This window comes from Devosia sp. P2_G7 (assembly GCF_056403495.1).
The window spans coordinates 1-53,151 of sequence record NZ_JBFUFI010000001.1 but is presented as its reverse complement, the minus strand read 5'-3'; the positions used below and the strand labels follow the sequence as shown (position 1 = coordinate 53,151).

The 53,151-nt window shown below is 65.9% G+C and carries 58 protein-coding genes and 1 pseudogene (1 of these 59 only partly in view); 32 read left to right on the top strand and 27 right to left on the bottom strand.

Annotated features, from left to right (window positions below):
* Together AC1DWU_RS00295 and AC1DWU_RS00290 are read left to right on the top strand one after the other, a co-directional pair.
* Positions 1 to 702: the 3' portion of an alpha-L-fucosidase gene (locus AC1DWU_RS00295; RefSeq protein WP_477147954.1), read on the top strand. 606 nt of this gene lie to the left of the window's left edge; 702 of the gene's 1,308 nt are visible here — the last part of the coding sequence; its start codon lies beyond the left edge, outside the window; the stop codon is at positions 700 to 702.
* A 74-nt stretch (positions 703 to 776) separates the two neighbouring features.
* Entirely contained in the window at positions 777 to 1,202 is a 426-nt protein-coding gene (locus AC1DWU_RS00290; protein WP_477147953.1) for an OsmC family peroxiredoxin, read from the top strand.
* 3 nt (positions 1,203 to 1,205) lie between these two features.
* On the opposite strand, the gene AC1DWU_RS00285 is transcribed toward AC1DWU_RS00290, so the two are convergent.
* Positions 1,206 to 1,919 carry a hypothetical protein gene (locus AC1DWU_RS00285; protein WP_477147952.1) on the bottom strand — a complete coding sequence of 238 codons (714 nt, stop codon included), beginning with the start codon at positions 1,917 to 1,919 and terminating at the stop codon, positions 1,206 to 1,208.
* Between the two features lie 141 nt (positions 1,920 to 2,060).
* Here AC1DWU_RS00285 and AC1DWU_RS00280 point away from each other — a divergent pair, with 141 nt between their 5' ends.
* Both AC1DWU_RS00280 and AC1DWU_RS00275 read left to right on the top strand, forming a co-directional pair.
* Positions 2,061 to 2,873 (top strand): thermonuclease family protein, encoded by an 813-nt coding sequence (locus AC1DWU_RS00280; RefSeq protein WP_477147951.1) that lies wholly within the window; start codon positions 2,061 to 2,063, stop codon positions 2,871 to 2,873.
* Positions 2,870 to 4,336, top strand: a complete 1,467-nt coding sequence (locus tag AC1DWU_RS00275; protein WP_477147950.1) for a M48 family metalloprotease — start codon at positions 2,870 to 2,872, stop codon at positions 4,334 to 4,336. The genes AC1DWU_RS00280 and AC1DWU_RS00275 overlap by 4 nt, the downstream gene beginning before the upstream one ends.
* 71 nt (positions 4,337 to 4,407) lie before the next feature.
* Here AC1DWU_RS00275 and AC1DWU_RS00270 read toward each other — a convergent pair whose 3' ends face one another.
* Positions 4,408 to 6,981: a helix-turn-helix transcriptional regulator gene (locus AC1DWU_RS00270; RefSeq protein WP_477147949.1), complete on the bottom strand. Its 2,574-nt coding sequence runs from the start codon at positions 6,979 to 6,981 to the stop codon at positions 4,408 to 4,410.
* Positions 6,982 to 7,196: 215 nt separating this feature from the next.
* Between AC1DWU_RS00270 and AC1DWU_RS00265 the strand changes: the two genes are divergently transcribed.
* Positions 7,197 to 7,469 carry a DUF4242 domain-containing protein gene (locus AC1DWU_RS00265; protein WP_477147948.1) on the top strand — a complete coding sequence of 91 codons (273 nt, stop codon included), beginning with the start codon at positions 7,197 to 7,199 and terminating at the stop codon, positions 7,467 to 7,469.
* A gap of 305 nt (positions 7,470 to 7,774) precedes the next feature.
* Positions 7,775 to 8,161 (top strand): annotated as a pseudogene (locus tag AC1DWU_RS00260) (hypothetical protein); the annotation flags it as partial.
* Between the two features lie 36 nt (positions 8,162 to 8,197).
* On the opposite strand, the gene AC1DWU_RS00255 reads toward AC1DWU_RS00260, so the two are convergent.
* Positions 8,198 to 9,187 (bottom strand): aldo/keto reductase, encoded by a 990-nt coding sequence (locus AC1DWU_RS00255; RefSeq protein WP_477147947.1) that lies wholly within the window; start codon positions 9,185 to 9,187, stop codon positions 8,198 to 8,200.
* A gap of 94 nt (positions 9,188 to 9,281) precedes the next feature.
* On the bottom strand, positions 9,282 to 10,214 hold the full coding sequence (locus tag AC1DWU_RS00250) for a DMT family transporter (protein WP_477147946.1): 933 nt from the start codon (positions 10,212 to 10,214) through the stop codon (positions 9,282 to 9,284).
* Between the two features lie 95 nt (positions 10,215 to 10,309).
* Between AC1DWU_RS00250 and AC1DWU_RS00245 the strand changes: the two genes are divergently transcribed.
* Both AC1DWU_RS00245 and AC1DWU_RS00240 read left to right on the top strand, forming a co-directional pair.
* Positions 10,310 to 11,203 (top strand): LysR family transcriptional regulator, encoded by an 894-nt coding sequence (locus tag AC1DWU_RS00245; protein WP_477147945.1) that lies wholly within the window; start codon positions 10,310 to 10,312, stop codon positions 11,201 to 11,203.
* Between the two features lie 172 nt (positions 11,204 to 11,375).
* A complete protein-coding gene (locus tag AC1DWU_RS00240) occupies positions 11,376 to 12,281 on the top strand; it encodes a S1C family serine protease (RefSeq protein WP_477147944.1) in 906 nt (301 codons plus the stop codon).
* An 87-nt stretch (positions 12,282 to 12,368) separates the two neighbouring features.
* Here the strand turns inward: AC1DWU_RS00240 and AC1DWU_RS00235 are convergent, their stop codons facing one another.
* From AC1DWU_RS00235 to AC1DWU_RS00215, 5 genes are all read right to left on the bottom strand, one after another.
* Positions 12,369 to 12,932: a CarD family transcriptional regulator gene (locus AC1DWU_RS00235; protein WP_477147943.1), complete on the bottom strand. Its 564-nt coding sequence runs from the start codon at positions 12,930 to 12,932 to the stop codon at positions 12,369 to 12,371.
* Positions 12,933 to 13,287: 355 nt separating this feature from the next.
* Positions 13,288 to 13,626, bottom strand: coding sequence for a ferredoxin FdxA (gene fdxA, locus AC1DWU_RS00230; RefSeq protein ID WP_477147942.1), 339 nt, complete (start codon positions 13,624 to 13,626; stop codon positions 13,288 to 13,290).
* A gap of 297 nt (positions 13,627 to 13,923) precedes the next feature.
* Positions 13,924 to 14,307, bottom strand: a complete 384-nt coding sequence (locus AC1DWU_RS00225) for an RNA-binding S4 domain-containing protein (RefSeq protein WP_477147941.1) — start codon at positions 14,305 to 14,307, stop codon at positions 13,924 to 13,926.
* Positions 14,308 to 14,310: 3 nt separating this feature from the next.
* On the bottom strand, positions 14,311 to 17,433 hold the full coding sequence (locus tag AC1DWU_RS00220) for a helicase-related protein (RefSeq protein ID WP_477147940.1): 3,123 nt from the start codon (positions 17,431 to 17,433) through the stop codon (positions 14,311 to 14,313).
* 631 nt (positions 17,434 to 18,064) lie between these two features.
* Complete coding sequence (locus AC1DWU_RS00215) at positions 18,065 to 18,856, bottom strand: DUF3108 domain-containing protein (protein ID WP_477147939.1); 792 nt, start codon at positions 18,854 to 18,856, stop codon at positions 18,065 to 18,067.
* Between the two features lie 213 nt (positions 18,857 to 19,069).
* Between AC1DWU_RS00215 and rpmB the strand changes: the two genes are divergently transcribed.
* Entirely contained in the window at positions 19,070 to 19,357 is a 288-nt protein-coding gene (gene rpmB / locus AC1DWU_RS00210) for a 50S ribosomal protein L28 (protein ID WP_477147938.1), read from the top strand.
* 107 nt (positions 19,358 to 19,464) lie between these two features.
* Entirely contained in the window at positions 19,465 to 20,109 is a 645-nt protein-coding gene (locus AC1DWU_RS00205; protein WP_477147937.1) for a queuosine precursor transporter, read from the top strand.
* On the opposite strand, the gene AC1DWU_RS00200 is transcribed toward AC1DWU_RS00205, so the two are convergent.
* The 6 genes from AC1DWU_RS00200 to AC1DWU_RS00175 form a co-directional block, all read right to left on the bottom strand.
* Positions 20,106 to 20,477, bottom strand: a complete 372-nt coding sequence (locus tag AC1DWU_RS00200; protein ID WP_477147936.1) for a YybH family protein — start codon at positions 20,475 to 20,477, stop codon at positions 20,106 to 20,108. The two genes, AC1DWU_RS00205 and AC1DWU_RS00200, sit on opposite strands and share 4 nt — an antisense overlap.
* A gap of 10 nt (positions 20,478 to 20,487) precedes the next feature.
* Entirely contained in the window at positions 20,488 to 21,519 is a 1,032-nt protein-coding gene (locus AC1DWU_RS00195; RefSeq protein WP_477147935.1) for an esterase-like activity of phytase family protein, read from the bottom strand.
* Positions 21,516 to 23,405 (bottom strand): cobaltochelatase subunit CobT, encoded by a 1,890-nt coding sequence (gene cobT / locus AC1DWU_RS00190; RefSeq protein WP_477147934.1) that lies wholly within the window; start codon positions 23,403 to 23,405, stop codon positions 21,516 to 21,518. The genes AC1DWU_RS00195 and cobT overlap by 4 nt, the downstream gene beginning before the upstream one ends.
* Before the next feature lie 21 nt (positions 23,406 to 23,426).
* Positions 23,427 to 24,170 carry a class I SAM-dependent methyltransferase gene (locus tag AC1DWU_RS00185; RefSeq protein ID WP_477147933.1) on the bottom strand — a complete coding sequence of 248 codons (744 nt, stop codon included), beginning with the start codon at positions 24,168 to 24,170 and terminating at the stop codon, positions 23,427 to 23,429.
* 17 nt (positions 24,171 to 24,187) lie between these two features.
* On the bottom strand, positions 24,188 to 25,165 hold the full coding sequence (gene cobS, locus AC1DWU_RS00180) for a cobaltochelatase subunit CobS (RefSeq protein ID WP_477147932.1): 978 nt from the start codon (positions 25,163 to 25,165) through the stop codon (positions 24,188 to 24,190).
* Positions 25,166 to 25,382: 217 nt separating this feature from the next.
* Positions 25,383 to 26,024 (bottom strand): J domain-containing protein, encoded by a 642-nt coding sequence (locus tag AC1DWU_RS00175; protein WP_477147931.1) that lies wholly within the window; start codon positions 26,022 to 26,024, stop codon positions 25,383 to 25,385.
* A gap of 51 nt (positions 26,025 to 26,075) precedes the next feature.
* Here AC1DWU_RS00175 and AC1DWU_RS00170 point away from each other — a divergent pair, with 51 nt between their 5' ends.
* Positions 26,076 to 26,351 carry a BolA family protein gene (locus tag AC1DWU_RS00170; RefSeq protein ID WP_477147930.1) on the top strand — a complete coding sequence of 92 codons (276 nt, stop codon included), beginning with the start codon at positions 26,076 to 26,078 and terminating at the stop codon, positions 26,349 to 26,351.
* Positions 26,352 to 26,581: 230 nt separating this feature from the next.
* The gene (locus tag AC1DWU_RS00165) at positions 26,582 to 27,649 is read left to right on the top strand and encodes an OmpA family protein (RefSeq protein WP_477147929.1); all 1,068 of its coding nucleotides are present in this window, start codon (positions 26,582 to 26,584) and stop codon (positions 27,647 to 27,649) included.
* A 35-nt stretch (positions 27,650 to 27,684) separates the two neighbouring features.
* Here the strand turns inward: AC1DWU_RS00165 and AC1DWU_RS00160 are convergent, their stop codons facing one another.
* From AC1DWU_RS00160 to AC1DWU_RS00150, 3 genes are read right to left on the bottom strand one after another with little or no spacing between them, the layout of a single operon-like run.
* Positions 27,685 to 28,524 carry a 5'-3' exonuclease gene (locus tag AC1DWU_RS00160; protein ID WP_477147928.1) on the bottom strand — a complete coding sequence of 280 codons (840 nt, stop codon included), beginning with the start codon at positions 28,522 to 28,524 and terminating at the stop codon, positions 27,685 to 27,687.
* A 35-nt stretch (positions 28,525 to 28,559) separates the two neighbouring features.
* Positions 28,560 to 29,675, bottom strand: coding sequence for a 3-dehydroquinate synthase (aroB, locus tag AC1DWU_RS00155; RefSeq protein ID WP_477147927.1), 1,116 nt, complete (start codon positions 29,673 to 29,675; stop codon positions 28,560 to 28,562).
* Positions 29,668 to 30,261 carry a shikimate kinase gene (locus tag AC1DWU_RS00150; RefSeq protein WP_477147926.1) on the bottom strand — a complete coding sequence of 198 codons (594 nt, stop codon included), beginning with the start codon at positions 30,259 to 30,261 and terminating at the stop codon, positions 29,668 to 29,670. The genes aroB and AC1DWU_RS00150 overlap by 8 nt, the downstream gene beginning before the upstream one ends.
* 144 nt (positions 30,262 to 30,405) lie before the next feature.
* Here AC1DWU_RS00150 and AC1DWU_RS00145 point away from each other — a divergent pair, with 144 nt between their 5' ends.
* Positions 30,406 to 30,714 (top strand): hypothetical protein, encoded by a 309-nt coding sequence (locus tag AC1DWU_RS00145; RefSeq protein WP_477147925.1) that lies wholly within the window; start codon positions 30,406 to 30,408, stop codon positions 30,712 to 30,714.
* Complete coding sequence (locus tag AC1DWU_RS00140; RefSeq protein ID WP_477147924.1) at positions 30,711 to 31,625, top strand: site-specific tyrosine recombinase XerD; 915 nt, start codon at positions 30,711 to 30,713, stop codon at positions 31,623 to 31,625. The genes AC1DWU_RS00145 and AC1DWU_RS00140 overlap by 4 nt, the downstream gene beginning before the upstream one ends.
* Here the strand turns inward: AC1DWU_RS00140 and AC1DWU_RS00135 are convergent.
* A complete protein-coding gene (locus tag AC1DWU_RS00135) occupies positions 31,622 to 31,960 on the bottom strand; it encodes a hypothetical protein (RefSeq protein WP_477147923.1) in 339 nt (112 codons plus the stop codon). The genes AC1DWU_RS00140 and AC1DWU_RS00135 overlap by 4 nt on opposite strands.
* Positions 31,961 to 32,266: 306 nt before the next feature.
* Between AC1DWU_RS00135 and AC1DWU_RS00130 the strand changes: the two genes are divergently transcribed.
* The 5 genes from AC1DWU_RS00130 (at position 32,267) to AC1DWU_RS00110 (ending at position 36,760) form a co-directional block, all read left to right on the top strand.
* Positions 32,267 to 33,226 (top strand): acetyl-CoA carboxylase carboxyltransferase subunit alpha, encoded by a 960-nt coding sequence (locus AC1DWU_RS00130; protein ID WP_477147922.1) that lies wholly within the window; start codon positions 32,267 to 32,269, stop codon positions 33,224 to 33,226.
* 126 nt (positions 33,227 to 33,352) lie between these two features.
* On the top strand, positions 33,353 to 34,381 hold the full coding sequence (locus tag AC1DWU_RS00125; protein WP_477147921.1) for a L,D-transpeptidase family protein: 1,029 nt from the start codon (positions 33,353 to 33,355) through the stop codon (positions 34,379 to 34,381).
* Positions 34,382 to 34,393: 12 nt separating this feature from the next.
* The gene (locus tag AC1DWU_RS00120) at positions 34,394 to 35,176 is read left to right on the top strand and encodes a L,D-transpeptidase family protein (protein WP_477147920.1); all 783 of its coding nucleotides are present in this window, start codon (positions 34,394 to 34,396) and stop codon (positions 35,174 to 35,176) included.
* Complete coding sequence (locus AC1DWU_RS00115; protein ID WP_477147919.1) at positions 35,149 to 35,766, top strand: hypothetical protein; 618 nt, start codon at positions 35,149 to 35,151, stop codon at positions 35,764 to 35,766. Before AC1DWU_RS00120 ends, AC1DWU_RS00115 begins: the two co-directional genes overlap by 28 nt.
* 88 nt (positions 35,767 to 35,854) lie before the next feature.
* Positions 35,855 to 36,760, top strand: a complete 906-nt coding sequence (locus tag AC1DWU_RS00110) for a DMT family transporter (RefSeq protein WP_477147918.1) — start codon at positions 35,855 to 35,857, stop codon at positions 36,758 to 36,760.
* On the opposite strand, the gene AC1DWU_RS00105 is transcribed toward AC1DWU_RS00110, so the two are convergent.
* Entirely contained in the window at positions 36,757 to 37,707 is a 951-nt protein-coding gene (locus AC1DWU_RS00105) for an SRPBCC family protein (protein ID WP_477147917.1), read from the bottom strand. The genes AC1DWU_RS00110 and AC1DWU_RS00105 overlap by 4 nt on opposite strands.
* Positions 37,708 to 37,742: 35 nt before the next feature.
* The gene (locus tag AC1DWU_RS00100) at positions 37,743 to 37,991 is read right to left on the bottom strand and encodes a DUF1127 domain-containing protein (protein WP_477147916.1); all 249 of its coding nucleotides are present in this window, start codon (positions 37,989 to 37,991) and stop codon (positions 37,743 to 37,745) included.
* A gap of 87 nt (positions 37,992 to 38,078) precedes the next feature.
* Between AC1DWU_RS00100 and AC1DWU_RS00095 the strand changes: the two genes are divergently transcribed.
* Complete coding sequence (locus AC1DWU_RS00095; protein ID WP_477147915.1) at positions 38,079 to 39,299, top strand: helix-turn-helix domain-containing protein; 1,221 nt, start codon at positions 38,079 to 38,081, stop codon at positions 39,297 to 39,299.
* 39 nt (positions 39,300 to 39,338) lie between these two features.
* Complete coding sequence (locus tag AC1DWU_RS00090; RefSeq protein WP_477147914.1) at positions 39,339 to 39,983, top strand: Vgb family protein; 645 nt, start codon at positions 39,339 to 39,341, stop codon at positions 39,981 to 39,983.
* A 72-nt stretch (positions 39,984 to 40,055) separates the two neighbouring features.
* Here AC1DWU_RS00090 and secA read toward each other — a convergent pair whose 3' ends face one another.
* Positions 40,056 to 42,830 (bottom strand): preprotein translocase subunit SecA, encoded by a 2,775-nt coding sequence (gene secA, locus AC1DWU_RS00085; RefSeq protein WP_477147913.1) that lies wholly within the window; start codon positions 42,828 to 42,830, stop codon positions 40,056 to 40,058.
* Between the two features lie 200 nt (positions 42,831 to 43,030).
* Between secA and AC1DWU_RS00080 the strand changes: the two genes are divergently transcribed.
* Entirely contained in the window at positions 43,031 to 43,984 is a 954-nt protein-coding gene (locus tag AC1DWU_RS00080; RefSeq protein WP_477147912.1) for a peptidylprolyl isomerase, read from the top strand.
* Positions 43,985 to 44,037: 53 nt separating this feature from the next.
* On the opposite strand, the gene AC1DWU_RS00075 is transcribed toward AC1DWU_RS00080, so the two are convergent.
* Entirely contained in the window at positions 44,038 to 44,631 is a 594-nt protein-coding gene (locus tag AC1DWU_RS00075) for a TetR/AcrR family transcriptional regulator (RefSeq protein WP_477147911.1), read from the bottom strand.
* A 125-nt stretch (positions 44,632 to 44,756) separates the two neighbouring features.
* Between AC1DWU_RS00075 and AC1DWU_RS00070 the strand changes: the two genes are divergently transcribed.
* From AC1DWU_RS00070 to AC1DWU_RS00050, 5 genes are all read left to right on the top strand, one after another.
* A complete protein-coding gene (locus tag AC1DWU_RS00070) occupies positions 44,757 to 45,032 on the top strand; it encodes a hypothetical protein (RefSeq protein WP_477147910.1) in 276 nt (91 codons plus the stop codon).
* Between the two features lie 82 nt (positions 45,033 to 45,114).
* A complete protein-coding gene (gene argJ, locus AC1DWU_RS00065; RefSeq protein ID WP_477147909.1) occupies positions 45,115 to 46,347 on the top strand; it encodes a bifunctional glutamate N-acetyltransferase/amino-acid acetyltransferase ArgJ in 1,233 nt (410 codons plus the stop codon).
* Positions 46,347 to 47,111 carry a GNAT family N-acetyltransferase gene (locus tag AC1DWU_RS00060; protein WP_477147908.1) on the top strand — a complete coding sequence of 255 codons (765 nt, stop codon included), beginning with the start codon at positions 46,347 to 46,349 and terminating at the stop codon, positions 47,109 to 47,111. Before argJ ends, AC1DWU_RS00060 begins: the two co-directional genes overlap by 1 nt.
* Positions 47,108 to 47,506, top strand: a complete 399-nt coding sequence (locus AC1DWU_RS00055; RefSeq protein ID WP_477147907.1) for a (deoxy)nucleoside triphosphate pyrophosphohydrolase — start codon at positions 47,108 to 47,110, stop codon at positions 47,504 to 47,506. The genes AC1DWU_RS00060 and AC1DWU_RS00055 overlap by 4 nt, the downstream gene beginning before the upstream one ends.
* Positions 47,507 to 47,514: 8 nt before the next feature.
* The gene (locus AC1DWU_RS00050) at positions 47,515 to 47,715 is read left to right on the top strand and encodes a Flp family type IVb pilin (protein ID WP_477147906.1); all 201 of its coding nucleotides are present in this window, start codon (positions 47,515 to 47,517) and stop codon (positions 47,713 to 47,715) included.
* Here AC1DWU_RS00050 and AC1DWU_RS00045 read toward each other — a convergent pair.
* Positions 47,712 to 48,566, bottom strand: coding sequence for a malonyl-ACP O-methyltransferase BioC (locus AC1DWU_RS00045; RefSeq protein WP_477147905.1), 855 nt, complete (start codon positions 48,564 to 48,566; stop codon positions 47,712 to 47,714). The genes AC1DWU_RS00050 and AC1DWU_RS00045 overlap by 4 nt on opposite strands.
* An 80-nt stretch (positions 48,567 to 48,646) precedes the next feature.
* On the opposite strand from AC1DWU_RS00045, the gene AC1DWU_RS00040 reads away from it, so the two are divergent.
* The 4 genes from AC1DWU_RS00040 to AC1DWU_RS00025 are packed head-to-tail and all read left to right on the top strand — an operon-like array spanning position 48,647 to position 50,967.
* Complete coding sequence (locus AC1DWU_RS00040; RefSeq protein WP_477147904.1) at positions 48,647 to 49,384, top strand: ComF family protein; 738 nt, start codon at positions 48,647 to 48,649, stop codon at positions 49,382 to 49,384.
* Between the two features lie 33 nt (positions 49,385 to 49,417).
* Positions 49,418 to 49,672, top strand: coding sequence for a glutaredoxin 3 (grxC, locus tag AC1DWU_RS00035; RefSeq protein WP_477147903.1), 255 nt, complete (start codon positions 49,418 to 49,420; stop codon positions 49,670 to 49,672).
* A gap of 9 nt (positions 49,673 to 49,681) precedes the next feature.
* The gene (locus AC1DWU_RS00030) at positions 49,682 to 50,545 is read left to right on the top strand and encodes a carbon-nitrogen hydrolase family protein (RefSeq protein ID WP_477147902.1); all 864 of its coding nucleotides are present in this window, start codon (positions 49,682 to 49,684) and stop codon (positions 50,543 to 50,545) included.
* A complete protein-coding gene (locus AC1DWU_RS00025) occupies positions 50,542 to 50,967 on the top strand; it encodes a DUF1178 family protein (protein ID WP_477147901.1) in 426 nt (141 codons plus the stop codon). The genes AC1DWU_RS00030 and AC1DWU_RS00025 overlap by 4 nt, the downstream gene beginning before the upstream one ends.
* Here the strand turns inward: AC1DWU_RS00025 and AC1DWU_RS00020 are convergent.
* Both AC1DWU_RS00020 and AC1DWU_RS00015 read right to left on the bottom strand, forming a co-directional pair.
* Entirely contained in the window at positions 50,964 to 51,473 is a 510-nt protein-coding gene (locus tag AC1DWU_RS00020; RefSeq protein ID WP_477147900.1) for an RNA polymerase sigma factor, read from the bottom strand. The genes AC1DWU_RS00025 and AC1DWU_RS00020 overlap by 4 nt on opposite strands.
* Positions 51,473 to 51,679, bottom strand: a complete 207-nt coding sequence (locus AC1DWU_RS00015) for a YgaP family membrane protein (RefSeq protein WP_477147899.1) — start codon at positions 51,677 to 51,679, stop codon at positions 51,473 to 51,475. The genes AC1DWU_RS00020 and AC1DWU_RS00015 overlap by 1 nt, the downstream gene beginning before the upstream one ends.
* Before the next feature lie 178 nt (positions 51,680 to 51,857).
* Here AC1DWU_RS00015 and AC1DWU_RS00010 point away from each other — a divergent pair, with 178 nt between their 5' ends.
* Entirely contained in the window at positions 51,858 to 52,103 is a 246-nt protein-coding gene (locus AC1DWU_RS00010; protein ID WP_477147898.1) for a hypothetical protein, read from the top strand.
* Positions 52,104 to 52,113: 10 nt separating this feature from the next.
* On the opposite strand, the gene ubiG is transcribed toward AC1DWU_RS00010, so the two are convergent.
* The gene (gene ubiG, locus AC1DWU_RS00005; protein ID WP_477147897.1) at positions 52,114 to 52,854 is read right to left on the bottom strand and encodes a bifunctional 2-polyprenyl-6-hydroxyphenol methylase/3-demethylubiquinol 3-O-methyltransferase UbiG; all 741 of its coding nucleotides are present in this window, start codon (positions 52,852 to 52,854) and stop codon (positions 52,114 to 52,116) included.
* Positions 52,855 to 53,151: the final 297 nt, after the last annotated feature.

The window sequence follows — 53,151 nt, the reverse complement described above, 5'->3', positions numbered from 1 at the left end:
CTGCCCGGCAAGGGCCGCGACGACTGGCAGAGCCTCGAGCTGTTGAAGCTGGTGCGAAAGCTGGCGCCCGACATCATCGTCAACAACCGGCTCGATCTCGAGACCGACGTGCCGGACATGATCACGCCCGAGCAGTACACGCCGCGCACCCCGCCGATGGTCAATGGGCGTGAGGTGACGTGGGAGATGTGCCAGACGTTCTCGGGCTCATGGGGCTACTACCGCGACGAGGAGACGTGGAAGAGCCCGGAGCAGCTGATCCAGATCCTGATCGACGGCGTGGCGCTGGGCGGGAACCTCTTGATGAATGTCGGGCCGACCGGGCGCGGCACGTTCGATCACCGCGCCATCGATGCGCTCGACGCCTATGCCGGCTGGATGAAGCTGCACAGCCGCGCCATCTACGGGGCCGGCCGTTCCAGCTACACGGCGCCAGATGGCTGCCGCTATACCCAGCGCGGCAACCGGCTCTATCTCCACATCTACAACTGGCCGAACCGCTACCTGCATCTCGACGGGCTGGCGGGCCGGGTCAAGTTCGCGCAGCTCCTCAATGATGCGAGCGAAGTGCAGTGGATCGGCGCCCACACCGATCCGCATTTCGTCCCGCCGGTCGGCCAGACCACGCTGACGCTCGACCTGCCGGTCAAGAAGCCCAACGTGGTGGTGCCGGTGGTGGAGCTGGTGCTGAAGGAGGACTGATCCGGGCGGAACTTCAGTTGGCCGCTGCAGTTCCTACAGTCCGGGCGCGACGGATGTGACCCAAGGAGAGCAAGATGAAGCGCACTGCCACTGCCAACTGGACCGGGACGCTCAGGGATGGGGCGGGGACCCTGGACGCGCCGAGCGGCGCGTTCACGAGCCTGCCCTATACCTACAAGGGCCGCTTCGTCGATGAGACGGCGCGGTCCGGCACCAATCCGGAGGAGCTGATTGCGGCGGCGCATGCGGGGTGCTTCGCCATGGAGTTCGCGCAGACGCTCGCCGACAACAACACTCCGGCGGAGAACCTCAAGGTCGAAGCGGCGGTGACGCTCATTCCCGGCACCGGCATCACCGGCAGCGCGCTGACGCTGGAGGGCAAGATCCCCGGGATCGACAACGCGACGTTCCAGCAACTGGCCGAGAAGGCCAAGGCGAACTGCCCGGTGTCGAAGGCGCTCGGCGCCATCAACGTCACGCTCGAGGCGCGGCTGGTCTGAGCCTCAGGCGTGGCGCCAGTCGGGCCACGCAGCGACCGAATGGACACGCCGGGTGGTGCGGCTTTCTTCGCCGAAGGGTGCGACCTCCCACTTCCAGCGCAACCCGCTGCGCGGCACCGGCCGGCCATGCAGCAGGTCGGCGCTGTCCAGCACCACGCCGTGGCGGTTGAACACCCGGTAGTCGAGGTCGGTGATCAAGGTGACCGGACAGGGGAGGCTGGCCAGCCTGTCGAGGTGGTCGTCGACGACGGCCCGCTGCCGGCCATCGGCCGCGGCGCGCGCCAGCTGGCTGACGAGGCTGATCGAGATGACCCAGTCGAGATCGTCGATCGCATCCAGAAAGCCGAGCGCCTGGGAGTCCCGTTCGGTGGATAGATCGCGCCAGTCGCAGGTGACGTTCGGGTAGCGATCGGTGCGGGGGCGGATGGTCGAGAGGTGGGCCTGGTCCACCAGAATCACCCGCTCGAAGGTGCGCGCCAGGGATTCGACAGGCACATCGAACAGCGGGCCGGAGCCCAGCACCACCACCGTCCGCCGCCGATCGAGATCGTCGATGGTGGTGTCGATCAGGCCGCGCGAGTTCGCGAGGTGCGGGGCCCAGGCGCGGGTCTGGCGCTGGCCGCGCGCCCACAGCCCGATGGCTTCCCCCAGATGGCGGCGGAACGCCGGAGGCGTCGCGCGGTAGCTCGCAGCATAGACCAAGAGTTCGGCGAGCATCGGGTCAGCGTCCGGCAGCAGAATCGGCGTGATCGTAAGGGGAAGTGGCCACGGTGCAACATTCGTTGTTGCTCTGCGACGTTGTGGAAGAATTTCGCCGCAATTTCGTGCAGTTTGCCTTGTCGTCGGATGGGGCCAAATTTGCTTGCCTGGAACGTGCTCAGAATTGCCGCGGCCGCGGTGCTTGTCGCCATGCCGCTGAGCACCCTTGCCATGGGTTGCGACGGGCTGGTCGATGGCCCCAAGGGTATCGTCGCGTCGGTTACCGATGGCGATACCGTGGTGCTCGATACCGGCGTAGTGGTTCGCTTGATCGGCACGCAGGCGCCCAAGCTGCCGCTGGGTCGCGAGGACTTCGAGGCCTGGCCGAAAGCCGAGGAGTCCCGCGTGGCGCTGGAAAAGCTGACGCTCGGCAAAACGGTGCGGGTGCGCCATGGCGGCGAGCAGGTCGACCGGCATGGCCGGACGCTGGGCCAGCTGTTCGTGCTCGATACGCCCGAGCTCTGGGTGCAGCAGCGGATGATCGCCGACGGCTGGGCTCGGGTCTACTCGTTCCCCGACAATCGTGCATGTCTGCCACAGTTGCTGGCCGCCGAGGGCTCGGCGCGGCTGATGAAGCTTGGCATCTGGGCCGATCCCTACTATCTCGTGCGGCGGGCGGACCGGCCGGCAGATTTGGTCGGGCGCCTGGGCCACTATGAGCTGGTGGAAGGCCGGGTGTTGCTCGCCGATGAGGCACAGGGGCGCATCTACCTGAATTTCGGCCGATCGTGGAAAGAGGACTTCACCGCCGTGATCGACAGGGCGGCGGTCAAGCTCTTCTCGCGTGCCGGTCTCGACCCACTCAAGCTCGAGGGTGCCCTCGTGCGGATCAGAGGCTGGATGGACGACGTTGATGGCCCGCGGGTCGAAGTCACCCATCCTGAGCAGATAGAGGTTCTCCTCGCTCCATGAGCTCGCGTTCGATCATCAGGGTGTTTGGCGTTCCGCTCGCCGCGGTGTTGCTGGCGATTGTCGCGGCGTGCTCGAGCCTGCCCGGCGTCACGGTCAGCCGCACCGAGGGACAGAACGCGCCGGTCGTCGCCTCGGACGATCCCGAGGAAGATGCGATCGGGGCGCGCGAGCACCCGCGTATCGTCGCCTCCTATGGCGGCATCTATTCGGACCGACAGGCCGAGATCATGATCGCGCGGATCGTCGGGCGGCTGCTTGCCGCGGCCGATCAGCCGAACCAGAAGTTCACCGTCACCATCCTCGACACCGCCGAGGTCAACGCCTTCGCGCTGCCGGGCGGCTATGTCTATGTGACGCGCGGCATCCTGGCGCTCGCATCGGACACCTCGGAGATCGCGGCCGTGCTGTCGCACGAGATCGCGCACGTGACGCTGAAGCATGCCCGCGCCCGTACCAACCGGGCGCGCACCAACGAGATCGTCGACAAGGTGGTGACGGGTGTGTTCGGCGCCGACAGCGCCACCGACCAGGCTTCGAACCGCTCGAAGATGTCGCTCGCGGCGTTCAGCCAGCAGCAGGAACTGGCTGCCGACAAGGAGGGCATCCTGACCTCCGGCCGCGCCGGGTACGATCCGCATGCGGCGGCCCGCTTCCTCGGCGCCATGGGCCGGTTTGCGCATTTCTCGGCGGGCGACGCGGACCAGGAAGGCGATTTCCTCTCCTCGCACCCCTCGACCCCCGATCGCATCCAGAAGGCGATCGAGACGGCGCGCGCCTTCTTCGGCGCCCCGGGGCTCGGCGAAACCGATCGCGAGGGCTATATGGCCGGCATCGAAGGCCTCGCCTTTGGCGACAGCCCGGCACAGGGCGCGGTGGTCGGCCGCCGCTACATCAATCCGACACTGAAATTCACCTTCGAAGTGCCCTCGAACTACACGCTGCAGATCTCCAAGGGCGCCGTGGTCGGCGTTGCCGGCGAAGGCGAGGCGGTGCGCTTTGACAGTGCCGAAGTGCCGGCCTCGATGGGGCTCGAGGATTATCTCAAGTCGGGCTGGATTGCCGGGCTGCAGCCGACGACGGTGAAGCGCGAAAGCGCCAACGGCTTCGACATGGCGACCGGCGTCGCCGTCACCCCGCAATGGAACTTCCGTGTTGCGGTGGTGCGCAACGATGGCCGGGTCTATCGCTTCATCTTTGCTGCCAAGTTCGACAGCCCGGCCTTCACCCAGGCCGCTGAAGCGACGCTGAAGAGCTTCCGCTCCGCCACTGCCAAGGATCTCGGGCTGGTCAAGAAGCTGGTGGTCCGCACCATCACGGCCGGCAGCGTCGATACGGCGGACTCGCTGGCGCGAAAGATGAACGGTCTCGGCCGCGGCACCGACCTGTTCTACATCCTCAACAACCTCTATCCGGGCGACACCCTGGTCGCCGGACAGAAGTACAAGGTCGTGACCGTCGAATAGCTGCTGTCGCCAAGCCGGCGGCGCTCGCGGGAATCCTCCGGCACATCTTCCGGGTGGCCCGAGCCGATCGCCTAGATCAACCCGGCATCCCGTGCCGCGGCGCTGGCTTCGGTGCGGGAGTGGGCGCCGAGTTTGCCCAGCATCGCCGCAACGTGGTGGTCGACGGTCTTGGGCGAGATCGCCAGTTGCGCGGCGATGCGCTTGCTGGAGAGGCCGCGGTCGACCAGCAGCAGCACTTCCATCTCGCGCTGCGTCAGCCCCAGCCGGTTGTCGCGGGTCGACTGGCGCGGGCCCTTGCCGACATTGCTGATGCCGCTGCGCCGCATATGGCGACGGGCTTGCTCGGCAAACGGGTTGGCGCCCAGTTGCTCGAAGATCTGCAGCGCCTGCCGCTGCGCCGCCTCATCGCCGCCGAGCAGCGCCAGGGCGCGATCGAATGGTGCGCCGATCTCTGCCCAATAGTCGGCGGCGGCGGCCCAATCGCCCGAAATTTCGGCTCGGAACGGTGCCGCCAGCCCGGTGAGGTCGCCAAGCCGTGCATCGGGCTCGAGCCGCCAGCGCCACAGCAGCAGTTCGCCATGCACCGTGGGGGCCGAGGTCATGCCCAGCGCCTTGTCGAGCAGCGCCAGTGCCTCGGCGCGGTTGCCTCTGCCGAGCCAAGCGCGCTCGGCGAGAATTGCGGCGAAGGGCGCCAGCCGTTGCAGTTCCATATTGGTGTCGAGAAAGCGCCGTGCCTCCTCGAGCAGCGGATCGAGCGCCGGGTCGCCGCGTCTCAGCCGCAGCCGCGCCAGTGCCAGCACAGCGGTGATCCGCATCAGCCCCTGCGCCTGCTCGTCGCCGATCACCGGCAGCGCCGCCTCGGCCGCCTCCTCCCACAGGCCCTGGCGCAGCAGCACCTCGGTGAGCCAGCCGCGCATGTAGTAGTGCCAGGTGTCGAGGTCGCGATCGGCGCAATAGACGATGCCGGCCTCGAGCACGCGGCGGGCCTTGTCGTAGGCGAGCAGGTTGACCTCCATGCAGCCGAGGTTGGTGTAGGCCCGGGCGGCATGCTCCTGGTAGTTGTGCGCCAGCGCGATATCGAGGCTCTTTTCGAGGTCGGCGCGGCCGATCGCCGGCTCCTGCCAGATACGGGCGGAGCCCATGTTGTTGAGCGCGTGGGAGATGATGTCGGGCCGCCCCAGCACCTGCCCGAGCGCGATGGCGGCACGCCCGTGGCGCAAGGCGCCGTCCAGTTCGTCCGCCAGCATGGCGAGGTGGGCGAGGTTGGAATAGGCCATCGCCAGCTCGGCACCGGGTGTCTCGGTTTCCAAGAGCGCGATGGCCTCATTGCCATAGGCATCGGCCGCGGTGCGGTTGCCGGCGAGATAGCTCAGCCGCGACAGCCAGCGCAGGCTGTCGCCTTCCATCAGCCGGTCACCGAGCTGCCGATAGATGGCGCCGGCCTGCCGTTGCGCTGCGATAGCCTGCTGGATGCGGCCGATCAGCTGGCACTCGAAGGCGTAGCGCCCGTGAATCGCCGCTTGCTCCTCGAGGCTGAACCCGTCGATCAGCCCCATCATTTCCTCGTAGTGCGCCGCCGCCTCGCGATGCGCACCGCTGCGCGAAGCCTCGTGCGCCGCCTTGGGTGCCAGCTGGCGCAAGGCAGCTGCGTCGCGCGCCTGGGCGGCGTGGTGGGTGAGCCGGGCGCCCGGAATGTCGTCCCGGCCGCGCAGCAGCGCCAGCACGGCGGCATTGAGGCTTTCCCGCCGGTGCGTGGGGAGCGCCGCCTCGATGGCACGGCGGGCGATTTCGTGGCGGAAGGCGTAGCCATCGCCGCTGCCGTCGAGCATGCCGCCCTCGACGCATTCGGCCAGCGCCTCGCGTCCGCCCGGGCCGAGCAGGTCGACGAGAATTGCGGTCTCGGCGCGTCGAGGAAATACCGAGACGGCGTCGAGCGCCTCGCGGGCGCCGATGCCCAGCCGCTCGGCGCGGGTGAGGGTGGCATCGCGGAGGCTGAGCGACAGCTCGCCACCGGCGCGCAGCAGCTCCGTGACGAAGAAGGCGTTGCCGACAGTGGCGCGATAGATCGGGCCGGGTTCGAGCCCGGTATGCTCGGCCAGCGTCGCCACGGCGGTCTCGCTCAGCAGCGGCACGTCGATGCGGGTGATGTGGTCGGAAGCGATATCGCCGAGTGCGCGGCGCAGACGCCGCTGCCCTTCCACCGCTTCGTTGCGGGCGGTCAGCAGCATCAGGATCGGGCTGCCGGCGATGCGGCGGCCGACGTAGCGCACGAGGTCGAGCGTTGCGTCGTCGGCCCAGTGCAGGTCCTCGATGACGAGGATGGTCGGCTCCATGCCGAACAGCGCCAGTGCTTCGGAGAACAGCGGGACGCGTTCACCCTGCTCGCCCAGCCGATCGAGCGGCCAGTGTGCATCGCGCGCGAGGTCGTAAAGCGGCGCGAGCGGGGCCGGTACCGTGAGGTCCTCGCAGGCGCCGCGCAGGATGCGCGCCGCGCCGCCCGCCGTTTCGATGAAGGCGTTCACGAGGGCGGTCTTTCCGGCACCGGCCTCGCCGACTGCGGCAACGACGCGGCCTCGTCCGGCCGCGGCTTTCGCCAATTGCTGGCGCAACGCAGCAAGCTGCGCATCACGTTCGAGCAGGATCATCCCTCTAATCCCTCCGGTCGCGATCTTACCCGAAGGGCAGAGTCGTCATACGTCGTATGAATAACACCGCCCGCGGTCAATTATTCCATCGCGTCGAAACGTGGGTAATTGGCGGCGCCAATCTGGGTAATCAAGCCGATAGAGCAATGCCCCGCATGGGGGCATGGTCCGCCACCGGCCGCCGAAGCGGGGGCCGAAACGTGAAGGACCATGAAATGCCGCGCTATGTCGTTGAACGCAGTTTTCCCGAAGGCCTGATCATCCCGATCGATGAATCAGGCGCCACCGCCATGGGCGGTGTGGTTTCCCGCAATGCCGAACGAGGCGTCACCTGGGTGCAGTCGTTCGTCTCGCCGGACAAGAAGCAGAGCTTTTGCATCTATGATGGCCCGTCGCCCGAGGCGATCCGGATGGTCGCGCAGAAGAACGCGCTGCCGGTCGATCGCATCACCGAAGTGCGGGTACTCGACCCCTATTTCTACCGCTGACCGACACCGGACACGGAGTTGCCTCCGTGTCTCCGTGCCGGCGTCGTTCGGCGTGTCCTTGGAGCCGGTCTGGCATTCGCCCCCCGGCACATGACCGGCTCCGAGGAGCCAATCCCAACAGGAGCAAGCCGCCGACCGGCTCGACATGTGATGTCGGCCGCCGCCGCCGGTTTGGCCGCATCAGAAGAGACTCAACCATGAAGACATCAACCCTTCTCAAAGCCCTCGCCGTCACCACGGCGCTCTCGGTCGGCGGCGCCAATGCTCACCAGTCGGACGGCGGCGGCCTGCTCATCGGCTCGGCCATGGCACATGAAGCCGCGGCGCATGCCGACCTGCCCAACCCGCTCGCCGACAAGGTGCGCGCCGCCAACGAGCGGTTCCAGGATGTCGCGGTGGCCAAGGGCGAGGGCTATGCCCCGATCCCCTGCGTCAGCGGTATCGAGGGTGGTGCCATGGGCATCCACTTCGTGTCGGAAGCAGCGCTCAAGGACGACGCCATCGACATCGCCCATCCGGAGGCGGTGATGTACGAGCCGCAGGCCGATGGCTCACTGAAGCTGATCGCTGTCGAGTACATCACCACCAAGGGGCCGGCCAATCTCGATGGGCACCTGTTCAGCTTCACCAATGCCCCCAATCGCTATGGCCTGCCGGCGTTCTACGAGCTGCACGTGTGGGCCTGGCGGGGAGGGCTGGCTGAGCCCTCCCCGCCTGCCTCAAGCCGCTCAGCGGTCGATGCGCGCCGCGTTTTCCCCCGAGTAGCGAGCGCCCTTCAGGACGATCCCCGAGGTGGCACTCTCAATATCGGCGAGATCAGCGGCGCTCAGTTCGATCGATGCCGCGCCATTGTTCTCGATAAGCCGGTGGAGCTTGGTCGTCCCCGGGATCGGCGCGATCCACGGCTTCTGCGCCAGCAACCAGGCCAGTGCGATCTGCGCCGGTGTGACCTTCTTCGCCGCGGCAACCCGCACCACGGCATCCACCATGGCCTGGTTTGCGGCGCGGTTCTCGGCGTCGAAGCGGGGCACCGTGTTGCGGAAATCGGTGCTGTCGAACTTGGTGCTGGTGTCGATCGCGCCGGTGAGGAAGCCCTTGCCCAGGGGGCTGAACGGCACAAAGCCGATACCCAGTTCCTCGAGCACCGGGATGATCGCCTCTTCAGGCTCCCGCCACCACAGCGAATATTCGCTTTGCAGCGCTGTCACCGGCTGCACCGCATGGGCACGGCGGATGTTCTTCACCCCCGCCTCCGAGAGGCCGAAGTGTTTCACCTTGCCCTCGGCGATCAAGTCCTTGACCGCACCGGCGACGTCCTCCATCGGCACCTCTGGATCGACGCGGTGCTGGTAGAACAGGTCGATGCGGTCGGTGCGCAGCCGCTTCAATGAGGCCTCAGCGACCTCGCGGATATGCGCCGGCCGGCTGTTGAGGCCGCTGCCGCTGCCCGTGCCGTCGAGATCGAAGCCGAACTTGGTGGCAATCACCACCTGATCGCGGATCGGCTCCAGCGCTTCGCCGACCACCAACTCGTTGGCGCGACGCCCATAGACCTCGGCGGTATCGAAGAAGGTGACGCCCTGATCGAACGCCGCCCGGATCAGCTTGATGGCGTCTGGGGTCGGCAGCGGCTGGCCGTAGGACTGGCTGATGCCCATGCAGCCCAGCCCGATTGCCGAGACTTCGAGACCGGCATTTCCAAGTTTGCGCTTCTGCATTTCGTGCTCCTCGTTGCGGGGTTGGGTCAGACGCGCAGCAGCGTCTTGACGATGCGCCGCTCCTCCATGGCTGGCGGCGCGGCCGTGGGCTACTTCAGCCGATTGCCGCTGCTGCCTCGGCGTCAGCTTCGGCCTCAGCCTTGGTCTTGCGGTGCTGCAGATGCGAGTTGACTGCGACCGTCGCGCCCGCAGCGATTACCAGCGCCATGCCGGCGAGGCTGCAACTCTCCGGCACGTGGCCGAAGACCAGCCACCCGAGCCCGCTCGCCCAGACCAGGTGCAGGTAGTTGACCGGCGCCAGCATCGAGGCCGGCGCTTGCTTGTAGGCGGCGGTGAACAGGAAGTGACCGAGCGTCATCAGTCCGCCCAGCAGCACCATCAGCGCGATATCGAGAGCAGCAGGGCTGAACCCACGAATATCGGGCAGGGCCAGCACGCAGAACACCAGCGCGCCCACCCAGGTGGAATGGAACAACATCGAGATCGTCGTCTCGGTCCGGCTGAGATAGCGCGTGAGGAGGTGATAGCTCGTCGCGAGGCCGGCATTGACCAGCGCCAGGGCCACCCCGATCGGGTCGAGGCTGCCGCCGGGCCTGACGATCAGCAGTACGCCGAGAAAGCCGATGGCGGCGCCCATCCAGCCAATTGCGCTGACCCGCTCGCCGAGCAGCGGCACCGCCAACAGCATGACGGCGAACGGCGCCAGGTAGATGATCGCCACCGTTTCGCCGACCGGCATCAGCCGCAACGCCCAGCCCAGTGTCAGGGACGCAGCAGCAAGGCAGAGTCCGCGCAGCACGACCAGCCACAGGCGTTTAGCCTGCCACAGGCGCGTGCGAAGGCGGGGCCAGACGATGAGCGCGAGCAGCACGAGATTGACCAGGTACCGCATAGCCATGACCACCGGCACCGGATAGAGCATCGACAGGTGCTTGGTCACGACGTCGCCCACGCCGAACGCCAGGGTGGCGAGAGCCACGAGGCCAATCCCGACAAGCGGCCGTCCCGCAGTGGTAAGATCCGCCATGTGGCTGCCTCTCCATTCGAGAGCCAACGATATCGCTTGAGCCCATAAGCGAAAAGCAGTCATTATTGGCATGATCCCATGAGTGGAACTCATCAATGCCGCGCGAAGACATCAGCGACCTGATCGCCTTCCTCGCCGTTGCGCGAGAGCTGAGCTTCACCAAGGCAGCGGCGAAGCTCGGGGTCTCGCAATCGGCGCTCAGCCACACCATCCGCAAACTCGAGACCCGGCTCGGGCTGCGGCTGTTGATGCGTACCACGCGCAGCGTTTCGCCGACCGAGGCCGGCCAGCGCCTGCTGCTCAACGTCGGACCCCGGTTCGAGGAGATCGAGGGGGAACTCGCGGCCCTTAGCGAACTGAGGGAACGGCCGGCGGGTACGATCCGCATCACTGCCGGCGAGCACGCCGTCAATTCGGTGCTCTGGCCAAAGCTCGCTGCGTTCCTGCCGGCCTATCCCGACATCAATGTCGAGGTCAGCACCGACAATAGCCTGATCGACATCGTCGCCCGCCGCTTCGACGCCGGCGTGCGGCTGGGCGAGTCGCTCGCCAAGGACATGATCGCGGTTCGCATCGGCCCCGACTGGCGCTTCGCCGTCGTGGCCGCGCCATCCTACTTTGCAGGGCGCGCGCAGCCCGAGACGCCACAGGAGCTCACCGGACACCGTTGCATCAACCTCAGGCTCCAGACCTATGGCGGGCTCTATGCCTGGGAGTTCGAACGGGATGGGCACAAACTCAGTGTTCGGGTCGAAGGACAGCTGGTGTTCAACAACACCACCCAGATCCTGCCGGTAGCGCTCGCGGGTCTTGGCCTCGCCTGCATCCCCGAGGACCTCGCCGCCCCTCATATTGCCGAGGGCCGGCTGGTGCGCGTGCTCGAAGACTGGTGTCCCCCCTGGGGTGGCTACCACCTCTATTACCCGAGCCGGCGGCAGTCCTCGCCGGCCTTCGCGTTGCTTGTCGAGGCTTTGCGGCATCGCGGCTAGCCAGGCGCGGCGGCCGCTGCCGCCGTGAATGTTGATCACCGGCCGCAGCCAATCGCATCTCGCAAGTCTTGCGGCGGCGCCTGTCGTCGCCTACCTGTTGAGTTACGACATCATGTTGGCTTGCAGTGCGCAGGTCGCCACGCCAACCTGTCGCAGCACACGGGACATCACCATGGATATTGATCCGATTCTGCCGTCGATCGTCGCGGTTCGCGCCACGATCCCTGACGATGCCTTCACCGCCGCCGGGCTGGGCACGCTCAGGGAAGGCAGTGGCGTGGTCATTCGCGAGAATGGGCTGGTGCTTACCATCGGCTACCTGATCACCGAGGCCGAAGAAGTCTGGCTGACCACGCAGGATGGGCGGGTCGTGCCCGCCCACGCGCTCGCCTATGACCAGGTAACCGGCTTCGGCCTGGTGCAGGCGCTGGGGCCGCTCAATCTGCCGGCGCTGGAACTGGGCGAGAGCGCCAAGGTGCATCTGGGCGACGCGGTGGTGTTTGCCGATGGCACCGGGCAGTCGATCCGCGCCAGCATCGTCGCCAAGCAGGAATTCGCGGGCTACTGGGAATATCTGCTAGACGAAGCGATCTTCACCTCGCCGGCGCACCCGTCATGGGGTGGGGCGGCGCTGATCGGGGCCGACGGCAAGCTCCTCGGTATCGGTTCGCTGCGGCTGCAGATGATGCGCAGCGGCGAGGCCGCCGAGATCAACATGATCGTGCCGATCGACCTCTTGCCGCCGATCCTCGACGACCTGCTCGCCCGCGGCCAGGCCGACCGGCCGCCGCGCCCATGGCTCGGCGTGTTCTCCGCCGAGGACGATGGCGACGTGGTGGTGATGAGCGTCGCCGAAGGTGGCCCGGCCGCCGAAGCGGGCATTCGCCGCGGCGACATCATCTCCGATGTGCGCGACAGCGAAGTCGAAGGCCTCGCCGACTTCTACCGCAAGCTGTGGAGCAGCGGCCCGGCCGGCGCGGAACTGCCGATGCGTGTCGTCCGCGACGGCCGAGAGACTTGGGTCCGGGTCAAATCCGCCGACCGCAACCTGTTCCTCAAGAAGCCACAGCTGCAGTAGCCAGCGTCAGACGCCAAGGCGGCCGTGGTGGGAACGAAAAAGGCCGGTCTCGCGACCGGCCTTTCCCATTCGATCTGCAGCTGCTGCTTAGGCGGCGGCTTCCTCGGCGTCGGCGGCGTCCGACTTCGGACCGCGGCGCGGCGACTTGGCGAGGTTCTTTTCGATCAGCTGCACGGCCTCGGTGAGGGTGAGCTTGTTGACGGCCGCCACTTCGCGGCTCATCCGGTCCATCGCCTGCTCGAACAGCTGGCGCTCGGAATAGGACTGCTCGGGCTGGTCGTCGGAGCGGAACAGGTCGCGGACGACTTCCGAGATGGCGATCAGGTCGCCCGAATTGATCTTGGCTTCATATTCCTGGGCGCGGCGCGACCACATGGTGCGCTTGACGCGCGCACGGCCAGTGACGGTGTCCAGAGCCTTCTTGACCTCGTCCTCTTCGGCGAGCTTGCGCATGCCGACGGACTTGATCTTGGCGACGGGAACGCGAAGGGTGAGTTTGTCCTGCTCGAAAGAGATGACGAACAGCTCGAGGGTCATGCCCGCGACTTCCTGTTCCTCGATCGAGGTAATCAGACCGACGCCGTGCGCCGGATAGACGATATACTCGCTCGTCTTGAATCCAAGCCGCTGCTGAGGCTTCTTGGTGACCATAAAGGGATACTCCTATTAACGCCGCCGCCGGACTGCTCTTCGCGGAGAGGCTGTCCTGGTTGTTGCTCGTTCGCCCGTCCGAATAGTAAGCAAAGACCCTTCGCGCACTCTGCCGGTCCGCGCGACCGGTTGACTGCGCCCCCATAATTGCTGGTGTCAAAAAAAAGGGTGCCTAGCGGCACGCATTGGATGACGGGCAAGCTCCATTCGTTTGAGGAGCGTAGCACAAAATTTCAGCAAAATCAAAAGTTGCGAATCAAGGCTGCCGGAACCTGTTCAGGTTCGGCTCATAAGCCATTCATCGGCAGGGCAAACCCGGGGCGAAACGGCGGCCAATCGGCCTCGCCGGGCGGCGTTAGTCGCCCTCGCCGGGCTCTTCCGAGAAGTATTTCTCGAACTTGCCCTCGACCCCGTCCCATTCCTTGGCGTCGGCCGGCGCATCGCGCTTTTCAGTGATGTTGGGCCAGGCGGAGGCGTATTTGCTGTTGATCTCCAGCCACTTGTCGAGGCCACCCTCAGTATCGGGCTTGATCGCCTCAGCCGGGCATTCGGGCTCACAGACGCCGCAGTCAATGCACTCGTCGGGGTGGATGACGAGCATGTTCTCGCCTTCATAGAAGCAGTCGACGGGACAAACCTCGACGCAGTCCATGTACTTGCACTTAATGCAGTTGTCCGTGACGATGTAGGTCATTCTTCGCGAGCGTTCCTGCTCAAGTTTCTAGGGCCGCTGGGTCTTTCAGCCGGGCGCGCGCGGCAGGCGCTACGCCTCGGGCCGTGCTAGCCCTTTTTGTCCGCTGCCGCAAGGGACAGGGCTGTCAGGCTTTTGTCGGATCGAACGCCAAGCCATCCACTTATCCCCTCAACCGACGCCAGTGGCATTCCGCCGCTGGCACGGTGGTGAGCACGGGGCGGTCAATTGTGGCAGATGGACGGAAAAACGGAACGAGCTGAAAATGACGAGGAAGTGAACGATCCGAGGCCGGAACGTTCAACCTGCGCCGTCCTCGTCGTCCCGTAGCCGATCGGTTTTGCGGCGCTCCTTCTTGGTCGGCCGCCCGCTACCCGCGTCACGCTCAGCGTGCATGGCGGGCTTTTCCTCGCGCGGTGTCGGCGCGGGCGAAAGGTCTTCGTAGAGCAGGGCGGCTTCGGGGGCTGGGCCGCGGCGGGTGCCGGGGTCGAGGATGCGCCAGACCAAGAGGCGGGTGTGGACCGTCATGGTCAGCACATCGCCAGCCCCGACCTTATGGTCGGAGCGGTCGGTGCGTTCGGAATTGACCCGGATGGCGCCGGTCTCGATCAGCTTTTGCGCCAGGGTACGGGATTTCACCGCACGCGAGAAGAACAGCCACTTGTCGAGCCGTTGCTTGTCCAATGGCTATTCGGATTTGGGGTTCCGGAGCGCTGCAAGCGCGGCCCAGGGCGAGTTCGGATCGAGCACGGCGGGCTTACGGTCCTCGCGCGGCCGGTGTTCCTTCCAGTCCTCGCGGGGCTTGTCGAAGCGCTTGCCGCCGCCGCTGGGCTTGCCCTTGTTCTCGAACGGCTTGCCGCCATTGCCCGGACGCTGGCCGTCGCGGCGGCCCTCGAAGCGCGGACGGGCCGGCTTGTTGTCGCCTGGGGTAGCGGCGTCGCCACCCTGCGGACGGTCGGGACGGCGGAAGTTGCGCTGCGAGCGCTCAGCCTTCTCGGCACCTTCGGCCGAGGTTTCGGCACCGTCGGCGCGCTGGCCGCGCCGCGGTCCGGCGTGACGGGCATTGTCCGGCCGGCGGCCGGCGGGGAACCAAATCTCGTCGAACTCGGGTTCGGCAGGCTTGGCGTCTTCGGCTGGAGCCGGGGCGCCGAGATCGGCGGTTGCCGCCTCGACGGCTGCGACTTCGGCTGCGGGCGTGGCTTCGACCGTGGGGGCGCTGCCTTCCACGGCATCGACTGCGGCGGCATTGACCTCGGCATCCACGGCGTCGGCAGCGGCAGGATCGGCCTGCGCCGCGGTCGTAACGGCCTCGACCGTCTCGGACGTGGTTTCGGTGGTCGTCTCGGTGGTCACCGCCTCAGGGGCAGGGGGCGCAACCTTCGGCGTACGGCGGACGCGATAGCCGAGCGAATTGAGAATCGAAGCGAAATCCTCGCCGGCGGTACCGAGCAGCGAGGTCATCTCGACGGTGACGCGGAAGCCGTTGCCCTCGGCGGCGCCCGGAGGCAGTTCGCCCTGGTGGGTGACCGGGTTCAGCGCGATCAGCGGCCGGATGATATCGGCGAGGCGCTCGAGGATATCGACGCGCACCGCGCGGCGACCGGCGACCTTGAAGCCAGCGAGCTCATAGAGCTTGGTGTTCACTTCGGGGTCGATGAGGAACGAGGTACGGCCCGAAAGCACGATCTGCGGGAGGTCGGCGACGCCCGGCTGGCGCACGCCGCCATGCTTCAGCGCATAGAGGATCAGGGCCAGCTCGCGCGGAGCAGGCTTAAGGCTCTGCGGCACGTAGATGTGGTAGGCGCCGAACTTTACACCGAGCTTGCGCAGCTTGCCGCGCACGTCCTGGTCGAGGCCCTTGACCTCTTCGGCCACGGCGCTGCGCGGCAGGATGCCGAGGTTCTCGTAGAGCCGGTAGGCAACGCCGCGGGCCGCGCCCTCCAGGTCGGCCGGGGCTTCCAGCGACAGCACGCTTTCAAGCTGGGTGTTGATCAGGTGGCGGAGCCACAGGTTCAGCCGGTCCTGCACCCGCTCGAGATCGGGGCCGGAGAGGCTCTCGTCGGCGAGGATGAGCAGGCGCGGGGCGAACAGGTTCTCGCCCTCGGCGAGATTGGCGACCACCTGGCCGCGCCAGCGGACATAGCCGTCGGTCGCCAGCACGAACTCTTCGTTCGGGGCGCCGGCGACGCGCTCGGCGCGTTTGGCGATCTCGGGGGCCACGACCTGGGCGGCCGCACCGGCCACGCCCTTGGCGTCGCCGCCTTCGGACCGGGCGAGGGTAAAGCGGAAGCCTTCGATGGAGCCGATCAGGTGACCTTCGAGGCTCACTTCGCCGCGGTCGTTAATTTCAGGCGATACCATATGCTTGTCTCTCAGGTGGCGCATCAGCACCGAAGTGCGACGATCGACAAAACGCTGCGTCAGACGCTCGTGCAGGGCGTCGCTCAAGCGGTCCTCGATGTCCCGGGTCTTTTCGCGCCAATGTGCGGGGTCTTCAAGCCAGTTCTTGCGGTTCGCGACGAAGGTCCACGTGCGGATCTGCTTGATCCGGTTGCTCAGCGTGTCGATGTCGCCTGTCACATTGTCGCAGAACCGCACCTGCTCGGCAATCCAATCGGCGTCGACACGGCCGTGCCGCATCAGGTCGGAATAGATCCGGGTGATGATTTCTCCGTGCTGCGCCGGCGAAATATCGCGGTAATCCGGGATGCCGCAGCACTCCCAGAGCAGCCGCACCGCCGCCTCGCCCTTGGCTGAGGCCCCCGCTTCGTTGCGGGCGACGAACTCCAGCGCGTGCTGGTCGGTGGCGATGGGCACGCGGGTCAGGGCCTTCAGCTTTGGCGTCTGGTCGAGGCTGGCACGCAGGTCCTCGATCGAGCGGAAATCCAGCTCGGCGTTGCGCCATTGCACCACTCGTACCGGCTCGAAATCATGGGTTTCGAGCCGCTTGACCAGTTCTTCGTCGAAATCCGGGGCATTGCCGGTCACCCCGAAGGTGCCGTTGTGCATGTGGCGGCCGGCGCGACCGGCGATCTGGCCGAACTCGGCCGGGGTCAACTGGCGGGTCTGGTGGCCGTCGAATTTGTGGTCGTCGGCGAACGCGACGTGGTGCACGTCGAGGTTGAGCCCCATGCCGATGGCGTCGGTGGCGACGAGGAAATCGACGTCGCCGTTTTGGTACATATCGACCTGGGCATTGCGGGTGCGCGGGCTGAGCGCCCCCATCACCACGGCGGCGCCTCCGCGCTCGCGCCGGATCAGCTCGGCGATGGCGTAGACCTGGGTGGCCGAGAAGGCGACGATGGCCGAGCGCTTGGGCTGGCGCGAGATCTTCTTCGAGCCGGCATAGAGCAGCTCGGAGAAGCGCGGCCGGTGGATGATCTCGGCATCGGGCAGCAGCGCGCGGATCAGCGGCGTCATGGTCGCGGCGCCGAGCAGCAGGGTTTCGCTGATGCCACGGGCATGCAGCAGGCGGTTGGTGAAGACGTGGCCGCGGTCGAAGTCGGTCGCCACCTGGATCTCGTCGATCGCGACGCATTCGACCGGCACGTCGAGCGGCATGGCCTCGACCGTGCACACCCAATAGCGCGCCTTGGCAGGCACGATCCGCTCCTCGCCGGTCACCAGCGCCACGTGCTGGGCACCGATCCTGTCGACCACCTTGTGGTAGACCTCGCGGGCCAAGAGCCGCAGCGGCAGGCCGATCATCCCCGAGCGGTGCGCCAGCATCCGCTCGATGGCGAAGAAGGTCTTGCCAGTGTTGGTGGGCCCAAGGATCGCCTTGAGCGAGGAGGCGGAAGCGGGAGTCATTGCGCCCTATTTAGGTGATCGAACGCCAACAAACGAGTGTCTCGTGGCGGAACAATATCTCCATCCGGTCGCGCGGCACGTTAACCACTGGCACGAACAGGGAACAAACCGGAAAGGAATCGGTTGCGACTCGGAAATCCGCGTTTGTTCCCCACAGCATATGGTAGGTGCGGCATGGGCTGAACCGCTAGGCGCGCGGCTTTCGTATGGCAGTGGGCGATATCCCCGGAGATCCCGTTCAGGAAGGTTGCGAAAGCGTTAATTCCGACGGTTTTCGAGGCAGAATCAGCCAAGTGTGAACGGGGCGTAAAGCCCTAGGCCGCAAAGATTTTTTGCGGTTTCACAGGTCGGAGTCCGGAATGCCGGGGTGTGTCGCGCCGATCTTGGCAAAATAGCCGTTGACCGTGCCGGAATGACACGCAGATTTTGGTAACGCCCCGTTAACCATGATTTCCGCAGCCCGGCCGGCGACCCCGCTTGGAGGCGTGCCGGCACGAGGGACCACGGTCTGTTGCCGGTGGTCCGGGGCGCGGAAATAACGAGCCGTTGGAGGCAGAATGTGGCAACGCGATTGAACGCGTGCTGAGGCAAGGGTTTAGCTGCCGTTCATCGCCGGGGAGCGGCTTTTCGCCTACTCGGTGAGTTCGGTGAGAACCACCGACAGGTCGCCGGCTTCGGTGGTTACCAGTGCGCGGTAGGGGATGTAGTAGCCCGCGGTTTTCAGTGGCGCGAACCAGATCAGGATGCGCTCGTTCTTGGCCAAGTAGGTGGTGATCTCGTTGTTGGTGTAGTGGCCGGAGATCGGGGTGTAGTGGACGCTGCACAGCACCAGCGGACCTTGGTAGCCGGTGCGCTTGGAGGTCGCGCTGTCGTCCTTCACGTATTTCAGGCTGAGGTTGAACCGCTCGACGCCGGTGAAGATCGGCATCTGGCGATTGCACAGTTGCCCGTCGAGCGCCGCGCCCTTCAGCACGAACGGCGCCAGCATGTCGTTGGCGGTGGTGAGGTGCTTCCGCTCGATCGCCACCCGGTCGATATTGTTGACGATCGGCGGGGCGACAATGAACGAGGCGACGGTGCCGCCGGCATAGGTGATGGCGGAGGTGAAATCCTCGCCGCCGGCGCGGGTCAAGAGGTCGAACTTCTGTGACCGGAGGCCCTTGTCGCCAGAGCTGCCTGTCGAGGTGGCCTTGGCGGAGCCGCTCGCCACCAGCTGCGCCAACCCGGTAATCTTGGCGTCGAGCACCAGCGAATAGGCCGAGCCGTCATCGGTGAGGTTGATACGGACATTGGCGACATGCGTGCCGCCCATCGTCACCATATACTCGGCGCGCGCCTTGATCTCGGCGGCAGCGACGGGCAGGGACAGCAGCCCCAGACCGAGGGCGGCAAATCGCAATGCTTGGCGGAAACCGGCGCTCAACACGGGAACGGACCTCTGACGGCGTCGCCAACTAAAGCGAATCAATATCGCGGCCAAAATGCCGAGGGAACGCCGGACTGGCAAGGCGTTCGGCGTTCACAAGCTTGACGAGAGGGGCCTAGTTCTCTATGGAGGCCCCGCAATCAAGAACAGACTCCAGCCCGTTGCGAGGGGAATAATCCCCCGCCGAGGGCCTTTTGACAGGATAACACTATGGCTCGCCGCTGCGAACTCACCGGTAAGGGCGTGATGACCGGAAACAAGGTGAGCCACGCGCTCAACCGTACCCGTCGCCGCTTCCTCCCCAATCTCCTCAACGTTTCGCTTCTGTCGGATACGCTCGGCCGCGCGGTCAAGCTGCGCATCTCGGCGAACGCGCTGCGCACCGTCGAGCACCGCGGGGGCCTCGATGCCTTCCTGCTGAAGGCCAACGATGCCGAGCTGTCGCCGGTGGCGCTGGCCGTCAAGAAGGAAGTGCGCGCCGCTCTCGCAACGGCGTAAGCAGCTTCCAACAGAATTTCGGCCGCGCGCTCCCCGACGGGAACGCGCGGTTTCGTTTTTCCGCCCCGGTCTGATGCCGGCCAGCGGGTTACATAGAGGTGCAGGATATGCTCGCTCGTTTCGTTGCGGCGATTGCCGCCATGGTCGTGGTCGTCACCGCGTCCAATATTCTCGTGCAATACCCGGTGCAGGCCGATCTCGGCCCGATCCATCTGGGCGACCTGCTCACCTGGGGTGCTTTCACCTACCCCTTCGCTTTCCTCGTCACGGACCTCACCAACCGGCATGACGGTCCTAACCGGGCCCGCATGGTGGTGGTGGTCGGCTTCGTCGTGGCGCTGGTGCTGTCGGTGTTCCTCGCGACGCCGCGTATCGCCATTGCTTCGGCCTCGGCGTTCCTCATCGGGCAGCTGCTCGATATCTCGGTGTTCTCGCGTTTGCGGGCCAGCCGCGCCTGGTTCCTGCCGCCGCTCGCCGCTTCGCTGTTCGGCTCGCTGCTCGATACGGCGATCTTCTTCACCATCGCCTTCGCGCCGGCGCTCGGCTTTGTCGATGGTCTGTTCGGCATGTCGGACGGCTCGCTCGGCTTCGGCGCACCATGGCTCGGCATCGGTTCCGAAGTGCCGCTATGGTTCTCGCTGGCGACCGGCGACTTCCTGGTGAAGTTCCTTGCGGCGCTGCTGCTCCTGGCGCCCTACCGGATGCTGATGGGCAAGCTGATGCCGCTGCCGCCGCTGAAAGCAGCGGCCTAGGCCGGCCAGCGGCTCAAGTGTTCGTGGACGATCCACCAGCGGTCGCCCACGCGCCGCAGCACCGTGGTGCCGCGGCCTGAGCCCGAGTCTTGCTTGCCGTCGACCGTGATCTCCCAGTTGAAGCGGTAGATGCAGGCAGCGGCGCTGTCGCCCTCGGCGATCCACTCGAGCTCGTCGAGCCAGTAGTGTTCGTTGGGTCCCATCACCTGCCACGTCGCCTCGAACGCCGCGCGGATGGCGGCGATGCCGCTATGGGTGCCGTTCGAGAACCAGAACGTGGCGTCGGGCGCAATGAGGTCGATCAGGAGATCGAAATCCTGGCGGTTGATGCGGTCTTCGTAAGCCTTGAGCACGTCCCTGGCCGACATCGCATCCTCCTCAGTCCGGCAGGCTGAACTCGAGGAGCAGGTTGCGCTCCCAATCATTGAAGTTGTTGTCTGAGACCAGAGTGATGCGGGTCGAGCCGTCCGGCGCGGCGTGGACGGCAAGCGCTTCCATGTTGTCGATGTCGCCGCCGGCGGCGTGCAGCAGTACTTCGCCCTTCATGTGGGCGCCGGCCTTCACCTCTGCCGCGGGAATGCGGACGAGCCGCATCTGGAAGGCGAGGAGGGCAACGCCGCGCTCGAGTACCAGCAGATCGCCGTTGGGCATGAAGGCGCAGTCGGTCGGGTTGGTGCCGTCGCCGGAGATATAGCTCAGCGGGCCCTTGTCGTTCTGACCCAGCAGGTAGGCCGAGTGCTGGCCGTCATCGTCGATGATGCCTTCGGTCAAGAGCAGGGTCGAACCGGCGATCGGCGAGGTGTCCGGGGCGATGCAGACCGCCTCCAGCGTCTCGTTGGTGCGGGTATCGCTCAGCCACTTGGGGATGGTCACTTCGCGGGCGGCGCCCTGCGGGATGCCGTCGACCAGGGTGAAATCGGCGACGCGCGTGAGATTCTCGAAGCCGACGCGCACGGCGCTCGGCTTGCCCTCGCGGTTGATCACCGCCAGCGCCTCGGCGTCGCGCGTATAGGCGCGGGGCAGCTCGGTGCCCTTGGAGTTCTGGATCGGCTCGACCTTGACGCCGATCAGCCCCATCGGCCGCGCCGCCTCGTCATAGAGCAGTTGGCCGGAAACGAAGTTGCCGCGGTCGGACACCATCACCAGCCGCCCGTCGGGGCCGGTGACGCCGAGACCGGAAAGACCGCCGAAGGTGTCGGTCTGGCTCTGCATCTCGATGCCGCCGCGCCAGATAACGCCTTGCACGCGCTGGCCGATGCCGGCCCCCATAAAGGTCGAGAGCGGCACCGAGGTGACGGTCTCCTCGTCGGCGCGGGCGCCCAGCCCGGCCGCTGCCAGCAGTGCGGCGCCTGCGCTTGCGATCAGCAGTGCCGCTCCGGCGAGACGCGAGGCACGCCGTGAGCTGGTCATCCGTATCGGCTCTTGCGGAAGGCCCCGGGCGGTTCTTCGTCGAACAGCGAGGCGAGCTCGTCGGTCAGGGCTCCTGCCAGCTCCTCGGCGTCAAGCAGCGTGACGGCGCGGCGATAGTAGCGAGTGACATCGTGGCCGATACCGACCGCCACCAGCTGCACGGCGGAGCGGGTCTCGATGTCTTCGATCACCTGGCGCAAGTGGGCCTCGAGATAGTTGCCGGCGTTGACGCTCTGGGTCGAATCATCGACCGGCGCACCGTCCGAGATCACCATCAGGATGCGGCGATTTTCGGTCCGCCCGAGCAGGCGCTTATGCGCCCACTGCAGCGCTTCGCCGTCGATGTTCTCCTTCAGGAGCCCCTCGCGCATCATCAGGCCGAGATTGCGCCGCGCGTGCCGCCAGGGCTCGTCGGCCGCCTTGTAGATGATGTGGCGGATGTCGTTGACGCGGCCGGGATTGGGCGGGCGCCCGGCCTCGAGCCAGGCCTCACGCGACTTGCCGCCCTTCCAGGCGCGGGTGGTGAAGCCGAGGATCTCGACCTTCACGCCGCAACGCTCGAGCGTGCGGGCGAGGATGTCGCCGCAGATCGCCGCGATGGTGATCGGGCGGCCGCGCATTGAGCCGGAATTGTCGAGCAGGAGCGTCACCACGGTGTCGCGGAAATCGGTGTCGCGCTCAACCTTGAAGCTCAGCGCCTGCAGCGGGTCGGTGACCACGCGGGTGAGGCGCGCCGTATCGAGCAGGCCTTCCTCGAGGTCGAACTCCCAGCTGCGGTTCTGTTGCGCCATCAGCCGCCGCTGCAGCTTGTTGGCAAGCCGCGCCACGGCGCCGGCGAGGTTCTCGAGCTGCTTGTCGAGCAGGGCACGCAGCTGATCCAGCTCCTCCGGCGGGCAGAGGTCCTGGGCCCGGACGATCTCGTCGAACTTCTGGGTGAAGATCTTGTAGTTGAAGACGTTCTGGAACTCTTTGGCGTTGGCGCCGGGCGGCGGCGGATTGGGCTGATCCTCGCCCGATTCCGAGCTGTCGTCCTCGTCGGTCTCGGAGAAATCCATCTCCGCGCCTTCGACTTCGCCTTCCTGCTCCGACTGCCCGGGGGTCTGGTCCTCGTCGGCCTCGGCGTCCTCGCTCTCCCCCTCACCCTGCTCGGGGTTCTTCTCGTCGTCCTGGCCGCGCTCGGGCTCCTGGTCGTCGCCCTGTTCCGAATCGTCACTCTCGCCGTCGTCGAGATCGCTGTCGGGCACGAGGCTCAAATCGCGCAGCAGCTGCCGGGTGGCGCGACTGAACAGGTCCTGGTCCTCGAAGCGGGTGAGGAGCGTGGTCAGCGAGTTGCCAGCGCGCTCCTCGATTTCCTTCTTCCACAGCTGGACGATGGCATTGCCCGAGGGTGGAACCGTGACGCCGGCGACGCGCTCGCGCAGGATCAGCCCCAGCGCCTCGGCCAGCGGAGCGTCGGCCTTGTCGCTGACTTCGGCGAAGTTCTGCCGGAACAGCCGGTCTTCCAGCATCTCGTGGATGTTGCCGGTCATGCCGGGCATGCGGATGCAGCCCAGCGCCTCGACGCGGGCCTGCTCCAGCGCATCATAGGCAGCGCGCGCCTCGGGCTCAGCCGGAGCGCGCTTGCGATGGGTCTCGGGGTCGTGGCTGGCGAGCCGCATGGCCATGGCGTCGCCTTGCCCGCGGGCGATGGCGATGTCGCGCTGCGTCGGCAGGCGGGGGAGATTCGCGAGCCGCGCCTTGTCGGCGGTGAGGATCGGGCGGTCGGCCGAGAAGCTCACCTCGAGATCACGCTTGCCGCCAATGGCGCGCACCGCGGCGCCCATCGCCGATTTGAACGGGGCGGTGGTGTCGGGCTTGTTCGGCTTACTGCGCGGCGGTGGGGCCATGAGACGGGTCCGGATACGGGGCTAGGCGGTGGTGGGGGCGAGGCTGGTCGCCATCAGCAGGAACATTGGCTGATAGCGTTCTTCGGCCCATTCGGGGTGCGCGGCAATATCTGCATCGGTCGCACTCCACTCGTCGATATGGTCGAGCTTGAGGCCGTTGCGCTGCAGGGTGTTGATCGTGGTCGAGATCAGGCGGTGGTATTTGACCACGCCATCGGCGATCCAGTTGGTGAGGCGCTCGCCTTCGCGCAGATAGTCGTCGACGATGCCGAGCAGGTGCCCGTCGGCGTCCTTCATGAAGTCGGGATTGGCACGGGCGGCGAAGACGGGGTGCTCCATCGAGAAGACGAAGTGCCCGCCGGGCTTCAGAGCTGACCTCACGCGCGATGCGAACGCGTCGAAATCGGCGAGGTAGTGCACGGCGAGCGAACTGAACACCAGGTCGAACGCGGCACGCGGCGGCTCGTAGCTTTCGAGGTCGGCGCGCTGGTAGCGGATCGGCAGGCCGGGGCCGCGACGCTGCGCGTCCTCAAGCATCTTTTCGGAGAGGTCGACGCCCAGCACACCGGCGGCGCCTTGTTCCACCGCATAGCGGCAGAAGGCCCCGAAACCGCAGCCGAGGTCGAGCACCTGCGCGCCCTTGAGGGGCGGCAGCATCGCCTTCAGCGACGGCCATTCTCCGGCGCCAGCAAGACCCTCGCGAGAGCGGGGGAACTTGCTGTAGCCTTCGAAGAATGCCGGATCATCATAGATGTTCTGGGCCAAACCGTCCGTCCCGGACCTTAAGCGGTCACCGCCAGGTTGGCTGCCGATTCCGGCAGGTCTTCGCCGAACACCCGCTGGTAGAACTCGGCCACCACGGGGCGTTCGAGCTCGTCGCACTTGTTCAGGAAGGTCAGCCGGAAGGCGAAACCGAGGTCGCCGAAAATCTCGGCATTCTCGGCCCAGGTGATCACCGTACGCGGGCTCATCACCGTCGACAGGTCGCCGTTGATGAAGGCCTGGCGGGTGAGATCGGCAAGCCGGACCATGTTGGACACGACCTTCTTGCCCTTGTCGCCGGTATAGGCCTTGGCCTTGGCGAGGACGATCCCGACTTCCTTGTCGTGCGGCAGGTAGTTCAGCGTGGTGACGATCGACCAGCGGTCCATCTGGCCCTGGTTGATCTGCTGGGTGCCGTGATAGAGGCCCGACGTATCGCCCAGACCGATGGTGTTGGTGGTCGAGAACAGCCGGAAGGCCGGGTGCGGGGTGATGACGCGGTTCTGGTCAAGCAGCGTCAGCCGGCCCTGCGTTTCCAAGACGCGCTGGATCACGAACATCACGTCCGGGCGGCCGGCGTCGTATTCGTCGAACACCAGCGCGATATTGTTCTGCACCGCCCAGGGCAGGATGCCGTCGCGGAACTCGGTGATCTGCTTGCCGTCCTTGACCACGATCGCGTCCTTGCCGACGAGATCGATGCGCGAGACGTGCGCGTCGAGATTGACGCGGACCAGCGGCCAGTTCAGCCGCGCCGCGACCTGCTCGATATGAGTCGATTTGCCGGTGCCGTGGTAGCCCTGCACCATGACGCGGCGGTTGAAGGCAAATCCCGCAAGGATCGCCAGCGTGGTGTTGCGGTCGAACAGGTAGTCCGGATCCAGCGGCGGCACATGCGGATCGGTTTCCGCATAGCCCATGACCTTCATGTCGCTGTCGATGCCAAAGGTCTCGCGGACGGAATATTGCTTGTTCGGCAGATTGTTGAATTCAGGCATTTCACGAGGCTCGCGGAAGGAAATAGGTCAAGACGGCTGCCTTGGCGGTTGCCGGCTCTATAGCAGCATCGGGTGCCGCGCGGTAGGGCCGCGCGACAATCTGGCGACGGGCGGCAAGGCGACTGCTGACGCTGATTTGCCCCAAAGCGGCGGGACTTGCCGGTTGCCATTGGCGCGGCAAATACCACCATAACAAACATTCATCCCTCGAAGGACGTCAGCGCCCGACGAAGCCCTTGGATTTGAGGTGCGAATAGGCGGCGATGATGGCGCGCAGCCGGTCCTCGGAGCTCTTGTCGCCGCCGTTGGCGTCGGGGTGGTGGACCTTCACCAGCGCCTTGTAGGCCGCCTTGATCGCGTCGGCCTTGGCGTAGCCCTTGAAGCCGAGCGTCTCGAGCGAGCGGCGGTCCTGCTCATGCAGCGGTTTCACCCGCTCTTCGGCGGGGGCGCGCTGCTGGTGGCGGGCGTAGCGGGCGAACACGCCGAAGGGGTCGTTTACCCGCTTGGCCGTCGGATCGCGCGGGGCGCCGCGCGGCATGCGCGGGCCGGTATTGGCGCCGGCCTTGGCGCCGAAGCCCCAGCTCGGACGTCCGTCGGTCTCCTTTTCGCGCGTTACCTGCGCTTCCATTTCCTCGGGCTTCATGCCGGCGAAGAAGTTGAACACCTGGTTGTAGTGGCGCACGTGCTCGAGGCAGAAGTGGTGATACTGCCCCACGGCGCGGTTGCCCTTGGGCGCCTTGTAGAGGCCGGGCTGGTCACACCCCTCCCATCCGCAGGCCGGCACTTCGGCGCGCGCTTCGGGTTCCGGGTGCCGTGATCGGATCCGGATGCGGTCAAAATACTTGGAATCCAGCTTCATCAATCCTAGTTACGGGGCTACGGCCACGCCTCAAACTGAACCGGTATCCATATGTCCGTTCGCGACGCGATTGCAGAAAAACTTTCGGTCAAATTCACGCCGACCCATCTTGAAGTGATCGACGAGAGCGAGAAACATAGGGGTCACGGTGGTTATCGCGAGGGCGGAGAGACGCATTTCCGCGTCCGCATCGCCTCTCCCGAGTTCGCCGGCAAGTCACGCCTCGCACAGCATCGTGCCGTGATGGAGGCGCTCGACGCCGAACTCAAGTCCGGCGTCCATGCGCTGGCCGTCGAGGTAGTCAGCTCCCCGTCCGGCCATCAGTGATCATTTGGATGACGCTGATATGGGTTGCGCGATTGCCGTCTGCAACTCCGGCGATCTGATGGCATCGGCTTAGCCCCCACGCTGCAATCGAAAAGTTCGGCGATTGGAACTTGGCCGGCCGCTTTGCGGCCAAAGCCGGGCGGCGCCGTGGCGAGCCGCCGCTTTGTCTTCGAAATATCGCCCAAGGTCTTGCCTAGCACTCGTTCTCGCAGACAGACTTGGAGGGCGACATGTCCACTCTAAAGACGGCGGCCCTGGTGGCCGCCTTGACGCTATGCGCGGTGCCCGCGTTGGCGGCAGAGAGTAATCTACAACTGATCATCGGCGGCGAGGCCTACGACGGCCCCCCGAAGTTCGAGGTCACGTTCAACGGCAAGGTGCTGGGCGAGGGCGCGGTGAACGCGGCAATCGACACCGCGACGGCCGGGCGCTTCGCCGACGCGGCGGACAAGACCCCGTACGTGCAGAGCTTTGCCTTCGATATCCCCGAGGACGTGTTCAAGCCGGGTGGCGAAGTGCGGGTCCGGCTGGTGAACGAGGCTTATGGCGGCGACGGCTCGAACCGCGACCGCAATCTCTATCTGGCCGCCGTGGCGGTGAATGGCCGTGCCGTGACGGTGTCGGGGCTTTCGACCCAGGGCACGTCGGCCGATACCAAAAACGAGCTGCTGGGTGAGTTCCTGGTGCTGCGCGACGGCAATGTCGAGGGCGTATCACGCGCACCGACCGGTGGCTGGCCGCTGCCCAACGCGACGATCGCAGCCGTGCAGCCGACGCCGGAAGCAGTAACGACTGAGGTTGCCGCAGTAGCCGAAGTCGCCGAGGAACCGGCGCAGACCGCAACGAAGCCGCCGGCTGCCGTGACGGCGCTGCGGCTGCCGGAATCGGCGGCCGAGGACAAGGTGATCGACGAGAAGCCGGTCGAAACGGCGAGCCTTGCCGCGACCGCGGCTCCGACGGCGAACGCCGCCTGCAATCGCGACGAACTCTACAACGTCGTCGGCTTCAACGAGAATTCGAACGACCTGACGCCCAGGCTGATGGAGCGGCTCGACCAGATCATCGCCGATATCGGCGAGCAGGAGTGCAAGGTGTTGGTCACCGGCTATTCCAGCCGGCAGGGCAACCACGCGACCAATGCGCTTTTCGCCATCGAGCGGGCTCAGAACGTCCTGGCCTATCTGAAGCAGGCCGGGCTCAAGTTCGAGAAGGTCTCAGCCGCCGGCGCCGGCGCCACCGAGCAGTTCGGGGATACGTTCTATGCCAATCGCCGGGTGGTCATCTCGGTCGCGCCGTAAGGGGGAGGGGCGGGCCGTGGCGGCGGCCCGCTTCACTATTTCGCGGCGAGCTGCGTCAGCCGATCGGCGAGGCCGTTGAGTTCCCAATCCCGGGCGAGCTTTGCCGCCTCGCCCCAGGTCGGGGTGACGTCGGGGATCGGCGGCAATGGCGCGGTGGTCACCATGGTCGCGATGCGCTTGTAGAGCCGCAGATCGTCGGACTGAGCCGGGAAGCGGTTGTCGGCGATCATCGCCTCTAGGTCCGGGTAGCGTTTCAAGAGGCTTGCCGCGGTCGCTTCGCCGACGCCTTTGGCGCCGGGGATCTTGTCCGATGGGTCGCCGCGCAGCGCGATGAAATCGGGGACCTGGCTTGGCTCCACCTTGTAGCGCTCGCGGACGCCTGTGGGATCGATGCGGGCCATCTCACCGCCCTTGGCCGGCTGGAGGATCGTCGTCCGCTCGGAAGCCAGCTGGTAGGCGTCGCGATCGCTGGTCGCGACCAGCGTGGTGCCGCCATCCCGTTCTTCCATCGCTACGGCGGTCGCGAGGAAGTCGTCGGCCTCGAAGCGTCCCTCCTTGCCGATGACGAAGCCGCAGGCTGTCACGAACTCCGGCAGCACGTCGAGCTGGTCGACGATCTCGTCCTCGAAGATGCGGCCACCCTGGTAGGTCGGGAACTCGAGAGCGCGCCAGTTGGGCACCGCGAGCGTATCCCAGCCCACCACCACCGCGCGCGGCTTCTCGGCCTCATAGAGCCGCAGCAGGTAGTTCGCGAAGCCGACGATGGCGCCGCCGCCGCGGTTGCCGGCACGCCGGATGGTCTTGGGCAGGCCGTGATAGGCGCGATGGGCGAACGAGTCGCCATCGATGACGAGCAGCGGGCGGCGGTCGGACATCAGTTTCCCCTCGTGTCGCCCGTTCCGGCGGATGTTCAGGCGGTCCGCATGTCCTCAAGGTAGGCGCGGACCGTGGCTGGGTCGACGTTCTTTTCGATGAAGGCCTGGCCGATGCCGCGGGTGAGGATGAAGGTCAGCGCCCCGCGCACCACCTTCTTGTCCTGCGCAATGGCGTTCATCAGGTAGTCGGTGTCGGGCAGGTCGCCCGGAATATCGGCGAGGCGGGTCGGCAGGCCCGCAGCAGTCAGGTGCTGGGCGATGCGGCCGGTATCCTGGCTGGGCGAGAGGCCGAGTTTCGCCGAGAAGCCGTGCGCCAGCACCATGCCGATGGCAACACCCTCACCATGCAGCAGCCGGTCGGAATAGCCGGTGGCCGATTCGAGCGCGTGGCCGAAGGTATGGCCGAGATTGAGCAGGGCGCGGACGCCGGTTTCCTTCTCGTCGGCGAGAACGAAGCGGGTCTTCGACGCGCAGCAGCGCGCTACCATCTCGCCGCGCAGCGCCGCGTTGCCGGCGAAGATCTCGCGGCGATTGTCCTCGAGCCAGAAATAGAACGGCTCGTCGTCGATCAGCCCGTACTTCACCACCTCGGCATAGCCGGCGGCGAACTGGCGTGGCGGCAGGGTGTCGAGCGCGTCGAGATCGGCCAGCACCAGTTTTGGCTGGTGAAACGCACCGATGAGGTTCTTGCCGTGCGGCGAGTTGATGCCGGTCTTGCCGCCGACGGACGAATCCACCTGCGCCAGCAGCGAGGTCGGGATCTGGACGAAATCCATGCCGCGCCGGGCTATCGCCGCGGCGAAGCCGGCGAGATCGCCGATCACCCCGCCGCCGAGCGCCAGGATCAGGTCGCCGCGTTCCAGCCGGGCCGCGAGAATGCCTTCGACCACTTCGCCCAGCCGTGCGAACGACTTGGTGGCTTCGCCATTCGGCAGCACGATCGTCGCATAGCTAACGCCGGCCGCGTCGAGTGAGGCGGTGAGTCGCGGCAACTGTGCCATGGCGACTTCGGTGTCGGTGACGATGCCGAAGCGACGGCCGGGGAACTTGGCCTTCAGCACCACGCCGGCGCTGTCGATCAAGCCGCTGCCGATCAGGATGTCGTAGGCACGCTCGCCCAGCGGCACGTGCACGGTGGTCGGCTCAGCCATCGGACTTCTCATTGCTCAAATGGTCCAGCAGGGCGTCGATAACTTCGCTTGCCACCTGGTCCTGCGGCACGTCGCGCGAGACGATGGTGACATCGGCCTCGGCGTAGATGGGGTAGCGCGCCTCGATCAGCTTCTGCAGCGTTTCGCGCGGGTTGGCGGTCTTCAGCAGCGGCCGGTTGGAGCGCCGCGAGACGCGCTGGAACAACAGCTCGAAATCCGCCTTGATCCACACCGAAATCGCCGAAGCCTTCACCAGGCTGCGGGTCTCGGCATTGACGAAGGCGCCGCCGCCGGTGCCGAGCACGATATTCTCGTCCTTCAGCAGCCGGGCGATCACCTTGACCTCGCCGGCGCGGAAATCGGCTTCGCCATGGGCGCGGAAAATGTCCTCGATGGTCATGCCGGCGGCCTTCTCCACCTCTTCGTCGCTGTCGACGAAGTGGCGGCCGAGGCGTGCGGCAAGGCGGCGGCCGACCGTGGTCTTGCCGGCGCCCATCATGCCGATGAGGACGATCGGGCGGTGCCCGAGGAGCCGCAGCAGATCCTCGCGCCGGTCGTCGCGTGTGGTCGTGCCGTCGCGTGACATCGCATTTCCTCGCTCGGCGGGTTTGAACCGTTAGGGCGGCATAAAGTCAATGCCCGCTATGGTTCGCCCGCCATGGTTAGCGCACCCTTGATCGCGTCCAGCAAACAAGGGAGACTGGCCTTTGCGTGACAAAAGCGGATTGCCATGCCGACTCTCATTCGTCTGATCGTTATCCTGCTGGTCCTGGTCGGGCTTGGCTACGGGGCCATGTTCGCGCTCGTCGCGATCGTGCAGCCACGCGACAAGGACGTGACCATCCGGATTCCCGCGCGCGACCTGATGCCCTCGGCGCAGCGCGACCCGCTGGTACGCCGCGAGATCAATACCACCCGCACGCCCGAAGCGCCCGCCGCCGAGCCGGCGCCGGCCGTGGAGACGCCGGCCGCAGTGCCGGCAGCCGAAGCTCCCGCCGGTGATGGCGAAGTGGTGACGCGGCAACAGGGCGTCGAATGAGCGGCGCTCATCTGGTCGAAGCGTTCCTCGAGATGATGAGCGCCGAGCGCGGCGCTGCCAAGAACACCATAGATGCCTATCGTCGCGACCTCGGTGACTATTGCGGCTTCCTCGGCCGCCGCGGCACCGGCCCCACCGCCGCCGGCCGCGAGCAGGTGACGCAATACCTCGCCTTTCTTGAAGCCGAGGGCATCGCCGCCTCATCGAGCGCGCGAAAACTCTCAGCCATCCGCCAATTCCACAAGTTCCTCGCCGCAGATGCAGTGCGAACTGACGATCCTACCCGAATCATTGCGTCGCCCAAGGCACGGCGCGGTCTGCCCAAGGTGCTCTCGATCGCCGAGATCGATCGGTTGCTGACCGTCGCTGAGGCGGATGTCGAAGCTCCCGAGGCCAGCGACGCGGCGCGCGCCATGTCCGCGCGGCTCTATCTGCTGCTCGAACTGCTCTATGCCACCGGCATGCGCGTGTCGGAACTGGTCGAACTGAAGCGTGCTGCGGTGATGCGCGATGCGAGCTTCCTCACCGTGCGGGGCAAGGGCGGCAAGGAGCGGATCGTGCCGCTGACCGACCGCGCGCGTGACGCGGTGAAGGCCTATCTTGCGCGGCTCGAGCCCGGCATCTGGCTGTTTCCGGCCGGGGGCGAGAGCGGCCATCTGAGCCGGCAGGTGTTCGCCCGCGAGCTCAAGGGCCTCGCCGCTCGTGCCGGCATCGCGGTGGCGCGGGTATCACCGCACGTGCTGCGCCATGCCTTTGCCAGCCACTTGCTGGCGGGCGGCGCTGATCTGAGGGTGGTGCAGACGCTGCTCGGGCACTCCGACATCTCGACCACGCAGATCTACACCCACGTGCTCGACGAGAAGCTGAAATCGCTGGTCGAAGCCCATCACCCGCTGGCCGAGCAAGGCTAGCCGCGCTTCTCTCCGGTCATTCCGTCCAGCCGGAGCAGCAGGTCATCGAGGGCGCGCAGTACATCGCTCATCAGCATCGGTGGTTTTGGCGCGGGCGCCGGTGGCGGGTCCTGCCAGAGCGACCTGACCTCGGCCAGCCGCTCCTTGCGCCGGCGGCGCGCCGCCTTGGCTTCGGCGAGGGTGCGGCGCGTGGCCTGGTCGGCGGCATCGAGGGTGAACAGTTGTTCGCAGCTGGGACACCAGGCCGATCCGCCTGGGCGTACGAGCTTGGCGTTCTCGAGGAAGTGGCCGCTGCAACGGGGGCAACCGACGCTCACCAAGGCATAGGTGGTCATGGTCGAATAAGGTATCCGGTCGTTCGCCCTAGCGTTGTCATGAAAGCGTCATGCATTGGTTAATGCGGCGTGACGAAGCGGTGGAACGAGGGGCCCGCGCTTCACCAAGTCCGGGCTCCGCGCTTGACTCAGCGGGCCGGCATCGCCACTTTCCGGCCACTTTGGGGCGCGAGTTGACGCCCTTTCCCCTCCTTGAGCATTTGCCGTTTCGACGAAACGGCAAATGCTTCGGGTACTTACTTTGGTCGCGCTTTCGAGCCGGAAAAGTCTACAGCTTTTCCTGAAAGCGCTTAGCTGGCGGGTTGGATGCAGTCCTATCTCGATTTCGAAAAGCCGGTGGCCGATCTTGAAGGCAAGATCGCCGAGCTCAAGTCCCTCGCCACGGCCGACCAGGCGGTGTCCATCGACGAAGAGGTGACCCGGCTTTCCGCCAGGGCCGACGAGGCGCTGGTCGATATCTACAAGAAGCTGACCCCGTGGCAGAAGACGCAGGTGGCGCGCCATCCGCAGCGCCCGCACTTCTCGGACTACGTCAAGACGCTGATCAGCGAGTGGACGCCGCTCGCCGGCGACCGCAAGTTCGCCGAGGACCCGGCGCTGCAGGCCGGCTTCGGGCGCTTCAACGGCCAGCCGGTCGCCATTCTCGGGCAGGAGAAGGGCTCCAACACCGAGGGCCGGCTGAAGCACAATTTCGGCATGGCGCGGCCCGAGGGCTACCGCAAGGCCGTCCGCATCATGGACATGGCCGATCGCTTCGATATCCCGGTGATCTCGTTCGTCGACACCGCCGGGGCCTATCCCGGCATCGGCGCCGAGGAACGCGGCCAGGCCGAGGCGATTGCCCGCTCCACCGAGCGCTGCCTCGAACTGGGCGTGCCCAACCTCGCGATCATCATTGGTGAAGGCGGTTCGGGCGGTGCCATCGCGATTGCCACCGCCAACCGGGTGCTGATGCTCGAAAACGCCATCTACTCGGTGATCTCGCCCGAGCCGGGCGCGGCGATCCTGTTCCGCGATGCGGCGCGGGCTCCCGACATGGCGGCGGCGCAGAAGATCACGGCTCCCGATCTCCTGTCACTCGGCGTGATCGACGGCATCATCACCGAGCCGGCCGGCGGCGCGCACCGCCATCACGCAGAGGTGATGGCCTCGACCGCACGCGCCATCGGCACGTTCCTCACCGACTTCCCGGGTAACCGGGGCAGGCTGGAGGTGCGGGAACACAGGCGTGACAAATTCCTCGCCATCGGCACCAATTTGAGTTGATCGACGCCCCAACCAAGGGCATGAAGCCAATAGTAAACGGGCTGTTAACCATGCCGGCTTACCACATGGTAACCGTCCGCTCGTAACCCGTTCCTTCGGGCAGACAAGCATTTCGGGTAGCTGACTTTGGGCAGAACGCTCCGTTCCATCCTCTTTCTTGGCGCAGCACTCGGCGTGGCGGCGTTGCTTGCCGGCTGCGGCGGGCTGAAGCCGGGCAACGCCAAGGCGATGGCGCCGCTGAAGCAGGAAACCGTCAGCCGGCTCGCGGGGCTCGGGTCCTCGCCGGCCGCGCCGATGATGATCCGCATCTTCAAGCAAACCTCGGAGCTCGAGGTCTGGAAGCAGACCGGCAGCGGCGCGTTCAAGCTGTTCAAGACCTACCAGATCTGTGCCTGGTCGGGCGATCTCGGCCCCAAGGTCAAGGAAGGCGACCGTCAGTCGCCCGAGGGCTTCTATACGATCACGCCGGGCCTGATGAACCCGAACTCCAACTACTACCTGGCGTTCAACACCGGCTTTCCCAACAAGTTCGACCGCGCCTATGGGCGCACCGGCTCGGACCTGATGGTGCATGGCGATTGCTCGTCGCGCGGCTGCTACTCGATGACCGATGAGTCGATCGCCGAGATCTATGCCCTGGCGCGCGAGACCTTCAAAGGCGGCAACGCCTCGTTCCAGCTGCAGATCTTCCCGTTCCGGATGACGGCGACCAATCTCGCCAAGCATGCCGACAGCCCGAACATGAGCTTCTGGAAAGACATCAAGGAAGGCTACGACCGGTTCGAGATTTCGAAATCGCCGGTATCCTGGGACGTCTGCAACAAGGAATACGTCTTCGACGTGCCCGGTGGCGCGTCGCTCGACGCGCTCGCGGCGTGCCCCGTGACCGTCGCGCAGAACGTTCCGGACTCGGTCAAGTCCAAGATGGCGGCCGACGACGCTGCGATGCAGCAGGAAGTCGCCTCGCTTGCCGACAAGGCCGCCAAGACGGCTGCCGATGCACAGAAGGCCGCCGAGGCGGAAGCTGCGGCAAAGGCGCGCGGCGAGGCGATCGGCGGCTTCATCGGCGGGCTGTTCGGTGGCGGCGACGTTGCCGGCGTCATCGACCCCAGCAAGGTGCCGCCGATTCCACTGCCGCGCCTGCACCGCGCCTAGCAGCATCTTGCGATGCGGTCCCGGCGCCCCCATCTCGGCATGGTCGTTGCGATCGGGGTGTTCCTCGTGGCGGCCATCCTCGTGGGGCGTTTCGTCCTCAGCGAACGAACGGGAGTTCGAGACATCGTCACCGAGCGCGTCTACGACCGCACCCAGTTCCTCGCCGAACTCAAGACCGCCGGGTTCGCGCTCGGCGACGCCGCGCATGTCCGCATCTACAAGCGCGAGCACAAGCTCGAACTCTGGATGAAAGCCGCCAACGGACGCTTCGCGCTGTTCCGCGACTACGACATCTGCAAGTTCTCCGGTGATCTCGGCCCCAAGCTCATGGAAGGCGACAAGCAGTCGCCCGAGGGCTTCTATCGCGTGGCCAAGAGCCAGCTAAACCCCAATTCACGGCACCACCTCAGCTTCAATCTCGGCTTTCCCAACGCCTTCGATCGCCAGCTTGGCCGCACCGGCTCGGCGCTGATGGTGCATGGCGGCTGCTCGTCGGTCGGCTGCTACGCCATTACCGATGCCAGCGTCGATGAGGTCTACGCCGTGGTCGAGGCAGCCTTGGCCAAGGGGCAGGAGGCCGTCGACGTGCATGTCTTCCCCTTCCGGATGACCGCCACGGCGCTCGCTGCCGAAGGCGGCAATACCTGGGCGCCGTTCTGGCGCAACCTCAAGGCCGGCTACGATCTGTTCGAGGCGTCGAACCTGCCACCCAAGGTTGGCGCCTGCCGGGGCGAATACCGCTTCGGCGAAGACGCGGAGGGGCCGGAATGCGCCGTTATCGCCGCCTGGTCCTGATCGACCGGCTGATCCCGTTCCTCGCCGCCATTGTCGGGCTGGTGGCGCTCGCCGGCGCCGTCGCCGTGCAGCTCAATACCGATGCCAAGACCAAGGCGATCGGCGACGCTGTAGCAGAGCTGCGGACGTCGGTGGACGCGCTCGGCCAGCGCGCCGAAGCCGCGGCCACACCCGCAGACGACGGCACTGCCGCGGCGCTGCTGGCGCTGCAGGACCGGATGGTGAAGCTCGAGGGCGAGTGGTCCACCCAGCAGGCGGCCGTGACTGCCGCCGCCCAGGCCGCTCCCGCCTCGCTGGCTCCGGGCGCAACCGTGCTGACGGAGACGGCGGCGGCCGATCCCAACCTGCCCACCACCGACTGCATTCCGCTCGGCACTCGCTTCATGGTGACGCCCGGCGAGACCTATCCGATCTGCCAGTCGAAAGCGGTGATCCGCACCGGCCTGATCACCGCCGATACCGTCTCGATCGACGGGATCGGACAGATCGTCGAGACCGGCTTCGGCGCCATCGCCGGCACGAGCTGTACCGTCATGGTGTTCTCCGCCGACGAAGCCGGCTTTGCCGAGATGCGGGTCACCTGCACCTGAGATTCAGCAAGATTGCAGATGCGCCGCTCCTGACGACGGGCTAGAGCTAGCGGCGGGCGTCCGCCCGAGCCCCCGCCACGAGCCGATCTTGTCCTCACCCGCCGCCGCCCGCGTCCCGCAATCTGCCTCGCTCAAGGGCATGGCTCTCGGGCTCGCCGCGTACTCCCTGTTTGCCGTGCACGATACGCTGGTCAAGGGCGTCATCCACGACCTGCCGGTGACCCAGATCCTGTTCGTGCGCAGCGTCATCATCACGATCATCTGCCTCATCGTCGGCCGCCGGCAGCTGGTCATCGGGCTGGTCAGATCGCCGAACAAGCCGATGCTGCTGCTGCGCGCCGTGCTCACTTTGGCGGCGTGGTGCATGTACTATCCCGCCGGGCGCCAGCTGCAACTGGCCGAGATGACGACGCTCTACTACGTCGCGCCGGTGATCACGGTCGTCCTTGCGGTGATCTTCCTCAAGGAGCAGCTGACCCTTGCGAGGGTCGGCGCCTCGGCGATCGGGTTTTTCGGCGTCGTCATCGCCGCCAACCCGGCAGGGCTCAGCATTGGCGTGCCGGCGTTGATGGCGCTGGGCGCGGCGTTTCTCTGGGCCGTGGCGATGATCCTGATGCGCACCATCTCGAAATCCGAGAGTTCGCTGGTCCTCGTGTTCTCGATCAACGTGTTCTACGTGGTGGTTCTCGGCGCCATTTCGCTGCCGTTCTGGGTGGCCATGGATGCCAGCGAGATCGCCGTGGTCGTGGCGACAGGCTTTATCGGCGCCGCCGCCCAGTATGCGCTGATCGATGCGGCCCGCGCGGTGCCAGCCAGCGTGCTCGGCACCGTCGAGTACAGCGCGCTCTGCTGGAGCTTCATCTTCGGCTTCCTGTTCTATCAGGAGCAGCCGGCGCCGGTGGTGTTCGTGGGCGCCGGGCTGGTCATTGCCGCGGGACTGGTGCTCGCCTGGAGCGAGCGTCGCCCCAGGCGTCGGGTGGTGGATGCGCCTTAGACGACAGGCGCCGCAAGTTCGAGGCTCTGGGTCATGCCGGTATCGATGAACTGCTTGAGGCTTCCCTTGATCAGCGAAGTCCAGGCGTCCGAGCAGGTGTCGTAGCACTCGACGGCCGGCTTCAGGCCGACATGGGTGAAGATCACCTCCGTCTTGTCGCCCTTCCTGCCGATGTCGAAGATGATGGTGGTGCCGACCCACTCGGTCTTGTCTTCGACGAAGCTGAGCGTGCCTTCCACCACCTGCCAGGCGACTCGCTTATTCGGCACCATCTCGGTCACGACCTGCTTGGAGTAGTGGAAGTCCTTGTAGCGATAGCTGAAAACGTCGCCGATCTTGCTGGTGCCGCCCTCGAACTCGCCGCTCCACCAGGCGCGCGGGTCGTTGATGGCGGCGAAGGCCGCTTCGGGGCTCTGGTCGACGGTGAATGAGGTGGTGAAGCTTGGTTCAGACATGGCGTGGTCTCCTTGGTTGGGAAGCTTGGGCTCGTCGGCAGTGAGCTCAGCGCCGACATTGGGCTGGCCGGTGCCAGAGGTGATGAGGTTCTTGAGGCTGCCGCGGATGTAGGTGCCCCAGGCGTCGTGGCAGACGTCGTAGCACTCGTGGTCGGGCTGCAGCCCGATGTGGGTGAAGGTCAGCCGGGCGCCTTCGCCGACCGCCTCGATGTCGAAGTCGATGGTGGTATCAACCCACTCGGTCTTGTCGGCGATGAAGCTGAAGTGGTTGTCCAGCACTCGCCAGGCGACGTGCTTGCCCGGCACCGACTCGATCACCTTGAGGGTGCAGCGGTGGAGATCGCGGGCGTGGTAGTACCAGACGTCGCCGAGGGCGGTGGTCTTGCCCTCCACATCGTCAGACCACCAGCCGCGCACGTTGTTGATGGCGGCAAAGACAGCCTCGGGGCTCTCTTTGACGGTGATCGAGGTGGTGTAGTTCTTATCGGTCATTATCGTTCTCCTTGGGATTGGGTGAGGCGGCTGCGTCAGCTGGCGTTGCGCTGGCGGACCCTGGCCCACAGCCGGCGGGCATCGCCGTCGAGGGCGTCCTCGACATCGCTACGCTCTAGGCCGATATCGGTGAGCTGGACCGTATCGAGGCTGGCGAGCTTGAGGATGGTCCGGCGGCGGGCCTGCCACGTGGCGAGGCGAACCGTCAGTTTGATCAGGCCGCCGGTGACGCTCGATTGGCGGGACTTGTCGGCTGCGATTTCATAGAGTTCGAGGGTGGTCATGGCTGATCTCCGTCGTTCCGTTGTCTGTGAGCGGAACCTAGGCGCGGGCCAGTCGGGGGTGAGAGTGACAAGTGTGACGGGATTTGAATGGACTCGCTGATCACCGCCGCGGCGCGGGCGCTCGGGGCCGGCGATCCGCTCGGGGCGCTGAAGCGCGTGGCGCTGCGCGACGATGCCCCGGCACTGGCGCTGCGTGGCATCGCCATGGCGCAACTGGGTGATCTCGAGCGGGCCAAGGCGCTGCTCAAGGCGGCTGGCAAGGCGTTCCATGCACGCGAGGCGGTGGCGCGGGCGCGCTGCGTGGTGGCCGAGGCGGAGATCGCCCTGGTGTCGCGCGACCTGTCCTGGCAGCCCAGGGCACTGGAGACCGCCCGCGCGGCGCTCGAGGCCCAGGGCGACAGGGTGAACGCGGCCCACGCCGCCAACCTCGCGGCACGCCGGTCGTTGTTGATCGGGCAGGTGGACGAGGCGGAGCGGACGCTGGCGCAGCTCGATCTCGACCGGCTGCCGCCGGCGACTGTCGCGGTGCATCAGCTGGTGAGCGCAGGCATCGCGGTGCGGCGGGTGCAGACCGGGCCGGCGCGGGTGGCGTTCGACCGGGCGCTGGCGGCGGCGCAGCAGGCCGGCATTCACTCGCTGGTCGCTGAGATAGAGGCCGACGCACGGGTGCTCGACGGGCCGGCGGCGCGGCTGATCGCGGGTGGCGGCGAGCGATCGCTGACGCTGGCCGGCGTCGAACAGGTGCTGTCCTCCGGTGCACTGGTGGTCGATGCGACGCGCAACGTGGTGCGGCAGACGGGGACGATCATCCACCTGGCGACGCGTCCGATCCTGTTTGCGCTGCTGCGCACCTTGGCCGAGACCTGGCCGACGGATGTGTCGCGAGCCCGGCTGGTCGCCGAGACGTTTCGCGGCAAGGAGGCCGATGAGTCGCATCGTGCGCGGCTGCGGGTCGAGATGGGGCGGCTACGCGCCGAGCTCACGGACATCGCTGAGATCAACGCCACCATGGGCGGCTTCGCGCTGGCGCCGCTCGCGGCCACTGAAGTCGTCGTGCTGGCGCCGCCGGTGGAGGATCAGCACGCGGGCGTGCTGGCCCTGCTGGCCGACGGCGAGGCGTGGGCCAGCTCCGCTCTTGCTATCGCGCTCGGCACCAGCCCGCGCACCGTGCAACGGGCGCTCGAGCAACTGGCGGAGGCGGGCAAGGTGCAGTCGTTCGGTCGCGGCCGGGCGCTGCGCTGGATCACCCCGCCGGTGCCGGGTTTCCCGACGGCATTGTTACTCCCGGGCCCGCTGCCGGGCGACTAGATGGTTGCGTCGGAAGCAATTCAACGAGAGGCTAGTCCGATGAAGCATGCGCATGCCGAGATTGTTCGCGAGTACGGTCCGTTCCCCGGTGTCGACTCGGTGGCCGGGGTCACCTTCGACGGCACCAATGTGTGGTTCGCCTCGGGCGACCGGATCAACGCCTTCGATCCTGAGAGCGGCGAGCCGGTGCGGACGATCGAGGTTGCGGCGCATGCCGGCACGACCTTCGATGGTGAGCACCTCTATCAGCTGGCCGAGGACGTAATCCAGAAGATCGACCCGCGCAGCGGACGCGTCGTCAAGACCATTCCCTCGCCGGGTGGTGGCTCGGGCCTCGCCTGGGCGGAGGGTTCGCTGTGGGTCGGGCAGTATCGCGGCAAGCAGATCCTGCAGGTCGATCCCGAGACCGGCGCAGTGCTCAGGACCATCAATTCCAATCGCTTCGTCACCGGCGTGACCTGGGCGGACGGCGACCTCTGGCACGCCACGCTCGAGGATGGCCAAAGCGAGCTGCGGCGCGTCGATCCGCACTCGGGCGAAGTGCTGGAACAGCTCGACATGCCGCCCGGAGCCGGTGTCTCTGGCCTCGAATCCGACGGCGGCGACCGGTTCTTCTGTGGCGGCAACAATATCGGCAAGGTGCGGGCGGTCCGCCGTCCGAAGCGCGAACCCGCTACCGCCTGACGTTTCCCGCGAAAGGAAATCGGCCGGTCCCGCGAGGAACCGGCCGATTGATTATTCAGTCCTGCGACAGCGTCAGAACGCGCCGTGGCAGTGCTTGAACTTCTTGCCCGAGCCGCAGGGGCAGGGGGCATTGCGCGACACGCCGACCAGCAGCTTGGGGTCGATCGGCTTCAGTGCCGGGTCGGCCTCGATCACATCGGCGCCGGCAGCGGCGCCAGCCGCGGCGAAGGCGGCAAGGCTGGGTGCCGGCCCGAGGGCGCGGGGCATGGTGCCGGTGAAGTCGCTCTCGGCATCGTTCTCGCCGGTGGTCGGGTCGATATGGATCTCATCGAGACCGTCGAAATTCGGCAGCGGCGGCGTCGGCTGACGCATCTGGATTTCGACGTGGCTGAGCTGCGTCGTCACCAGTTCGCGGAGGCTGGTGAGCAACTGCTCGAACAGTTCGAACGCCTCGCGCTTGTATTCGTTCAGCGGGTCTCGCTGGGCGAGGCCGCGCCAGCCGACCACCTTGCTGAGGTGATCGAGTGTAACGAGGTGCTCGCGCCACAAACCATCGATCGACTGCAGGAGGATCGACTTTTCCACCTGGCGCATGATGTCGGGCGAATAGCGGGCGACCTTGGCAGCGGCGAATTCGTCGGCGGCCTTGATGATGCGCTCGCGCACGTCCTCGACGTCGATGCCTTCCTCATGCGTCCAGCTCTCAACCGGCAGGTCGACGTTGAGGTAGGTCTTGCCGGCAGCTTCGAGCTGCTCGATTTTCCACTGCTCGGGGTACGAGCGGTCGGGGATGGCCTTGGCGATGATGTCGTCCACCACCTGGTGGCGCATCTCGGCGACCGTCTCGGCGACGTCCTCGCTGTCCATCAGCTCGAGACGTTCGGTAAAGATCGCCTTGCGCTGATCGTTCATCACGTCGTCGTACTTCAGGATGTTTTTGCGGATGTCGAAGTTGCGGGCTTCGACGCGGGCCTGGGCACGCTCGATGGCCTTGGTGACCCACGGATGGGTGATCGACTCGCCTTGCTCCAGACCGAGCTTGCCCAGCATCGAGTCCATCGACTCCACCGGGAAGATACGCATCAGATCGTCCTGCAGGCTCAGGAAGAACTTCGAATGGCCCGGGTCGCCCTGGCGGCCGGCACGGCCGCGCAGCTGGTTGTCGATGCGGCGGCTTTCGTGCCGCTCGGTGCCGACGATGTAGAGGCCGCCGGCGGCCAGCACCTTGGCCTTGTCCACGGCGATGGTGCGCTTGATCTCTTCGATCGCCGCTTCGCGCTCGGCGCCTTCGAGGCCCTGGGTCTCGCGCTCGATGCGCATCTCGAGGTTGCCGCCGAGCTGGATGTCGGTACCGCGGCCGGCCATGTTGGTGGCGATGGTCACCGCACCTGAAACACCGGCGTCCGCGACGATCTGGGCTTCCTGCTCGTGGTGACGGGCATTCAGCACCGCGATGTCCTTGATCCCCTTCTGGCGCAGCAGTTCGGCCAGCATCTCAGATTTCTCGATAGAGGTGGTGCCCACGAGGATCGGCTGGCCACGCGTGCGGGCATCGACGATCAGGTTGGCGATCTCGTCGAACTTCTCGGCGGCGGTACGGAAGATCGCGTCGTCTTCGTCCTCGCGCCGGACCGGCACGTTGGTCGGAATCGAGGTCACGGTCAGGCCGTAGATGTCGCCGAATTCCTCGGCCTCGGTCGCCGCCGTACCGGTCATGCCGGCCAGCTTCTTGTAGAGGCGGAAGTAGTTCTGGAAGGTGATCGAGGCGAGCGTCTGGTTCTCGGCCTGGATCTTGACGTGCTCCTTGGCCTCCAGCGCCTGGTGCAGGCCTTCCGAATAGCGGCGGCCCGGCATCATGCGGCCGGTGAACTCGTCGATGATCACCACTTCGTCGTTGCGGACGATGTAGTCCTTCTCGCGCTGGAACATCTTGTGAGCGCGCAACGCCGAGTTGAGGTGGTGCACAAGCGCCACGTTCTCGATGTCGTAGAGGTTCTCACCCTTGAGCTGGCCGTTCTCGATCAGGGCCGCCTCGAGCTTTTCGATGCCCTGGTCGGTGAAGGTGGCAGAGCGCTGCTTCTCGTCTATCTCGTAGTCGCCCTCGCCGAGGACCGGAATCAAGAGGTCCGCCATCTCGTAGAGCGAGGAGCGGTCGGCGGAAGGGCCGGAAATAATCAGCGGGGTGCGCGCTTCGTCGATGAGGATCGAGTCCACTTCGTCGACGATGGCGTATTCGTGGCCGCGCTGCACCATCTGGTCGCGGCTGTATTTCATGTTGTCGCGCAGGTAGTCGAAGCCGAACTCGTTATTGGTGCCGTAGGTGATATCGGCAGCGTAGGAGGCCTTGCGCTCGGCGTCGTCGAGACCGTGGACGATGATGCCCGTGGTGAGCCCGAGGAAGCGATAGATCTGACCCATCCAGGCCAGATCGCGGCGCACCAGGTAGTCGTTGACGGTGACGAGGTGCACGCCCTTGCCGGGCAGGGCATTGAGATAAACCGCCAGCGTCGCCACTAGGGTCTTGCCTTCACCGGTCTTCATCTCGGCGATCGAGCGGTTGTTCAGCACCATGCCGCCGATCAGCTGCACGTCGAAGTGGCGCATGCCGAGCACGCGTTTCGACGCCTCGCGTACCGTGGCGAAGGCCGGCTCCAGGATATCGTCCAGGGTCTTGCCCTCGGCCAGCAGGGCCCGGAATTCAACGGTCTTGGCCTTCAGCTCGTCGTCAGTGAGCTTTTCGAACTCAGGCTCCAGCGCGTTGATCGCGGCGACCCGGGGCAGGTACTTCTTCACCTGCCGATCATTGGCCGAACCGAAGATCGCCTTGGCGAGCGCAGCGAGCACCATTCTATGTCCTTTGATTTCTTGTCCGGGGCGGCCTTTGGCCGAACCATGTTCCCGGCAGGGCGGCGGGTCCTCACCCGTCAACACTCTTTGAAGTGGTGCGACATGTAAGAGCGGGTGTTTTGCTTGTCAACGGAACGCAAATGGGCGAAACCTCCCCCGCCGCGGGCCGGGGGCTCTGCGCCATACGAGGAGAATTCCCAATGAACGACCACGCCCCGCGGGGTTTCCATAAAGTTCTGAAGACCCTGGCCGGCACTTTGTTGCTGGGAACGGCTCTCAGTCTTGCCCCCGTCGCCGCATTCGCGCAGGACGCCGCAGCCCCCGCCGCCGCCGCTCCGGCCGCCCCCGCGGCCACCCCGGAAACCGTCGTCGCCACCGTTGGCGACCTGACGATTACCGAGGCGGACCTTACCTTTGCCGCCGAGGATCTGCAGCAGGAGCTGCAGCAGGTGCCGCCCGAAGAGCGCCGCGCCTTCCTCGTCACCGTGCTGATTGACATGAAAGTGATGGCCAAGGCGGCAAAAGAAGCCGGCATGGCCGATACCGACCTGTTCAAGCGCCGCATGGCCTACCTCGAGGATCGCTCGCTGCGCCGCGACTATTTCACCCAGAAGGTCGCCGCTTCGGTCACCGAGGACTCGATCAAGGCGGCCTACGACCTGTTCGTGAAGGACTTCAAGCCGGTCGAGGAAGTGCACGCGCGCCACATCCTCGTTGCCACCGAGGAAGAGGCAAAGGCCATCAAGGCCGAACTCGACGGCGGCAAGCCGTTCGAAGTGCTGGCCATGGAAAAGACCACCGACCCGTCGGGCAAGCAGAACGGCGGCGACCTGGGCTTCTTTTCCAAGGGCATGATGGTCCCCGAGTTCGAGGCAGTGGCGTTTACGCTCGAGCCGGGCAAGATTTCCGACCCGGTGCAGAGCCAGTTCGGCTGGCACATCATCAAGGTCGAGGAAAAGCGCATGAGCTCGCCGCCGCCGATCGAGCAGGTGCAGCAGCAGCTCGGCCAGCAGGTGATGTTCAAGGCGTTCGACGAGTCCGTCGCAGCGCTTAAGAAGGACCTGAAGATCGACATTCCGGATGCCGCGCTCGCCGAAGGCGTCAAGAAGCAGTCGGCGCCTCAGGCCGAAGGCGAAGCCGGCACCGCGCCGTAAGGCCTCCCTGCACCGCAACGTCATTGAGAACCCCGGCCCTGGCCGGGGTTTTCTTATGCGACGAGGCCGCGGACCAGGATGGAGGTGACCTTGTCTATGATGTCGGACTGGTTCGCGAGCCGGTCGGTCAGCAGCAGCTTCCAGGCATAGGCCGACATCAGGTCGGAAGCCGCCAGGCTGTCGGCATCGGCGCGCATCTCGCCGCGCGCCTTGGCACGCTCGAATATCGAGGCGGTGTGTAGGGTTCGCTCGACCGAATAGGCCTGCAGCGCCTCGGCCGCCTTGGCGTCCGCCTGGGCTTCGGCAATCAGCGAGCGGTATACCCCGCCGGTGTTGCCGGACCAGAAGCGCACCAGTTCGGTCAAGAAGGTGCGGATATCGCCTTCGAGCGTCCCCGTGTCCGGGTCTGGCATGCGTGAGCTTTTGAGCCGGGTGTAGACGTCGAGCAGCAAGTGCGCCTTCGATGGCCACCAGCGATAGATCGTGGGCTTGCCGGCGCGGGCCCGCCGCGCCACTGCCTCGATCGAGAAGCCAGCGTAGCCGGACTCGCAGAAAATCTCTTCGGCCGCCGCAAGGATCGCCTCATGGCTATCCGGGTTGCGGGCGGCGCCGATGGACTTTCTTGGCTGGCTGTCGGTGGTGGACATGTCTCTCACTGGTGCCCTGTGGGCGATGCATGGCTGGGATACACCAAATAGCGACGTGCATCCACTTGAACGTTACGTACCGTTTCGTTATGTAACGAGCCGTACCGTTTATATGGGATATCGAAATGACCGTTCAATCCACCGCCGCCAGCGCAGTCGCTTCCACCAAGCCCGCGGGTCCGACGCTCGCCATGCGGACCCGGCTGGCACTGCTCACGCTCGTCGCCGTCTATCCGGTGATCACCGGGCTCATCTACCTCGTCGCACCGTTCACCGAAGGCTGGCCCGTGTGGGAGCGCAACTTCATCGTCGCGCCACTGATGGTGATCGCGATGGTCTACTTCATCATTCCGACGATCCAGACGCGTTTCGGCCGCTTTATTGCGACCGGCAAGCGCTGAACCGATCGAACTGATTGCGACTTGCTTCAGATCGAGGCTTGAGGCAAACGGATGGGCCTATTGACGCCGTATAGGACGCAACATGGCCCATCCCGTCTCTCCCCTCGCGCCCAAGACTTACCCGGAACTGCCGGATGTCGCCGGAGTTCGGTTCGCGACGGCCGAAGCCGGGATCAAATACAAGAATCGTACAGACGTTCTGCTCGTCGCCATGGACGAAGGAACTGTTGTTGCCGGTGTCCTCACCCGTTCGAAGTGCCCCTCGGCCGCCGTCGACTGGTGCCGGCAGAACCTCGGGGGCGGCAAAGCCCGCGCGCTGCTGGTCAATTCGGGCAACGCCAACGCCTTCACCGGCCAGAAGGGCCGCGCTTCGGTAGCGCTGTCGGCTGAGATCGTCTCCAACGCCCTGGGCGTCGCCCCGGCTGAAATCTTCCTCGCCTCCACCGGGGTGATCGGCGAGCCGCTCGATGCGCAGAAGTTCGCCGGCGTCACCTCCGACATGGCGATGCGCCTTGCGCCGGGGCCGTGGATGGATGCCGCCAAGGCAATCATGACCACCGACACCTTTGCCAAGGTGGCCACCGCCACCGTCGAGTTCGACGGCGTGCCAGTTGTGATTTCCGGAATCGCCAAGGGCTCGGGCATGATCGCCCCCGACATGGCGACCATGCTGAGCTTCGTGTTCACTGACGCACCGATTGCCGCCGACGTGCTGCAGGGCCTGCTGCAGCCGGCGATCGACACCAGCTTCAACTCAGTGACTGTCGACAGCGACACCTCGACTTCCGATACCTGCCTCGTCTTCGCCACCGGCAAGGCCGACATCGCGCCGATCTCTTCCGCCACCGATCCCCGTGCGGAGGTGTTCGCCGAGGCGCTGGCCGACGTGCTGCACGAACTCGCGATTGACGTGGTGCGCGACGGCGAGGGCGCTACCAAGATGGTCACCGTCACCGTCGAGGGTGCCAGCAGCGACAAGAGCGCGTTCCGCATCGCCCAGTCGATCGCCAACTCGCCGCTGGTCAAGACCGCAATTGCCGGCGAGGACGCCAACTGGGGCCGCATCGTCATGGCGGTGGGCAAGGCCGGCGAGCCGGCGGATCGCGACAAACTCGAGATCAGCTTCGGCGATATCCGCGTCGCCACCCAGGGCGAGCGCGACCCCGCCTACAATGAAGCCGCGACCAGCGCCTACATGAAGAACGAGGATATCGAGGTGCGCGTCGGCCTCGGCCTCGGCGCTGGAACGGCGACCGTTTACACCTGCGACCTGACGCACGGCTACATCACTATCAACGGCGATTACAGGTCCTGATGGTCCCGCTCAGCGTCAGTCAGATCGAGGGCGCGACCCTCACGGCATGGCCGGCCCTCAAGCAGGCGCAGGATGGGCTGTGGCAGTGGCGCTATGCACGCGGCTATACCAAGCGCGCCAACTCCATCCATTGCCTCGATCTGAGCGATGGCGGCTATGCGGAACTGCGGCTGATGCGGCTCGCCGAGCTGTCGAAGCGCCACCGCATCCCGCCGGTGTTTCGCGTCACCCCGCTCACCGCGCCCGAGATCGTCGAGGTCCTGGATGGGCTGCTGTGGGAGGAGTTCGAGCCGAGCCTCGTGATGGCGATGGAGATGCCGGACGAGGATTTCCCGCTCGATTTCCATGCCCGCTATTTCGAGCCGACCGATCCTGAATGGATCAAGGCTCAGTCGCATATGTCCGGCTACGACCAGTCAACCATGGACGCGCTGACCGCCATTCTTGGCGGCATCGCCTGCGAGGCCAAGGGCGTCCTCGTCTATCACAAGGCGGGCTTGCCGGTGGCGGCGGCATTGTCAGCGGTTGCCAGCGGCATCGGCATCTATCTCAACGTCGTCACCCATCCGAGCGCCCGCGGCATGGGCTATGGCCGGGCGGTGATGGGCGCGGCGCTCAATTGGGTGCGCTCGATGGGGGCCACCCACTCGGCCATCCAGGTGCTGGCCAACAATGCGCCGGCGCTGAACCTCTACGGCTCGCTCGGCTTCGGCGAAGTCTACCAGTACATCTACCGGCGTGCGCCCGATTGGGGTCGCGGGTGAGGATCCAGCTGGTCGTCGCCTGCGCGCTGATCGATGCCGATCGGCGGGTGCTGATCGCGCAGAGACCACAAGGCAAGCAATTGGCGGGCCTGTGGGAATTCCCCGGCGGCAAGCTCGAGGAAGGCGAAAGTCCTGAAGCGGCGCTGATCCGGGAACTGGAAGAAGAACTCGGTATTTCCACCCAGAGCGCGTGCCTTGCTCCGTTAAGCTTTGCATCCCACTCTTACGAAAACTTTCATCTTCTGATGCCACTTTACGTCTGCCGGAAGTGGCAGGGCGTCCCTGAAGCTCGCGAGCATGCCGCCCTGAAATGGGTGCGCCCGCAGGCTCTGCGTGACTTTCCCATGCCGCCGGCCGATGAACCGCTGATCGCGCCGCTCTGCGATCTGCTCTGAGGGTGGTGATGACGGGTCTTTGTGCACAGGTCAGGTGCTTTGTCAGTGACGAGAGCGGGGCCACCGCTATCGAATACGGACTGATCGCCGGCCTCGTCGCCGTGGGTATGCTGATCGCGTTGACACTGACGGGCGGCAGCGTGAGCACGCTGTTCGACTATGTCTCCAGCCGCTCGGGTGAGCAACTCGACAACATCGAAGGTCTCTAGCTCTTTCCCAACACGTCCTTGAGTCGCACCGTGGCGCTGCCCGGGCGCAGCGGCTTCTGCTGGCTTTCGTGCGGGGCCCAGCCGCTCAGCCAGATGATCTCCAGCGTCGCCCGCACCCGGCCATCGGGATCCCCCGCAAGTTCTGCATAAGCTGCCGAGGCCGCGGCCAGCAACGACTTCGTCGCCATTCGCCCGGGCCGATCGGCCAACGGGTTCTGCGCGCCCATCCCCTTCAGCTCCCGCATCAATCGCAGCGCATCGGCATATCGCACCGGGTAGGTCTCGAGATCAGTCACCGGCAGCGCATAGCCCGAACGCTGCAGCAGCCCGCCGGCATCGGCCAGCGGGATGAACGGCGCGACCCGGGCAAAAGCGCCACCCGAAGCCTCAGCATCGGCGCGCAGGAATGCCTGCCGCAGCTCGGTCAGGCTGTCGCCCCCGAGCGCGGCGGCGATCATCAGCCCGTCGGGCCGCAAATGCGCGCGGATGCGGGCGAGGAAGCCCGGTACGTCGTTCGTCACCTGCAGGTCGAACAGCGAGACGATCAGGTCGTAGTCCTCGCGCGGCAGCAGCAGAGCCTCGGGGTCGACCAGCGGTGCGTCGTCAGAGCCAAGCACCGTCGAGACCCGCTCGAAGGCGAACGCGCCGCTGGCCGAGCGTCCCATCAGCGGCAACCGCGAGCCATCCGGCGCCATGATCAGCGCCTGCTCGAAATCGCGCGATACCGTAATCAGCCGCGACGCCAGGTCGTCGAGCGCCAGCTGGGTGACGAAATCATCGGGCTCGGCCGGACGCCGCCCCAGGTGTTCGGCGATCAGCGTGCGGTCGAAAACCTTCGGGGGCAGGGCCATAGTCAATGCGCGCTCGGTCTCATAAGCTCGTGGGCGTTATGGAATTGGGGCTGGGCAAAGTCAAAGCGGGATCGGCTGCTATGGTGCGGCTGGGAGGCGCTTTGCTCGATCTGGTCTATCCGCCGACCTGCCTCGATTGCGGTGCGCCGACCGCCGTGCATTCCGCCCTCTGTCCCCGGTGCTTTGCAAAGCTTCGGCCGATTTCAGCCCCCTATTGCCCGGTATTAGGCCTGCCATTCGAGGTCTCGCTTGGCCCCGACGCGCGTTCCGCCGAAGCCATCGCCGACCCGCCGCCCTTCGACCGGGCCCGCTCGGCGGTGCTCTACAACGAGGTCGCCCGCGCCATCGTCAGCCGCCTCAAATACGGCGACCGGCCGGAACTCGCCGGGTTCTGCGCCCGGCTGATGGCGCCGGCAGGCTCCGAATTCTGGGCTGAACAGCCGGTGCTCGTGCCGGTGCCGCTCCATCGCTGGCGGCAGTTCGAGCGGCGCTACAACCAGTCCACCGAGCTGGCCCGCGCCCTCGGCCGGCTCACCGGATTGCCCGTCGATACCGGCCTCGTCGCCCGCACCCGCCGCACCCGCCAGCAGGTCGGGCTCTCCGCCGATGCGCGTCAGCGCAATGTCGCCGGCGCCTTCACCGCGCACCCGGAGGCGTTGCGCCGGCTCAAGGGGCGCGGCGTGGTGCTGGTCGACGACGTCATCACCACTGGCTCAACGGTCAAGGCGATCACCCGCGTGCTCAAGCGGGCCGGGTTGATCAAAATCGATGTGATCTCGTTCGCACGCGTTGTGACAGGCGCCGAACTCCCCATATAGAACTCAACAAATCCCAGCGCTTCTGTAGGTGAGATGAAAAAGGTAGAAATTTATACGACCCAATGGTGCCCCTATTGCCACGCCGCCAAGTCGCTGCTGGACGAAAAGGGCGTCGAATATGAGGAGGTCGATGCCGACGATCCCGACACCCGCATGGCGATGGTGCAGCGGGCGCACGGCCGGCGTACCGTGCCACAGATCTTCGTGGGCGAGACGCATGTCGGCGGCTATGATGACATGGCGGCGCTCGATCGTGGCGGCCAGCTCGATCCGCTGCTCGCCAGCTAGGACGTGAAGATGCGCGCCGCCGCCCTGCAGATGACTTCGGGCACCCAGCCGGGTCCCAATCTCGATCAGCTCGAGCAGCTGGCTGCCGAGGCTGCCGGGCAGGGCGCGACCTATCTGCTATCGCCGGAGGTAACGGTAGTGTTCGCCGAGAATCGGGATGGGCTGAAGTCCGTCGCCGGTCTGTGGGAGAACAACCCGGCCATCGCCCGCGCCAGCGGTATCGCGAAGAAGCTCGGGGTGAGTCTGCACCTCGGCTCGCTCGCCGTGGCGCTGCCAGACGGGCGCTTCGCCAATCGGTCGGTGCTGTTCCGGCCTGATGGTTCGATCGCTGCGACCTATGACAAAATCCACCTGTTCGACGCGACGCTTCCCGGCCTGAAGCAGTACCGCGAGAGCGAGACCTATGCCGGTGGCGATGCCGCCGTCGTCACCGATGGGCCGGGCTTCAACCTTGGCATGACCATCTGCTACGACGTGCGCTTCCCGGCGCTGCATCGCGCCTTGGCGGAAGCCGGGGCGCAGGTGATCTCTGTGCCCGCCGCCTTCACCGTCCCCACCGGCGAAGCGCACTGGGAAGTGCTGCTTCGCGCCCGCGCCATCGAAACCGGCTCGTGGGTGATCGCCGCCGCGCAGGCCGGCAAGCACGAAAATGGCCGCTCCACCTGGGGCCACTCGATGATCATCGACCCCTGGGGCAAGATCGTCGCCGAGCTCGGTGGCGATGGTCCGGGCATCGCGATTGCCGACATCGATCTATCAGCAGTGGATGAAGCGCGCGGGCGCGTCCCGGCGCTTGCCAATGCCCGTCCGTTTTCGCTAACCCTCGGCGCTTCGGGCCCGACGGTATTCGCCCGAGAGGACGTATCCGCGTGATCAGTTATTCGCTCGTCTGTGACAGATCCCACAAGTTCGACGCCTGGTTCAAAAGCGCCGAAGCCTACGATGAGCAGGCCGGGCGCGGCATTGTCACCTGTCCGATCTGCAATTCCGTGCGGGTTGAAAAGGCGCTGATGGCGCCGGCGGTGTCGCGGATGAACTCCGACAAGGTGTCGCTGTCGAGCGGCCATCCGCAGCAGGCCGAGATTCGCGAGATGCTGCGCGTGATGCGCAAGAAGGTCACTAGCGAGGCCGACTATGTCGGCGACAAGTTCGCCGAGGAAGCCCGCAAGATCCACTTCAAGGAAGCCGACCCGCGCGGCATCTACGGCGAAGCGACGCGCGACGAGGTGGCCGAACTGATCGACGACGGCGTCGATTTCCTGCCGCTGCCACATGTGCCGGACGAGGCGAACTAGCGGGCCAGGTACTCGCGCGCCAGCGAGCGGGCGCGGTGGAGCCGCGCCTTGACCGTCTCGCGCGTCGCATCCAGACGGGCGCCGATCTCGTCGATGGTCAGTTCCTCCAGGTCGCGCAGGATGAGAACCTCCCGATAGTGCGCCGGCAGCGACTGGATGGCTGCAGCCAGGTCGAGCCGCAGTTCGTGATCCGGCCGCACGGCGAAGTCGACATGGTTCTCGATGACCTCCAACGGCGCGCTGCGGCCGAAGCCACGCCGGGCAAGCCTGATGCATTCATGCCGCACCACTGCAAACAGCCAGCCCGAGAAGGCCGAGATGACACGCAGGCTGCCGATGCGGCGGTGCAGCAGACAAAGCGCATCCTGGACGGCGTCGTCGACATCAGCGGTTTGGCAGGCGGCGCGGGCGTAGCGGCGGATGTCCGGCTGGGCCGCCGCGAGCAGCGACGTGATCGCGGCGGCGTCGCCGTTCCTGGCGGAAGCGATGAGGTCCCTTGGCGGCATCAGGTCTTGTCGACGGGCTTTCGGCCGATCATGGCGCAGGCCGGGCAATAGCCGAACATGCCTGTCAGCGCCAGATAGAGACCCGTAGCGGCGACGGCATATCCCGACCAACCGGTCAGATAGAGCAGCCCGCCTCCGATCATCACCGTCCCGGCAATCAGACGGACGAGTTGCTCCCAGGCCCAGACATTCTTGCGATAGAACATGCGTCACTCCTTGCTGCATCGCAGAACAAGAGGGCCGGCAATGGCAGAACGGTGCGCGTGATCGCAGGTTTATTTCGCTGAACGGCGCCTGACTCGCGCCGTTCAGTCACGGTTCAAGGCCTCGGACGCAGATTTGCCTCCAGAGACGGCGCCCAAGGCGCTGCCGAAGGAGGATAGAATGCACCATTCGACCCTGACCCCGGCGACCACCACAACCGGCGGCGCTATCCGCGCCGTGATGAGTGACGCCGCGTCGGCCGCCCTCAAGGCACTGAAGCCGTTCGACTTCGCGGTGGAAGACGCATTGGACCGCACCTATGGCGCCGGCCGCTGGTTCCTCTACTGGGACGAAGACCTGTCGGGTCATCCGATCCGCGGCACCATCACGCTGGCCTACGGTCGCGACACTCTGGTGGTCGGCTGATCAACCGTGATCAGGCTGCAGGCTTTGCCGCCAGCACCATGTAGTTGACCCCGAGGTCGCGGCTCTGTCGCCACTCGTCGGCCAGCGGATGGAACACCACGCCGGTCTTGTCGATGACCTTCAGGCCATTGCGGGCGCAGAGCGCTGAGATCTCGTCCGGCGTCAGGAACTTCCGGAAATCGTGGGTGCCCTTGGGCAGCCAGCCCAGAACCCGCTCCGCCCCGATGATCGCAAGCGCATAGGCGCGCGGCGTCCGGTTGATGGTGGCGGTGAACAGCAGGCCGCCCGGCTTCACCAGGCTGGCACAGCTCTTCATGTAGAGCGGCACGTTGTCCACGTGCTCCACCACTTCCATGTTCAGCACCACATCGAACCGCTCCCCCGAAGCGTCCAGCGCTTCGGCCGTGGTAGCGCGATAGTCGATATCGAGCCCAGACTGCTTGGCATGCAGTTCGGCGATGCGGATGTTCTTCTCGCCGGCATCGACGCCGACCATTGTCGCGCCCAGCCGGGCCAGCGGCTCACTCAGCAGCCCGCCACCACAGCCGATATCGAGGATGCGTACGCCCTCGAGCGGTCGGCGCACCGTGCTGTCCTTGCCGAACTGCGCGATCACCTTGTCGCGCACATAACCCAGCCGCACCGGGTTGAACTTGTGCAGCGGTTTGAACTTGCCCTTCGGATCCCACCACTCATCCGCCATGGCGGCGAACTTGGCGATCTCGTCGGGATTGATGGTGGTGTCGGTCATGGGGAGGTTATCGGTCCGCGCCGTTGTGGAAACAAGAGGTGCGGGCGTCGCAGTAGCTGCGGAGCCACAATGCCGAGGCGGCACAAGGCGTTGCGAGAATCTTGCGCCGATCTATCCCCCCACTCCCCACCTATGCGATTCTCCCGCTCATCCGCTGCACCGAAGCGAGATCATGACGAGTGGTTGGTGCGGGGGAGACCGGGTGGGCTGCGGGTCGCTGCAGTTCAGGCGGAAACCATCACGGCAAGGACCGGTTCGCCGGTCAAGCCGCTATCACGCGAGGGTCGCTCGATGCGG

Bases quoted from the DNA above. Each gene is read 5' to 3' on its own strand.
- AC1DWU_RS00080 (WP_477147912.1), top strand. From the start codon at position 43,031: ATGAACGACCACGCCCCGCGGGGTTTCCATAAAGTTCTGAAGACCCTG.
- AC1DWU_RS00100 (WP_477147916.1), bottom strand. From the start codon at position 37,991: ATGACCACCCTCGAACTCTATGAAATCGCAGCCGACAAGTCCCGCCAA.
- AC1DWU_RS00070 (WP_477147910.1), top strand. From the start codon at position 44,757: ATGACCGTTCAATCCACCGCCGCCAGCGCAGTCGCTTCCACCAAGCCC.
- AC1DWU_RS00105 (WP_477147917.1), bottom strand. From the start codon at position 37,707: ATGACCGATAAGAACTACACCACCTCGATCACCGTCAAAGAGAGCCCC.
- AC1DWU_RS00245 (WP_477147945.1), top strand. From the start codon at position 10,310: ATGCCGCGCGAAGACATCAGCGACCTGATCGCCTTCCTCGCCGTTGCG.
- rpmB (WP_477147938.1), top strand. From the start codon at position 19,070: ATGGCTCGCCGCTGCGAACTCACCGGTAAGGGCGTGATGACCGGAAAC.
- fdxA (WP_477147942.1), bottom strand. From the start codon at position 13,626: ATGACCTACATCGTCACGGACAACTGCATTAAGTGCAAGTACATGGAC.
- AC1DWU_RS00205 (WP_477147937.1), top strand. From the start codon at position 19,465: ATGCTCGCTCGTTTCGTTGCGGCGATTGCCGCCATGGTCGTGGTCGTC.
- aroB (WP_477147927.1), bottom strand. From the start codon at position 29,675: ATGGCTGAGCCGACCACCGTGCACGTGCCGCTGGGCGAGCGTGCCTAC.
- AC1DWU_RS00020 (WP_477147900.1), bottom strand. From the start codon at position 51,473: ATGCCGCCAAGGGACCTCATCGCTTCCGCCAGGAACGGCGACGCCGCC.
- secA (WP_477147913.1), bottom strand. From the start codon at position 42,830: ATGGTGCTCGCTGCGCTCGCCAAGGCGATCTTCGGTTCGGCCAATGAT.
- AC1DWU_RS00075 (WP_477147911.1), bottom strand. From the start codon at position 44,631: ATGTCCACCACCGACAGCCAGCCAAGAAAGTCCATCGGCGCCGCCCGC.
- AC1DWU_RS00265 (WP_477147948.1), top strand. From the start codon at position 7,197: ATGCCGCGCTATGTCGTTGAACGCAGTTTTCCCGAAGGCCTGATCATC.
- AC1DWU_RS00165 (WP_477147929.1), top strand. From the start codon at position 26,582: ATGTCCACTCTAAAGACGGCGGCCCTGGTGGCCGCCTTGACGCTATGC.
- AC1DWU_RS00145 (WP_477147925.1), top strand. From the start codon at position 30,406: ATGCCGACTCTCATTCGTCTGATCGTTATCCTGCTGGTCCTGGTCGGG.
- AC1DWU_RS00090 (WP_477147914.1), top strand. From the start codon at position 39,339: ATGAAGCATGCGCATGCCGAGATTGTTCGCGAGTACGGTCCGTTCCCC.
- AC1DWU_RS00115 (WP_477147919.1), top strand. From the start codon at position 35,149: ATGCGCCGTTATCGCCGCCTGGTCCTGATCGACCGGCTGATCCCGTTC.
- AC1DWU_RS00290 (WP_477147953.1), top strand. From the start codon at position 777: ATGAAGCGCACTGCCACTGCCAACTGGACCGGGACGCTCAGGGATGGG.
- AC1DWU_RS00235 (WP_477147943.1), bottom strand. From the start codon at position 12,932: ATGGTCACCAAGAAGCCTCAGCAGCGGCTTGGATTCAAGACGAGCGAG.
- AC1DWU_RS00120 (WP_477147920.1), top strand. From the start codon at position 34,394: ATGCGGTCCCGGCGCCCCCATCTCGGCATGGTCGTTGCGATCGGGGTG.
- cobS (WP_477147932.1), bottom strand. From the start codon at position 25,165: ATGCCTGAATTCAACAATCTGCCGAACAAGCAATATTCCGTCCGCGAG.
- AC1DWU_RS00195 (WP_477147935.1), bottom strand. From the start codon at position 21,519: ATGACCAGCTCACGGCGTGCCTCGCGTCTCGCCGGAGCGGCACTGCTG.
- AC1DWU_RS00275 (WP_477147950.1), top strand. From the start codon at position 2,870: ATGAGCTCGCGTTCGATCATCAGGGTGTTTGGCGTTCCGCTCGCCGCG.
- AC1DWU_RS00175 (WP_477147931.1), bottom strand. From the start codon at position 26,024: ATGAAGCTGGATTCCAAGTATTTTGACCGCATCCGGATCCGATCACGG.
- AC1DWU_RS00015 (WP_477147899.1), bottom strand. From the start codon at position 51,679: ATGTTCTATCGCAAGAATGTCTGGGCCTGGGAGCAACTCGTCCGTCTG.
- AC1DWU_RS00285 (WP_477147952.1), bottom strand. From the start codon at position 1,919: ATGCTCGCCGAACTCTTGGTCTATGCTGCGAGCTACCGCGCGACGCCT.
- AC1DWU_RS00045 (WP_477147905.1), bottom strand. From the start codon at position 48,566: ATGGCCCTGCCCCCGAAGGTTTTCGACCGCACGCTGATCGCCGAACAC.
- AC1DWU_RS00095 (WP_477147915.1), top strand. From the start codon at position 38,079: ATGGACTCGCTGATCACCGCCGCGGCGCGGGCGCTCGGGGCCGGCGAT.
- AC1DWU_RS00030 (WP_477147902.1), top strand. From the start codon at position 49,682: ATGCGCGCCGCCGCCCTGCAGATGACTTCGGGCACCCAGCCGGGTCCC.
- AC1DWU_RS00150 (WP_477147926.1), bottom strand. From the start codon at position 30,261: ATGTCACGCGACGGCACGACCACACGCGACGACCGGCGCGAGGATCTG.
- cobT (WP_477147934.1), bottom strand. From the start codon at position 23,405: ATGGCCCCACCGCCGCGCAGTAAGCCGAACAAGCCCGACACCACCGCC.
- AC1DWU_RS00250 (WP_477147946.1), bottom strand. From the start codon at position 10,214: ATGGCGGATCTTACCACTGCGGGACGGCCGCTTGTCGGGATTGGCCTC.
- grxC (WP_477147903.1), top strand. From the start codon at position 49,418: ATGAAAAAGGTAGAAATTTATACGACCCAATGGTGCCCCTATTGCCAC.
- AC1DWU_RS00010 (WP_477147898.1), top strand. From the start codon at position 51,858: ATGCACCATTCGACCCTGACCCCGGCGACCACCACAACCGGCGGCGCT.
- AC1DWU_RS00255 (WP_477147947.1), bottom strand. From the start codon at position 9,187: ATGCAGAAGCGCAAACTTGGAAATGCCGGTCTCGAAGTCTCGGCAATC.
- AC1DWU_RS00160 (WP_477147928.1), bottom strand. From the start codon at position 28,524: ATGTCCGACCGCCGCCCGCTGCTCGTCATCGATGGCGACTCGTTCGCC.
- AC1DWU_RS00220 (WP_477147940.1), bottom strand. From the start codon at position 17,433: ATGACTCCCGCTTCCGCCTCCTCGCTCAAGGCGATCCTTGGGCCCACC.
- argJ (WP_477147909.1), top strand. From the start codon at position 45,115: ATGGCCCATCCCGTCTCTCCCCTCGCGCCCAAGACTTACCCGGAACTG.
- AC1DWU_RS00130 (WP_477147922.1), top strand. From the start codon at position 32,267: ATGCAGTCCTATCTCGATTTCGAAAAGCCGGTGGCCGATCTTGAAGGC.
- AC1DWU_RS00140 (WP_477147924.1), top strand. From the start codon at position 30,711: ATGAGCGGCGCTCATCTGGTCGAAGCGTTCCTCGAGATGATGAGCGCC.
- AC1DWU_RS00170 (WP_477147930.1), top strand. From the start codon at position 26,076: ATGTCCGTTCGCGACGCGATTGCAGAAAAACTTTCGGTCAAATTCACG.
- AC1DWU_RS00135 (WP_477147923.1), bottom strand. From the start codon at position 31,960: ATGACCACCTATGCCTTGGTGAGCGTCGGTTGCCCCCGTTGCAGCGGC.
- AC1DWU_RS00270 (WP_477147949.1), bottom strand. From the start codon at position 6,981: ATGATCCTGCTCGAACGTGATGCGCAGCTTGCTGCGTTGCGCCAGCAA.
- AC1DWU_RS00060 (WP_477147908.1), top strand. From the start codon at position 46,347: ATGGTCCCGCTCAGCGTCAGTCAGATCGAGGGCGCGACCCTCACGGCA.
- AC1DWU_RS00200 (WP_477147936.1), bottom strand. From the start codon at position 20,477: ATGTCGGCCAGGGACGTGCTCAAGGCTTACGAAGACCGCATCAACCGC.
- AC1DWU_RS00240 (WP_477147944.1), top strand. From the start codon at position 11,376: ATGGATATTGATCCGATTCTGCCGTCGATCGTCGCGGTTCGCGCCACG.
- AC1DWU_RS00050 (WP_477147906.1), top strand. From the start codon at position 47,515: ATGACGGGTCTTTGTGCACAGGTCAGGTGCTTTGTCAGTGACGAGAGC.
- AC1DWU_RS00040 (WP_477147904.1), top strand. From the start codon at position 48,647: ATGGTGCGGCTGGGAGGCGCTTTGCTCGATCTGGTCTATCCGCCGACC.
- ubiG (WP_477147897.1), bottom strand. From the start codon at position 52,854: ATGACCGACACCACCATCAATCCCGACGAGATCGCCAAGTTCGCCGCC.